The sequence below is a fragment of the Arthrobacter sp. BPSS-3 genome, assembly GCF_044628475.1.
In the GTDB taxonomy this organism is placed as follows: domain Bacteria; phylum Actinomycetota; class Actinomycetes; order Actinomycetales; family Micrococcaceae; genus Arthrobacter.
The window spans coordinates 209,950-255,872 of sequence record NZ_JBIMMV010000006.1; the positions used below are offsets into that span (position 1 = coordinate 209,950).

The following is a 45,923-nucleotide window of genomic DNA, read 5'->3' on the forward strand; positions in this document are numbered from 1 at the left end:
GTCCGGCCGAATGGCCGGACCCGCGGCCCTCTTTCGCGCGTAGCGGCCGGTCCGCCGACGGACGGTATCGCCCCGCGGCGCACCGGTGCGGTTACGCGACGGCGGGAACCTCGTGCAGTTCGCGGACTGCGGGCAGTTCCTCGAAGGCGGGCTTGGCGAACCAGTATCCCTGGAAGAGGCGGATGCCGGCGGCCTTCAGCATCAGGTACTCGGCCTCGGTTTCGATGCCCTCGGCCAATACGGTGATGTCGAGTTTCCCGGCGATGGCGACGATCCCGTCCACCACGGCCTGCCGAGCCGGGCTGGTGTCCACGTCGCGCAGGAGCTTCATGTCGATCTTGAGCAGGTCCGGCTGGAAGTCCACCAGCAGGCCCAGGCCCGCATGCCCGGCGCCGAAGTCGTCGATGGCGGTGGTGAAGCCGTGCTTGCGGTATTCGGTGATGATGTTCTGCAGGTGTGCGGTGTCGGCGACCTCTTCGTTCTCCGTGAACTCGAACATGATGGCCGACGTCGGGAAGTTGTTCCGCCGGGCCGCGGACAGTGTGGCGCGCAGGCAGGCGGCCGGCTCGTACACGGCGTTCGGCATGAAGTTGATTGAGAGCATCAGGGAATCGTCCGCCGGGAACAGGCGGGAGGCGAGCTCGATGGCCTTGACCCGGCAGTCCTGGTCAAAGCGGTACTTCTGTTCGGGGGAGACCCGGGACAGAACCGAGTAGGCGCCCTCGCCGGCGAGCCCGCGCACCAGTGCCTCATAGCCCCATACCCGGCCGGCGACGGCGTCGTAAATGGGCTGAAAAGCCATGCTGAAATCGAAGCCGAGTTTCGAGGCAGTGCTGCAGCCGTCGCAGGTCATAGGGGTCCTTTCGTGGTTTAGGTCCACCGTAGGTCCACCGCCCGGGCCCGCCCCGAAACCGGCCGTCCGCATTTTTCCGTGTCGGAGACGTCCAACACCCCCAAACGCCACCCCGGTACGGGAAAGGCCGGTGCCCGCAGCCTCTCAGCTGCGGCCACCGGCCTCTTGGCGCGCACTGGGCGCATCCCGCGGAAGGTAAGAGATTCGAACTCTTGGTACGGGGTTACCGCACACTGGTTTTCAAGACCAGCTCCTTCGGCCGCTCGGACAACCTTCCCTCCCGCGTAGTCTTTCATAGTCGGCGGACGGCCACAAAAGTCTTGATGGTCCCCGCCGGTGTCCCTGCCGCGTCCTAGGCTGGGGGAGTGCACGTACGGCTGGCCGTGGCCGGCGGGCAGGCAAGACATCGGTGAAGAAGCGGAGAACTCCATGAAGGCTGTCTATATCTCAGAGCCCGGCGGACCGGAGGTCCTGGAGGTGCGGGAGGTACCCGCGCCGGTGCCTGGCCCCGGGGAGGTCCTCATCGACGTCGTGGCCGCCGGGCTGAACCGGGCGGATGTCCAGCAGCGCCGCGGGTTCTACCCGCCGCCCCCGGGTGCCTCGGAGATACCCGGGCTGGAGGTCTCGGGCCGGATCGCGGGCTTCGGCCCCGGCGTCACCAAGCCCTTCTCCCAGGGTGACAAGGTGGTGGCGCTGCTGGCGGGCGGCGGCTACGCCGAGCAGGTCGCTGTGCCGGCCGGCCAGGTGCTGCGCATCCCCGACGGCGTCGACCTGGTCACCGCCGCGTCCCTGCCCGAGGTAGCGGCCACCGTGTACTCCAACCTCGTCATGACCGCCCAGCTGCGCGCCGGCGAGACCGTCCTGATTCACGGCGCCACCGGCGGCATCGGAACCATGGCCATCCAACTGGCCAAGGCGCTCGGGGCGCACGTTGCCACCACCGCGGGCACAGACGAGAAGGTGGGAACCGCCAAGGCCTTCCTGGGCGCCGACATCGCGATCAACTATGCCGAGGAGGACTTCCCGGCGAGCCTCAAGGCGCAGAACGGCGGCCACGGGGCGGACGTGATCCTCGACGTCGTCGGGGCCAAGTACCTCTCGAAGAACATCGAGGCACTGGCGGACTACGGCCGGCTGGTGGTGATCGGGCTACAAGGCGGCACCACTGCGGAACTGGACCTGAGGCAGTTGCTGCGCAAGCGCGCCGCGATCATCGCAACCTCGCTGCGGCCCCGGCCGGTGGAGGAAAAGACCGTCATCATGGACGCGGTTCGCGACGCCGTGTGGCCGCTCCTGGTGGACGGGCAGGTCCGGACGCTGGTGGCCAAGACCTTCCCGCTGGACCAGGTCCGGGAGGCACACCGCTACTTCGACTCCGGCGAGCACATGGGCAAGATCCTGCTGGTCATGTGAGCGGAAACATGCCGTTCCGGGCATAGCACGGCACGCGGCGGCGGGCGAATCACGATACTGTAATTCCATGCACGGTATACACGCGTCTTGGGGCGCGTGTATCCCGTCGTCCTGCTAGCGTCGGATACACCATGTCTATCCGCCACAGCCTGCTCGCGCTGCTGCAGGACCGCCCCCGCTACGGCTACCAGCTGCGGACGGAATTCCACGAACGCACCGGCTCCGCCTGGCCGCTGAACATCGGGCAGGTCTACACTACCCTCGACCGCCTCGAACGCGACGGCATGATCTCCCGGGACGGCGACGACGGCGCCGGCCACATTCTCTACAGCCTCACTCCGGCGGGCGCCGATGAGGTACGGACCTGGCTGCGGACCCCGGTGGGGCGCAGCAACCCGCCGCGGAACGAGCTGGCCATCAAACTCGCCCTCGCCCTGACGCTCCCGGGAGCCGACGTCGGCGGAATCATCCAGACCCAGCGGGCCGTGTCCATCCGGGCGCTCCAGGACTACACGAGAGCCCGCCGCGACGCGGCCGCTCAACCGCGGCTTGCTGACACCGCCCGCCTGCTGGTGCTCGACTCCCTGATCTTCCAGACGGAGGCCGAGGTGCGCTGGCTGGACCTGTGCGAGGCCCGCCTGATGCAGCTCACCGGCCCCGCCTGATCCGCCGTTGGGCGCGGCGTCTTTACCGTCCGGCGATCGGTACGGCGCGGCGTCGCTGCCGGGACCCGTGAGGTGCGCCACGTTGGTAAGGTGCCATGGGGCAGGTCTGACCATTGGCCTGTCCGATGGGTTTCTCAAGGAGGAGACATGGGCACCATGCCAGCTGGCAGGCCACAGACCGCTGATCCCGAGGACGGCATCACGCCGGTGCCGGGGCTACCACCGACGGCCGTCGACGAGACCGTCCGCGAGGCGGAAGAACGAAAGTGGACCCCGGGGAAGATTGCCCTCTGGGCCGCCATCGCCCTGCTGGGCGGCGTCGCCTGGTTCATGCTGGCGATCATCCGCGGCGAGACGGTCAACGCGATCTGGTTCGTGTTCGCCTCCGTCTGCACCTACCTGATCGGGTACCGCTTCTACTCGAAGGTCATCGAGCGGTACATCACCAGGCCCAATGACCGCCGCGCCACCCCGGCCGAATACAAGGCCGACGGCAAGGATTACGTCCGCACGGACCGCAATGTCCTCTTTGGCCACCACTTCGCCGCCATCGCCGGCGCCGGCCCGCTCGTCGGCCCGGTCATCGCCGCGCAGATGGGCTACCTGCCCGGCACCATCTGGATCATCATCGGCGTCGTCCTGGCCGGCGCCGTCCAGGACTATCTGGTCCTCTTCTTCTCCATGCGCCGCGGCGGCCGGTCTCTCGGTCAGATGGCCCGCGAGGAACTCGGCGTCATCGGCGGCACCGCGGCCCTGATCGCCACGCTGCTGATCATGATCATCATCGTCGCGATCCTGGCGCTCGTCGTCGTCAACGCCCTCGGCGAGAGCCCCTGGGGTGTCTTCTCCGTCGGCATGACCATCCCGATCGCCCTGTTCATGGGCGTCTACCTGCGCTACCTCCGGCCCGGCAAGGTCATGGAAGTCTCCATCATCGGCTTCGTGCTCCTGATGGCCGCCATCATCGGCGGCGGCGCCGTCGCCGGCACCGAATGGGGCGCGGCGTTCTTCCACCTGGACAAGGTCACCATCGCCTGGGGCCTGATCATCTACGGCTTCATCGCCGCGATCCTGCCCGTGTGGCTGCTGCTGGCCCCTCGTGACTACCTCTCCACCTTCATGAAGATCGGCGTGATTGTGATGCTGGCCCTGGCCATCATCGTGGTCCGGCCCGAAATCACCGTCCCGGCCTTCAGCGAATTCGCCTCCCGCGATAACGGCCCGGTCTTCTCCGGCGCCGTGTTCCCGTTCCTGTTCGTCACCATCGCCTGCGGTGCCCTCTCCGGCTTCCACGCCCTGATCTCCTCCGGCACCACGCCCAAGCTGATCGAAAAGGAACGCCAGACCCGCCTGATCGGCTACGGCGGCATGCTGATGGAATCCTTCGTCGCGATCATGGCGCTGGTTGCGGCCATCTCGATCGACCGCGGCATCTACTTCGCCATGAACGCCCCGACGGCGCTGACCGGCGGCACCGTGGAAACGGCCGCGCAGTGGGTCAACAGCCTCGGCCTGGCCGGGGTCAACATCACCCCCGACGTACTCGCCCAGACCGCCAAGGACGTGGGGGAGCAGAGCATCATCTCCCGCTCCGGCGGCGCCCCGACGCTGGCCGTCGGCCTGGCCCACATCATGCAGCAGTTCATCGGCGGCACCGCCATGATGGCGTTCTGGTACCACTTCGCCATCATGTTCGAGGCGCTGTTCATCCTCACCGCCGTCGACGCCGGCACCCGCGTGGCCCGCTTCATGCTGCAGGACTCGATCGGCAACTTCGTGCCGAAGTTCAAGGACCACTCCTGGCGGCCCGGTGCGTGGCTGACCACCGCCGTCATGGTGCTGGCCTGGGGCGCCGTGCTGCTGATGGGTGTCACCGACCCGCTGGGCGGCATCAACACGCTGTTCCCGCTGTTCGGCATCGCCAACCAGCTGCTCGCCGCGATCGCCCTCGCCGTCGTGCTGGCCATTGTCGCCAAGCGCGGGACGTTCAAGTACCTCTGGATCGTGGCACTCCCGCTGGCCTTCGCGGCCGTCGTGACCATCACCGCCAGCTTCTACAAGATCTTCTCCCCGGTGCCGGCGGTGGGCTACTTCGCCCAGAACGCGGCGTTCGCCAAGGCCCTGGCCGACGGCAAGACCTCCTTCGGGACGGCGAAGACGACGGCGGCCATGGAAGCGGTGGTCCGCAACACCATGATCCAGGGCTGGCTTTCGGTGATCTTCGTGGTGCTGAGCATCATCGTCATCATCACCGCCGTGATCGCCGCCGTGAAGGCCTACCGCAACGCCGCCAAGGGCATCGCCAACGTCGAGTACGAAGACCCCGCGCAGCCGTCGCGCGTCTTCGCCCCGGCGGGCGTCTTCCCCACCCCGGCAGAGCGGGAACTGCAGGCCGAGTGGGACAAGCTGCCCGCCGACCGGCGGCTCGAACACTCCGCGCGGCACTGACGGAGCCGGCCATGAATGCGCTCCTCACGGGCCTGCGCGGCTTCGCCGGCTACTTCAGCGGGGTCCTCGGGGCCGACGCGTACCGGAAATACCTGGAACACCACCGGGAATCCGGGCACGCCGGGCCCCCGCTCACGGAGCGGGAATTCTGGCGGGACCACACGGACCGCCAGGACACCAACCCGCAGGGCCGGTGCTGTTAGGGCCGGCCTGAACCACGAAGGCGGCGCCGGGGAACGTTGCGTTCCCCGGCGGCGCTTTTGCGTGTCCGGGCGCTGTCGCATACAGCGGCGCCTTCCCGCAGTCGTCCGAGCCGTGCCCGGGGCGTCATGAAGCCCTCCCCAGTCCGGATCCGCGTGAGAGTATGAAGCCATGAGCGAGCCGACCGACGCGCAGCCCGGCGAGGACACCCCCGTGGAGGGCATCGCCACCCCCGCGGGCACACCCGAAACAACTCTGCCGGACGGGGCGTCCGGCAGCCAGACCCCCGAGACGGCCGCACCCGGCCGGCCGCGGGGCAGCCACGTCCAGGACCTGGTGGACGAACCGGCGAAGGTCATGCGGATCGGGACCATGCTGAAGCAGCTGCTGGACGAGGTGAAGTCCGCCCCGCTGGACGACGCCGCGCGGGTCAGGCTCGCCGAAATCCACGAACGCTCCATCCGCGAACTCGAGGATGGACTCGCCCCCGAGCTGGTCCAGGAACTCGAACGCATCCACTTGCCCTTCGGCGAGAACGGCACACCCTCCGACGCGGAGCTGCGTATCGCCCAGGCCCAGCTGGTCGGCTGGCTGGAGGGGCTCTTCCACGGGATCCAGACGGCCATCGCCGCCCAGCACGCCGCCCGCGAACACGCCGCCGCGCAGATGCAGCTGCGCCAGCTGCCGCCCGGCACCATGATCGCCCCCGGCGTCATCATCGGCGAGAACGGCGAACCGCAGCGGGCAGCGGAGCCGCGGCCCGGCGCGGACCCGGCCCAGCCCGCGGACCCGGACCACGGCCCGGGCCAGTACCTCTAGGGCGCCATGGGATTCTTCAGCGCCGCACGGCAGGGCCGCAAGGACGACGCCGAACTCGGCAAGGGCCTCTGGCGGCGCGCCCACGACCGCTTCGTCCGAGGCCTGGACCGCTACCACCAGGTCCTGGAAGGCGTCGAGGACGAGGCGCTGTATGGGGAACTCGTCGAGATCGCCAACGAACTCTCCGACCTGGCCGTCCGGGTCCGCGCGGTCTGCACCGAGGCCCAGCGCCGCTCGCCAAGCGAGGGCCTGGACATTCCGGGGAACCTCGCCGGGGTGCACCGGGCACTGTCCACGGCGGGGAACTCGTTGGCCATGACGGCGGAGGCTGCCGCAATGCTGCGCCTGGCCGTGGGCCCGATCCCGGTCGGCGCGGCATCGGTGCGCCGGCGTGCCGAGAACGTCGTCGAACACGTCCAAGACGCCGAACGGCAGCTCGCCGCCGCCTCCTGAGGTGCCCAAGCTGCCACGCCTTGGCAGGGTGTGCGGATATTCCTGGTTAAGCGGCTAGCTTAGCGGCGCCCGGAACACTGGTTTCCGGGCCGCGGGCTTGGCAGGATACAACAATGACTTCTTCACCTGAACTGACTTTCAATGACGGCAACACCATCCCTCAGCTCGGTTACGGCGTGTGGCAGGTCGAGGACGACGTCGCGGAAAAGGTCGTAGGCCAGGCCTTCGAGGCCGGCTTCCGCCACATCGACACCGCCAAGATCTACGGAAACGAGGCCGGCGTCGGCCGCGCGATCGCCAGCTCCGGCCTGAAGCCGGAAGAAATCTTCATCACCACCAAGCTGTGGAACTCGGACCAGGGCTACGAATCCACCCTGAAGGCGTTCGAGGAATCCATGGAGCGCCTGGGCCTGGAAACCCTGGACCTGTACCTGATCCACTGGATGCAGCCCAAGCAGCAGAAGTACGTGGACACCTGGAAGGCGCTCATCGAGCTCCAGAAGCAGGGCCGCGTGAAGTCGATCGGCGTCTCCAACTTCTCCAAGGAAGGCCTGCAGGAACTCATCGACGCGACCGGCGTCGTCCCGGCCATCCACCAGATCGAGCTGCACCCGTTCTTCAACCAGGCTGACCTGCGCGAATTCGGTGCCGCCAACGGCATCCTCACCCAGGCCTGGTCGCCGCTGGGCCAGGGCGGAGAGCTGCTGGAGAGCGCTGTCATCAAGGAGATCGCCGCCAAGCACGATGCCACCCCGGCCCAGGTGGTCATCGCCTGGCACCTGGCCATCGGCAACGTCGTCATCCCCAAGTCCGTCACCGAGTCCCGGATCCGCGAGAACTACGCGGCCCTGGACGTCACCCTGGACGAGACGGACATCCAGGCCATCAACGGCCTGGACCGCACCGCCGAGGGTGCCGGCCGGATCGGCCCCGACCCGGCCGTGTCCGACTTCGCCTAAGCCGCGGGACCGGCGGACCTCACCGCCTCACAAGGCCCCTGCGGGCGTGACCACGTCACGTCCGCGGGGGCCTTTGCCGTGCCTCCTGCGCTGCTGATTGGCCCGCACCCGAGCGGCGGGGCTCGGCCGGCGCCTAAGCGGCGGGCTTAGGCGGCGGCGCGGGCCGCCGTCGGGCGCACGACGTCGATGACCGCCCAGCCGTCCTGGTCCCGGACCTGGCGGCAGGCGAAACGCTCGGCGGATGCGGCGTCCTCAAAGGACTCGGTGCGGATCCGTCCGCAATCGCCGTCCAGATAGGTGACTTCCCAGTATTCGGCTGCTGATGCCTGTTGCTGTTCCATGGAATTAAGTCTGCAGCCGGCCTCTGACACTCAAGCCGTTAGTCGGCCGGTGTGTCGCCCAACCGCAGGACGCGCTCCCGGGCCAGGTCCTCCCGCCGGCGGTCCCGGTCCGCGGCACGGCCGGCCTGGCGGGCCGCCGTAAGCGCGGACTCCCGTTGCCTTCGGGCCTCCCGCAGGCGTTCTTCCGCCGCCGCGAGTTCCTTGGCCAGCCGCGTCACCTCAGCGGCCAAGGCCTCTGCCTGCTCGGTCGCCTCCTTCTGGGCCGCGGCCGTGCGGTGTTCCTCCCCGCGGCTGCTGCGGGCAGCCCCGGACGCCTCCTCCAGCGCGGCCCGGGCACGCTCCAGCGCGCTGGGGCCGGGTGGCCGCCGTTGTCCCACCGCGCGCAACCGGGGTTCACGCTGTACCTCGGCCCCGGCCTTTGCCCGGGCGCCCTCCGCCTTTTCCCCGGCAGGCTGGGGCCCCTTCGCTGCTCCCTCCGGGCCGGCTTTCAGCCCGGTCACGGGACCGGGCGCTCCGGGGACGGCCACGGCACCGTCGAGGTCCACCACGTCGACGCCGTCCGCGCTCAGGGCGCGCAACAGCCGTCCGCTGCACACCGCGTCGGCCGCGCCCCGGTCCGCCGTCGCCGCCCGCAGCGTCTCCTCGATTTCCGTCGCGATGGCGCCACTGATGGCGCGGCCCTGCTGGGCGGCGGCCTCCCGGGCGGCGTCGACGGCGGCCGCCAGCTGGGTCCGGCGCTCCCGTCCCAGGCTGCGCAGCGCGGCGGCGTCGAGGCTGTCCTGCGCCCGGCGCATCGCGGTCCCCAGCTCCGCCAGGCCGGCGAGCAGCTCGGGCCGCCGGCGTGCCAGCATGTTTACCGCCCAGGCGCTGGCCGAGGGCTTGGGCAGCGTCCGGACCTCCGCCGCCAGGGCGCGGGTCTGCGGGGTGGGCGCCGACGCAGCCAGCAGCTCCTTCGCGGCCTCGGCCCGCGCCGGGACAAACCCGTCGAACGCCGTGCCGTAGAGCTGCGCCGCGATGCCCGCCAGCTCGTCCGTTGACATGCAAGAATCATAGAAGCTCCGGCCCGATCGCCGGGGGCGCGCAGCGCACGTTCACCGTAGGAGAGCCCCCACGTGATTGAGATTGCCGGCCTGCCGGCCCACATCCTCCTTGTCCACGCCGTCGTCGTCCTCGGCCCCATCGCCGGCGTCGCGGCGATCGTGTACGCCGTTGCTCCGCGCTGGCGGCGGCTCCTCGCCTGGCCGCTGGCCGTGCTCTCGCTCTTGCTGGTGCCGGTGTCCCTGGTGACCGCGCAGGCCGGAGAGCAGCTGGAGAAGGCCCGGCCTGCGACCAAGTTGATCCGCGAACACGCCGAACAGGGCGATGTGCTGAAGTACGTCTCGGTGATCTTCTTCGTGTTCGTCGCCGCGATGATCGTGGTCAGCTACGAACCGATCGGCCGCCGCTTCGCCTTCCTGGGCAGACTGCGGGAAAACCGCACCGTCCGGATCATCCTCCTCGTCGCGGGTGCCCTGGCCGGCGTCCTCTTCATCTATCAGACCATCGTCACGGGTCACTCTGGCGCGGTGTCCGTCTGGTCCCGCTGACCGCCGCCAGCAACAGCAATAACGCCACGGCCTGGAGTACGACGACGATCGCCTCCAGCGCCGGGCGGAACGGGTAAAGCGCTCCATACAGCGCCCCGCCCGCCAGCGCCCCCGCCCCCTCGAAGGCGGCGAACACCCCGTACGCCGAACCCTGCCGCGCCGCGGGGACGATGTCCGCGACCAGCGCCTTGACCGTCGAGTCCTGGATTCCGGTCGCGGCGCCCCAAACCACCACGCCCGCCAGCGCCGGCCCGGCGGCCGGCGAAAGGGCCAGGACAGGCACCAGCGCGACGAGAACGGGCAGCACCAGCAGCACGGCCCCGCCGGCACGGTCGTAGAGGTATCCGCTGGCCAGCGCACCGAGCGCCGCGGCGCCCATGGCGGCGGCGTAGAGCAGCGGCACCACGGCCACCGGGACATTGACCGCGGTGGACAGGTGAAAGGAGATCACGCCGAACGCCACCAGCCCGGCGCTCCAGAAGAAGGCGCCTACGGCGAAGCGCAGGAAGACCGGCGAGAACAACGACGGCGCCGCCGCGCCGCCGGGGCCGTCACCCGGGCCGGGTACCCGCCGGCGGAGCCAGGCCAGCAGCGCCAGGGCAGCGACTGCGGGTACGGCCAGGACAGCGAACGCGGCCTGCAGGAGACCCGTCGCGGCCAAGACCGCGGCGACCAGCACCGGACCCAGCAAGGCCCCGACCAAATCCAGGGCCTTATGGGCGGCGAACCCCCGCCCGCGGCCCACGTCCGCCGCTGCGGCGGCCAACAGCACCGTCTTGGCCGGGCTGCGGACGGCCTTGCCCACCCGGTCCGCGATGATGAGCGCCGAGGCCGCGGCCAGTCCTGCCGCTCCCAGGCCCGGGGTCACCGCCAGCAGCGGCACGCTCAGCGCGGTCATGGCATACCCGGCCACGGTGAAGCTCCAGTACCGCCGGGTGCGGTCCGCCCAAGGACCGAATACCACCCGCAGTCCCTGCGCCGCCGCCTCCGCGCCGCCGGTGACCAGGCCCACCACCAGGGCTGTCGCGCCGAGCTGGCCGAGCAGGGGTCCGGCGAGGGAACGGGCGCCGTCGGACACCAGGTCGGTGACCAGGCTGACCAGGCCGAAGCCCGCCACGGTGCCCCATGCGCGGTTCCCCCGGTGTGCGCGGCTACCTCCCGGGGACCGGTTCTCCGGCCGCGGATGTGTCCCGCTCGTGGCGGCCGGTTGAGGGGCCGGCGGCTCCGGTGCTGAGCCTTCCATGGCATCAGAATCGCCCACCGGGAGCCCGGCTACAAGGGCTCCCGGTGGGGCGGCCGGGCTTACAGGTACCGGGCCGCGGACGATGGTGAGAGTATGAGCAACGATGACTGAACCCGAGAACCACTTTCCGCAGCCCGGCGGCCACGATGCCGGGCCGCCGCGCGTCGCAGCCTGGCAGCTCGAGGAGATGACCGGCGGCCCGGACGGGGCAACTCCCTGGTGGGAGGAGCAGAAGGCGCCCGCACCGCGGGAGTCGCTGGGGCGTCGGACTTCTCGGGCCGCGGGCCGGGTGCTGGGGCTGCTGTTTCGGACCGTCGCGGTGGTCAGTGCCGCCGTCCTGATCGCCGCCGGCGCGTTGTACCTGCACGGTGACCTGTCACCGTCAGGATTGTTGGGCCGTTTCCTTCCCGGACCGGCGGGGCAGCCGCTGCCGAAGGCCGGCGCCGCACAGGGGGCGGCCCAGCCGCCCGCCGCCCCGGGAAGCGGTGCCGCTGACGGCGCGGCTCCGGCGCCGCGGGCAGTGACTGACCACCCGCCGGGAGGCCTGGAGGAAAATGCGTCCCCCTTGGGTTCCCCGGCCCCGCTTGCGCGCACGTCGCCGTCGTATGCTTTCCTGCACACCGGGAGCGACGGCAAGCCCTACACCTACGACCCGTGCCGGCCGATCCACTACGTCACCCGCGCCGCAAACTCGCCCGCGGACGGGCCGGCGCTGATCCGGGAGGCCGTGGCCGCAGTCTCCCGCGCCACCGGGCTGGTCTTCATCGACGACGGCGCCACCTCCGAGGCGCCCGCGGCCGAGCACAAGTCCTACCAGCCGGAGCGGTACGGGAACCGCTGGGCGCCGGTGCTGATCGCCTGGGAGACGACGGCGGAGGAACCGCGGTTCACGAACAAGGCCGTCGGGACGAACGTCATGGGCCTGGGCGGCAGCGAGGCCGTCAGTATCGGCAACTCGGGTTTCACGTATGTCAGCGGCCAGCTGGAACTGAACGGCCCTGCGATGCAGGCCATGATTGGCCGCGAGGGTCCGGCACAGGCCCGCGGCGTGATCGAACACGAACTCGGCCACGTGGTCGGGCTGGACCATGTGCAGGACCCCTCGCAGTTGATGAACCCTACCGACTCGATCGGCGTGACCACCTACCAAACCGGTGACCTCACGGGCCTGGCGGTGCTCGGCCAGGGTCCCTGCCGGCCCGAGATCTAGGAGCGCGCTGAAGACGCCCAGCGCCGTCGAGTAGGCTCTGGTGCCTATGTGGGGTTCTACGTTCATGTCGAGGGTGCCGACGGGCAAGGCCTGCGCGGTACTGACGGTCGCGCTGCTGGCCGCGGTGGCCGCCGCTCCGACTGCCGGGGCCGACGACGCGCCCCCATCCGGCTACCCCTCGTGGGCTGACGTCCAGGCCGCCAAGGGCAATGTCGATGCGAAGGACGCCGAGATCCGGAAGATCAACGGCCTCCTGGACGGGTTGCAGCAACAGGCTTCCTCCCTGGGCGCCGCGGCGGTGCGGGCGGGACTGGACTACGCCGTTGCCCACAACAACCTCGAGGCCTCGACGGCGAAGCTGGCGTCCCTGAAAGAGGAAACCGCGGCAGCCCATGCCACCGCCGACAAGCTTCACCGGCAAACAGGTGCCCTTGCCGCCCATGACTACATGGGTGGGGCCACGGACCTCGGGCCGTTCTCGGTGATGGATACCCTCCAGAGCAAGGACGGCCTGCAGAAGCTGGACTTCATGCAGTTCGTCGCCCAACGGACTACGGACCTGTACAACAACTCGCGCGCCGCCGAGGCGGCTGCGGCGTCCCTGGATGCCCAGCAGTCGGTGGAGCAGGCCGAAAACCAGCGGCTCGCCGATGATGCCCAGGCCAAGCTGGCCGCCGCGCAGGACGCCCAGCGGGCCACCCAGGAGAAAGTCGACGAGGAAACCAAATACAGTGGGACCCTCACGGCGCAGCTGGCAACCCTCAAGGACACCAGCGCCGCGGTTGAGCAGAACTTCCGCGCCGGGCAGGAAGCCCAGGCCGCCTACGAGGCGCAGCAGGAAGCGCGCCGGCAAGCAGCTGAAGCTGCGGCGGCGGCGGCAGCGGCGGCTGCCGTTGCCGCGGCCAACGTTGCGGCGGCTGCGCGGACACCTGCCCCCGCACCCGCGCCGGCCCCGACGGTGGTGACCCCGGAGATCCCCGGCGGCGCGGTCAACGACCCGGCCGGTGCCCAGGCGTTCGCCTCCAGCCAGCTCGGCGCCCACGGCTGGGGAGGGGACCAGATGAGCTGCCTGGTCAAGCTCTGGAACCAGGAGTCGAGCTGGATGACCAACGCCACCAATCCCTCGAGCGGCGCGTATGGCGTCGCGCAGGCCCTGCCGCCGGAGAAGTATTCGTCCACCGGATCCGACTGGCTGACCAACTACCGGACCCAGATTTCGTGGGGGCTCGGCTACATCGCCGGACGGTATGGGTCGCCCTGCGGCGCCTGGGACCACGAAGTGTCCAACAACTGGTACTGAGACGGTCCGTCCCCCTGGACTCCACCAGAATGGTGCCATGCCAGGACCTCTCGAGAACCGCGCCCAGAACGTCACCGCACAGATGCTCCCGCACACGTACCGCGAGGGTTGTCCGGTAGCCCTGTCGGACCTCCGCGCCGTCAGCTTCGATCACCTCGGCTTCGACGACGTCGTCCACGAGGGCACACTCATCGTCCACCGCATCATCGCGGCGCCGATCCTGGGCGCGTTCACAGGCGCGCTGGAGATGGGCTTTCCCATCCAGCAGGTCATTCCCATTGACGAGCCGCCCTTTCGGGGCGACGACTTCATTTCGATGGCAGCCAACAACACCTCGTGCTTCAACTACCGCTCGATTGCCGGCACGGACAGGGTGTCCATGCACTCATGGGGACTGGCTGTCGACATCAACCCGGCGCTGAACCCCTACCTGGCTGAGGACGGAATTTGGTACCCGGACGCCTCAAACGTTGACCGCAGCGCCCGGCCGGGAGTCTTCACCGCAGATCATCCCCTGACGGAAATCCTGCAAGACCTGGGCTTTGAATGGGGCGGTTCATGGGCACGGCCGGTCTACCACCACTTCCAATGGCGCCGGGGAACGGCGCTGTGAGACCACACCGTGCCCGAATACTGCACAAACGTGCAGCCAAAGCCGTCATGGTGAACTCTTTTCTCCAAATCAACGGAATCCGCTGCACGAACGTTCAAGAACTCCACAACGTCACGGTCATCCTGCCAGCCTGAAGAAAGAGACGTGATCCGGATCACGTCCAGGCCAGACAAGCCACATCACGAAAGTAAGCCCTCGCGGATGAGGGCCAGCGGAAGAGGACAACATGTCTGACGGCACAAACCACTCCGGTTCGAAACGAGCCAAAGCCATCCCGGGGGCGCTGGGCGCGGCGGCGCTCCTCTGCGCATCGCTCATCGCGTCACCCGCGGCACACGCGGACACCGTCGAGGTATCCCCGCCGGGCGCCAACGACTGGTCCTGCAAGCCAACCGCGGAGCACCCCTTTCCGGTGATTCTCGTCCCGGGAACCTTCGAGAGCATGGCGAAAAACTGGGCCAGCATGGCACCAGCGCTCAAGAGTGAAGGGTACTGCGTGTACTCCCTCAACTACGGTTCCACGAACGGCGTCGATGCGACGGGCCCCATTGCCGACTCCGCCGCCCAACTCGCGCCATTTGTGGACGCCGTGCTCGCCTCCACCGGAGCGGAGAAAGTTGACCTCGTGGGACATAGCCAGGGCGGCATGATGCCACGCTACTACATGGGCTTCCTCGACGGCGCCAAGAAGGTCAACGCCCTCGTGGGCATCGCACCGTCCAATCACGGAACGCAGGGTTTGATCACCCCCACTCCGGGCGGCCTGCCCTCGGCGACGACGGCCGGCGGATCCAACTGCCAGGCCTGCTCGGATCAGCAGGCGGGTTCGGCGTTCCTCACCAAGCTGAATTCACTCGGTGACACCCTCCCCGGTCCGGCGTACACGGTGATCTCCACGACCCACGACGAGGTCGTCACGCCCTACCAGAGCCAGTTCCTGGCAGGTCCTGCGGAGAAGGTCACCAACATCACCATCCAGGACAAGTGCCCGGCAGACCCGATCGAGCACGATCAAACCCCCAATGACCCCGTCGTCCAGCGGTTGGTCTCCAACGCGCTGGGACGTCCTGCGGGACAGCCGGCCGACCCGGCGTTCCAGCCGAACTGCGTCTAAGGACAACGGGACGGCCTCCGCGGAACCCGGATTAAAATACAAAACCCCGCGCATTCCTCGGAATGCGCGGGGTTCTTTTCGAGCTTCCTATCAGAATCGAACTGATGACCTTTTCATTACGAGTGAAACGCTCTACCGACTGAGCTAAGGAAGCACCGCGTGAGCCTCCGGCGGACCGGGCGGATCATGCAAGAGTCAACTGTAATGGAGGGTCCGCGCCCGGGTCAAAATGACCGGAACGGGCGCGGACACGGCCCCGGAACGGCCCTAGCAGACGGTGTTGTCCGCCGGGGTTTTGCCGTCCACGAGGTACCCGTCCACGGCGTTGCCGATGCAGCTATTGGACCGGCCGTAGGCGGTGTGGCCCTCACCCTTCCAGGTCAGCAGCGAGGCCTTTCCCAGCTGCTTCCGCAGCGAACCGGCCCACTCCACCGGCGTCGCAGGGTCCCCGGTGGTGCCGATGACCACGATGTCCGTGGAGCCCTTGTACTGCACCGGCGCGGGGGTGCGCTGGCTCTTGTACGGCCAGTCCTTGCAGCTGGTGGCGCCGTAGGCGAAGTAGTAGCCCAAGGTGGGGGAGAGCTGGCGGAGGCGCTGGTCCTCGGCCCGCATCTCGGCGGTATCCGCGTCCATCGGGTAGTCCAGGCAGTTGACGGCAGTGAAGGCAAAGGTGGAGTTCGCCGAGTAGGTCCCGTTCGGTTCCCGGTCCGCGCCGAAGTCGGAGAGCCGCAGCATGGGGGAGACATCGCCCTTCTTGGCGCTGTCCAGTGCCTGGGTGAGCAGGGGCCAGTTGTCGTCGTTGTAGAACGGCAGGATGAAGCCGCTGACGAACATCGAGGCGTTGACCACCCGGCCGTCCTTGGCGGTCTTCGGGCTTGCTTCCACGGACGCGATGATGTCCTGAATCTCCCGGATGGCGTCGTCGGCGCTGCCGCTGAAGGGGCAGCCGCTGTTCTGCAGGCAGTGCGTGACGTACGCGCGGATCGCCTTCTCGAACGCCTTCGCCTGGCCGGCGGTCAGCTCCTCGTAGTTCAGCGACGGATCGAGCGCCCCGTCCAGGACCATGTGGCCCACGTTGTCCGGGAACAGGGAGGCGTAGGTGGAGCCCAGGAACGTGCCGTAGGAGTAGCCCAGGTAGTTCAGCTTCGCGTCGTTGAGCACCCCGCGCAGCACGTCCATGTCCTTGGCGGCGCTGACGGTGTCCACGTGGCCCAGCACCGGACCGGTCTTCTCCGCGCACTTGGCGGCGATCGCCTTGTTGTCCGCGAGGGCGTCGGCCAGGCCGGCGTCTGTGTCCAGCTTGTAGACCTTTGCCCGGCTGGCGTCCCGCTCCTGGTCGGTGAGGCAGGTGACGGGTGCGGAACGCTTGACCCCCCGCGGGTCGAAGCCGACGACGTCGTAGTTCGCCCTGACCTTATCGGAGATGTTCGTGGCGCCGGCATCCCGCACGAAGTCGACGCCGGACCCGCCGGGGCCGCCCGGGTTGACCAGGAGGCTGCCCTTCTTGGTGCCGCCCTTGGCCGCCAGTTTCAGGATGGCGAGCTCGATGCTGCCGCCGTCGGGCTTGCTGTAGTCCACCGGGACCTTGACCTTGGCGCACTGGAAGTCACCCTCGCACCGGGACCAGGTCAGCTGTTGGGTGTAGAAGCTGCGCAGTTCCGCCGGAGCCGCGGCCGCGATGGACGGATCCGCGGACGCGGGGGCGGCCGAGGACTGGTTGTTGCCCGACCCGAACAGCGTGCAGGACGAGAGCACCAGGGCCAGCACCAGGCCCAGTGCCAGGGCGCCGGCCGAGCGCAGGCCGGACCACGGGGGTCGGCTGCCGGCGGGCCGGGATGGTGCTGACGTCATGCGGTTCTCCTCGGGACAGACAACGTAAAAGAGCGGGACAGAAGCTGGGGGTCAGATGAGGCTGGCGGCCATGGACTCGACCGCCAGCAGGGGAGCGACATTGGAGGTGGTGATCCGTTGCCGGGCGGTGTTGATGGCATCCATCCGCCCCAGCGTCACCTCCGGGGTGGAGCGGCCGGCGAACTCCTGGAGTTCGTCGCGGAGTTCGAGGTTGACCAGGTCCACGGCGTTGCCCATCTGGATGATCAGCACGTCGCGGTAGAAGGACAGGAGGTCCGTCAGGGTGCGGTCCAGCGAGTCCGTGATGGAGCGCTTGGCCCGCCGCTTCTGGTCATCCTCCAGCTGTTTGACCTGGCCGCGCATCGCCGGCGGCAGCGGGCCGCTCTCGGGGGCGCCCAGGGTGGCCAGCAGCGCGGCCTTCTCGGCAGCGTCGCGCTCCTCGTTGGAGCTGGTGGCCTCCTCCGTGGCGATCTTCACCAGCTTGTCCGCCATCATGACGGCGGCGGTGACCCCGCGCAGGTGCAGCGGGAACCGGACCGTGTCCAGCCGGCGCTGCCGGGCGTCCGGGTCCCGGGCCAGCCGGCGGGCGATCCCGACGTGGCTCTGCGCGGCGCGGGCGGCGCGCTCGGCGACGTCGGGTGCGATCCCGTCCCGGCTGACCAGGAGGGCGGCGACGTCGGCCGCGGGCGGCAGCCGCAGGGCCACGGGGCGGCAGCGGGACCGGATGGTCACCAGCACGTCCGCGGGGGAGGGGGCGCAGAGCATCCAGATGGTCCGCGGGGTGGGTTCCTCGATGGCCTTGAGCAGCACGTTGGTGGTCCGCTCCGCCATCCGGTCCGCGTCTTCCACCACGATGATCCGCCACCGCGCCGAGGACGGCCGGTTCCCGGCGGTGGACACCAGCTCGCGGGCCTCGTCGATGGTGATAGTGACCTTCTCGGTGCGCACGAACGTCACGTCCGAGTGCGTCTCGCCGACGATGGTCTGGCAGGCGTGGCACTGCCCGCAGCCGCGGCGGGTAATGTCGTCCTGGTCGCAGTTCAGGGCCGCGGCGAAGGCCTTGGCGGCGTTGGAGCGGCCGGATCCCGGCGGCCCCGTGAAGAGCCAGGCGTGGGTCAGGCCCTCGCCCTCCGCGGCCTGCCGGAGCTGGTCGACGACGGCGGGCTGGCCCTGCAGGTCGTCCCAGACACTCATGCCGAGCTGCCTTGCCGGAGCGACAGCAGCGCGTCCACCCGGCCCAGGATTTTCGCCGACAGCTCCTCGACCGGCAGGTGCGCGTCCAGGACCAGGTACTGGCCCGGGCGCGCCGCCGCGAGCTCGCGGAAGGCGCCGCGGATCCGGGCGTGGAAGTCGTCCGCCTCTGATTCGAGCCGGTCCTCGGCTGCATCCCCGGCGGTGCGGCGGCGGCGCCCGTCCGCGGGGTCGACGTCGAGCAGGACGGTCAGGTCCGGCCAGAGCCCGGCGGTGGCCCACTCGTTGATCTCGCGCACCCGGTCCGTGCCCAGGTGCCGGCCGGCGCCCTGGTAGGCGACGGAGGAGTCGATGTAACGGTCGGTTAGGACCACGTCGCCGCGTTCCAGGGCCGGCCGCAGGACCTGCTCGGCGTGGGCGGCGCGGGAGGCGGCGAAAATCAGCGCCTCGGTCCGGCCGTCGATCTCGCCGTGACCGTGGTCAAGCACAAGGGAGCGCAGCTTCTCGCCGATCGGGGTGCCCCCGGGCTCCCGGGTGCGGAGGACGGTGAGGCCGCGTGACTCCAGCGCCGCGGCCAGCGCGGCCGCCTGCGTGGACTTGCCGGCGCCGTCGCCGCCTTCGAAGGCGATCAACAGGCCGGGGAACGGCCCGCGGGCAGGGCCGGGAGTCTGGGAAGTCACTGCTCTAGCGTACCGACAACCACGGACACTCTGCTGGTGCGCCGTAACGCCCTGCGGGTCCCGCGCCGCCCCACGTACCCTGTCAGCATGAGTCTCTCCGAAGATCAGGCCGCCGCGCTGTCCGCCGAAACCGTCGTGGTCGCGGCGGGCCGTCCGCCGCGCGAACGCGACGCCCCGGTCAACCCGCCGCTGGTGCTGTCCTCCACCTACTTCGGCACCGGGCCGCTGGGCCCCGGCGACCGCGGCTACGGCCGGTACTCCAACCCCACCTGGGACCCGTTCGAGGAGGCCCTGGCGCAGCTGGAGGGAGCCTCACTGCCCGGGCTGCTCTACGCCTCCGGGCTCGCGGCCGTCAGCTCGGCGCTCTCCCTGGTCCCGCCGCAGGGGGTGCTGGTGATGCCCTCGCACAGCTACGCCGGATCCTTGGTGATGGCCACCGAACTGGCCGAGGCCGGGGTGCTGGAACTGCGGACCGTGGACATCGCGGACACTGACGCCGTACTGGCCCAGCTGGCGCCCGCGCAGGGCAAACCGGCCAGTGTGCTCTGGCTGGAGAGCCCCACCAATCCGATGCTCGGCGTCGCGGACATCCGCGCCCTCACCGCCGCCGCCCACGACGCCGGGGCCATCGTCATCACGGACAACACCTTCTCCACCCCGCTGGTGCAGCAGCCGCTGTCCTTGGGCTCCGACGTCGTGCTGCACTCGGTGACCAAGTACCTCGCCGGGCATTCCGACGTCGTCCTCGGCGCGCTGGTGACCTCGGATGAGGCGTTGCACGCCCGCCTGCTGCACCACCGCACCATCCACGGCGGGATCGCCGGGCCGTTCGAGGCCTGGCTGGCGCTGCGCGGACTGCGCACCCTGGCGCTCCGGATCGAACGGTCGCAGGCATCCGCCGCCATCCTCGCGGAGCGTCTGGCCCGTCATCCCCGGGTGGGCAGCATCCGGTATCCGGGACTTCCCACGGACCCCGGCCACCAGCGGGCCAAGGAGCAGATGACGGGCTTCGGCTCGATCCTCTGCATCGAAATGGCCCCGGCGGCCGGGCTGAGCGGCGCGGACGCGGCGGACCGGATGATCACCGGCCTGCGGCTCTGGTTGCCCGCCACCTCCCTTGGCGGAGTGGAATCCTTGATCGAACGACGGCGCCGGCACACGGCCGAGCCGCTCAGCGTGCCGGAGAATCTGGTGCGCCTCAGCGTCGGGATCGAAAATGTCGAGGACCTGTGGGCCGATTTGGAGCAGGCCCTCGCCACTTTGGACGGTTAGGCTGGGGACATGGACGGACGCTTGCTGATTGACTTTGCCGACAGGGGAATCTACTTCCTCCTCGCCCTGGTGGCCCTGGGGCTCGAGGTGTGGGCTTTCTTCGACTGCCTGCGGCACAAGCCCAACGCCTTCGAGGCCATGTCCAAGCGCACCAAGACCTTCTGGCTCGCCCTCACCGGCGGCGCCCTGGCCATCGGCCTGCTGTCCCTGCTGGGCGGCGGCGGTGGCTTCTTTGGCCCGCTGGGTCTGTTCGGCCTCGCGGCCGTCACCGCGGCCTCCGTTTACCTCGCGGACGTCCGTCCGGCCGTCCGCGACGCCGGCCGCGGCGGCAGCCGCAACATGGGCCCTTACGGCCCCTGGTGACCCCGGCGGCCGCCCTCCGCGGCCGGTAATCCGTCGGGGGCTACTGCGGCCCATGCCACGGACAGTTCCCCCAGCCGCCAGCGGGACGGCCCGTCCAGCACGGGCCAGCCAGCCTCCCGCAGCGAGCGGCACGCTGCCATCCAGCGCTGTCGGTGCCCGAAGGAAGCCAGCGGTGCCGCCTCCAGCCAGGCCTTGTCCAGCGCCTGCAGAAAGGTGTGCACCTTCTCGCCGGGGACGTTGCGGTGGATCAGGGCCTTCGGGAGACGTTCGGCAATCTCGGAGGGCAGTTCCACGGAGCCGAAGCGCAGGGACAGTCCCAGACTGATCGGACCCCTTGCGTCGAGCGCCACCCAGGTGACGTTCCGCCCGATCTCGTCGCAGGTGCCGTCGACGAAGAGTCCGCCGGGAGCCAGCCGGTCTTGGACCAAGCGCCAGATCGCCGGGACGTCGGCCTCCTCATACTGGCGGAGCACGTTGAAGGCCCGCACCAGCACGGGCCGGCCGGGCACCGGCAGCTCGAAGCCGCCCAGTTGGAAGCTCAGACCGGGCCGTTCCAGCGCCTTCGCCTGGCGGACCCGCTCCGGTTCGATCTCGATGCCCACCAGGCGGACATCCGGGCGGACGGCGGAGAGCCGCTGGAAAAGTTCGACGGCGGTGGCGGGGGAGGCCCCGTAGCCCAGGTCCACCACCAGGGGGTCGGCCGCGGTGCGCAGCCGCCACGCCTGCGGCCCGGCCAGCCACCTGTCCACCCGGCGCATCCGGTTCGGGTTGGTGGTGCCGCGGGTCACGTTGCCGACCGGCCGCCCGGCGCGTGTTCCGCCCCGGGGTCCGGGGGACGCTACCCGCTCCGCCTTCTGCACCACGGCTTAACCCTAGCCTCCGGCGGGCAGGCCGGGCGCAGTAGCCCGGGCGCGGAACCCCCGGTGTAACGGACGGCGCCTCCGCCGGGGCCTCGGCTAGGATGACAACCATGACTTACAAGCTGATCCTGCTGCGCCACGGGCACAGCGAATGGAACGCCAAGAATCTGTTCACCGGCTGGGTGGACGTGGACCTGAATGACCAGGGACGTGCCGAGGCGGTGCGCGGCGGCGAGTTGCTCGTGGAGAACAACGTCCTTCCGGACATCCTCTACACCTCGCGCCTGAAGCGGGCCATCAACACCGCCAACCTGGCCCTCGACAAGGCGGACCGCGGCTGGATCGACGTCAAGCGTGACTGGCGCCTGAACGAGCGCCACTACGGTGCGCTGCAGGGCAAGGACAAGGCCCAGACCCTGGCCGAGTACGGCGAGGAACAGTTCATGACCTGGCGCCGGTCCTACGACACCCCGCCGCCGCCCCTGGCCGATGACTCCGAGTTCTCCCAGGTGGGAGACCCGCGCTACAAGGACCTCGGCGACGAGATGCCCCGTACCGAATGCCTCAAGGACGTCCTGGTCCGCCTCCTGCCGTACTGGGAATCGGACATCAAGGAAGACCTGAAGGCCGGAAAGACCGTGCTGGTCACCGCCCACGGCAACTCCCTGCGCGCCCTGGTCAAGCACCTGGACGGGATCAGCGACGAGGACATCGCCGGCCTGAACATCCCCACCGGCATCCCGCTGGTCTACGACCTCGACGAGGACTTCAAGCCGCTGAACCCGGGCGGAACCTACCTCGACCCGGAGGCCGCGGCCGAGTCCATCAAGGCCGTGGCGAACCAGGGCAAGAAGTAGCCCCGGAAGTTCCCCGGAAACGTCGACGGCGGCCGTCCACCCCCAAGGTGGCCGGCCGCCGTCGTTTGTTTCTCCAGCGGTACTGGCGGTACTGCCGGTACTAGCTGTGCTCGATGCTGTTCGGGTGCCAGGCACCCGTGACCAGGTAGGTCACCTTCTGTGCCACCGACACGCCGTGGTCGGCGAAGCGCTCGAAGTAGCGGCTGGCCAGGGCCACGTCCACGGTGGTGGCGGCGGACTCGGCCCAGTCGCTGCGGGCGATCGCCTTGAACACGGACAGGTGCAGGTCGTTGACGGTGGTGTTGGCCTTCAGGATGTCCCGGGCCACCTCAAGATCGCGGGTCTCCAGCAGGATGGTCAGCTTCTCCGCGATCTCGAGGTCCGCCTTGGCGAACTCCCGGAACGTGTCCTGCAGCTGTGCGGGGATGACGTTGGCCGGGTAGCGGAGGCGGGCCAGCTGGGCGATGTGCCGGGCCAGGTCTCCCATGCGCTCCAGCGATGCGCTCATCCGCAGCGAGCCGACGATCATGCGCAAGTCGCTGGCCACCGGGCCCTGGAGGGCCAGAATGTCGATGGCGCGCTCGTCGAGGCTGTTCTGCAGGAAGTCGATGCGGGCATCGGCGGCGATGACATCCTCGGCGAGGTCGACGTCGGCGCCCTCGAAAGCGGTGGTGGCCTTCTCGAAGGCCTCGCTGACCAGCTTGGAAATCTCAACGAGCTGTTCACCGACCTGGGCGAGCTCTTCCTGAAAAACCTTACGCACGGGGCGTCCTTTCCTCATCGACGTCGCGGACGGCCGCTGGGCCGGCAACGTCTGGTTTCGCCGTAGCGGCGTTCAACCTGCCACCCTGCCACTCGCCGGTGAACTGTTGCGCCCCACTAGATGAACGTTAGCTGAACCAGCGCCGGAACCGCACACGTTTTCGATTGAGCCGCCCGCGCACCGCATAAGCTGGAGCCGTGGATCCAATGCTCATCGGTGTGATCGCCGGCCTCATCGGCCTGGCGCTCGGCGTCTTCGGCGTGCTCGCGTTCCGCCTCAGCGAACAGCAGCGCCGGATCAGCGACGTCGAAACCGACGAACCCTCCCTGCCAGAGGGCGCCGCCGAGGTCCTGGCCGTCCTGGGCCGGGCGTTCGTGGTGGTGGACGCGATCGACGGCGTCGTCCGGGCCAGTCCCGCCGCCTATGCCTATGGCTTGGTCCGCGGCCACACCGTGGTCCACCAGCAGCTGCTCGAGCTGACCGCCAAGGTCCGCCGCGACGGCGTGATCCTCGAGAAGCAGCTCGAACTGCCCCGCGGCCCGCTCGGCCAGGGGACCCTGATCGTCCAGGTCCGCGCGGCCATGCTCGGCGAGGAATACATCCTGCTCCTGGCCGATGACCGCACCGAGATCACCCGCACCGAGGAGATCCGCAACGACTTCGTCGCCAACGTCTCGCACGAGCTGAAGACCCCCGTCGGGGCCATCTCGCTGCTGGCCGAGGCGCTGGAGGCTTCCCCGGATGACGAGGAAGCGGTCCGCCGCTTCGCCAAGCGGATGCACAAGGAGTCCACCCGTCTTGCCGCCCTGGTGCAGGACATCATCGAACTCTCCCGCCTGCAGGGCGCCAACGTCGCCCAGGCCGCACATCCGGTGGACATCAACACCGTCGTCGCCGAGGCCGTGGACCGCTCCCAGCTGCCGGCCGAGAGCAAGAACATCGACATCGTGGTCGGTGGTCGGACAGATGCGATGGTGTACGGCGACCAGGACCTCCTCGTCACGGCCCTCCGCAACCTGATCGACAACGCCATCCGCTACTCGCCGGAGAACACCCGCGTCGGCGTCGGCGTCCGGTCCCGCGACGGCCTGGTGTCCGTCTCCGTGACGGACCAGGGCGAGGGCCTGAGCCCGGAGGACCAAGAGCGCGTGTTCGAGCGCTTCTACCGGGTGGACTCCGCGCGCTCCCGCCACACCGGCGGCACCGGGCTGGGCCTGAGCATCGTCAAGCACGTCATGGCCAACCACGGCGGCGAAGTCACGCTCTGGTCCCAGCCGGGCCAGGGTTCCACCTTCACCCTCCGGCTGCCGGAGATGGAAGGCCAGGACGCCCCCGCCGGCGGTCCGCGCCGGGCACCCCACAGCGAACGACCCGATCGACGCGACGCCGCCGGCGTCCATGAACAAGGAGCTAGCGCTTGAGCCGGATTCTTATTGTCGAGGACGAGGAGTCCTTCAGCGACCCGCTGTCCTTCCTCCTGGGGAAGGAAGGATTCGAGGTGGAGGTCGTGGACAACGGCCTCGATGCAATCACCGAGTTCGACCGGAACGGCGCAGACCTGGTCCTCCTGGACCTGCAGCTGCCCGGGCAGTCCGGCACTGAGGTCTGCCGGCAGCTGCGGCAGCGCTCCTCCGTCCCGGTCATCATGCTGACCGCCAAGGACGCCGAGATCGACAAGGTGGTGGGCCTGGAACTTGGTGCCGACGACTACGTCACCAAGCCCTATTCCTCCCGCGAGCTCGTCGCCCGCGTCCGGGCCGTGCTGCGCCGGCACGGCGAACCGGAGGAACTGGTTTCCAGCACCGTCCAGGCGGGCCCGGTCCGGATGGACGTCGAACGGCACGTGGTCAGCGTCCAGGGCGAGCAGATCTCGCTGCCGCTGAAGGAGTTCGAACTTCTGGAGATGCTGCTGCGCAATTCCGGCCGCGTCCTGACCCGCGGGCAGTTGATCGACCGGGTCTGGGGATCGGACTACGTCGGCGACACCAAGACCCTCGACGTGCACGTCAAGCGGCTGCGCAGCAAGATCGAGCCGGACCCTTCTGCGCCGCGGCACCTGATCACCGTCCGCGGCCTGGGCTACAAGTTCGAACCCTAAACCTACCGAGTGCGCGCAGTCGGCCCGATAGAGACCGGGGCGGCATAACAAAGGAGCGGCACCCCGCGAGGGGTGCCGCTCCTTTGTTTGTGGTGCCCGGTGCCGGTTAGCGGCTGGCCGTCGGGGTCGCCGTCGCGGATGCCGGTGCCGAGGTCGACGACGACGGCGACGCCGAGCTGGACGCCGAGCTCGAGGAGGTGGCCGTAGGGGTCGGGGTCGGGATGTACTTCTTGTAATCCGCGATCGTGCCGTCCAGTACCGGCATGTTGAACTTTGCCTTCATGTTGGTGGCGCTCTCGGAGAGAGTGACCTCCACCAGCGAACCGGGCTTCCCGCCGGTGGTGCTCAGGGTTGCCGAGTCGGTGCTGTCGTTGAGCAGTACGTAGGAGTTCTTCTTGACCGGCACCTGGGTCTGCGAGCCGCTGGCACCGTTGATCGTCAGCGTGACGTCGTTGGACGAGGTGTTGTAGACGGCGCCGAGGACGCGGCCGGGCTTGTTCTCACCATCGGAGACGATCATCATGTTGCGCAGCTGCACCGGGCCGAGGTCCGTCCGGGTTCCGTCGGAGGCGGAGTACTGGAAGGAGGTCTGCTGGGGGTTGATGTAGCCGCAGCCGGAGACGGACAGCAGGCCAATGCCAAGTGCCGCCGTTGCCATTGCCAGCTTGCCGCGCCGGCCCGGGGTCATCGCAGTGAAACGCACGTCACGCACTCCTTGAGAGTCTTGAAACAGTATTCAGCCATAGCCTATCGGCAACAGGGCCCAAACGAGGATTCCTAAGCCGCCCCGGTGACGCCATGAAGGGAGCCGTGCAGCGGGCCCCGGCGTCCCCGGCGTCGTCGTTGGCGGCCTCCCGAAGCACCTTGGCGCGGCCGGCGTGATGCACTATTATCCGCATCCGTCAAGGGGTTTGAGCCGCCGATTAGGCCCATTTTCCGCGGAATCTCGCGGTTTCTCCGCCGGATCCATGCCAGTCGTATGCCTTAATCGTGATAAACTGGTCTGCGGGAAAGGGGAATGTCCACATGGTTTTTGAGGTCGGCGAGACAGTAGTTTACCCTCACCACGGTGCAGCAAAAATTGAAGAGATCAAGATGCGCACTGTCAAGGGCGAAGAGAAAATGTATCTCAAGCTCAAGGTGGCTCAGGGTGATCTGACCATTGAAGTTCCAGCAGAAAACGTTGACCTTGTTGGGGTCCGCGACGTAGTGGGCAAGGAAGGCCTGGAGCACGTGTTCGACGTGCTTCGTGCCGAGTTCACTGAAGAGCCCACCAACTGGTCGCGTCGTTACAAGGCAAACTTGGAAAAGCTTGCCTCCGGTGATGTGATCAAGGTAGCCGAGGTCGTCCGCGACCTCTGGCGCCGCGACCACGACCGGGGTCTCTCCGCAGGGGAGAAGCGCATGCTGGCCAAGGCCCGCCAGATTCTGATTTCAGAACTGGCTCTGGCTGAGAAGACCGACGAAGAGAAGGCCGCAAGCGTTCTCGACGAGGTCCTGGCTTCCTAACTAAGAATCGAACCCCGGTGGCGTCACGCCGCCGGGGCTTCTTTTTGCCCAAAACCGGCCCGCCCACGCGTCGGGACGTAGGCTTGACCGCATGACTACTCCATCGGCCGCCCCCGTCACGGCGGTCATCCTCGTGGCCGCCGGATCCGGCCAGCGGCTGGGTTACGGGATGCCCAAGGCCAAGGTTCCCCTGGGCGGGGACAGCATCCTCATCCACGCCCTCCGCGGGGTCGCCGCCGCCGGGGTCGCCCGGCAGATCTGCGTCGCGCTCCCGCCCGGAGACCGGGAGCTGGCCGCGCAGTGCGAGGCGTTCGCCGAGGAACTGCGCAACGGCGGCGGGAACGGGGCGGAGACCCCCGAGATCACGGCCGTCGACGGCGGCGCCAGCCGCGCCGATTCGGTGCGCGCCGCCCTGGCCGCCCTGCACCCGGACACCCGGTCTGTCCTGGTGCACGACGCCGCCCGCGCCCTGGCACCGGAGGCCGTCTTCCACCGGGTGGCCGAGGCCCTGGCCGCCGGAGCGCAGGCCGTCATCCCCGTCCTGCCCGTGGTGGACACGGTGAAGACCGTCGCCCGGACCACCGGCCCGGACGCGGACATCGCCCCGGAACTGGTCACCGGCACGGCACCCCGGGAGGCCCTCCGCGCCGTCCAGACCCCGCAGGGCTTCAGCCTGGAAACCCTCCGCCGGGCCCACGAATCCGCGGAAGGACTCGACGAAGCCCAGGCGGCCGCCGTCACCGACGACGCCATGCTGGTGGAACTACTGGGCGTTCCCGTCCACGCGGTCCGCGGCGCCAGCCAGTCGCTGAAGATCACCACCCCGCTGGACCTGATCCTCGCCGAGGGCTTGCTCGAGGGTCCCCTCGGCGCCCGCTGGGTGGAGGGCTGACCATGGACCCGAAGCAACGACCCCTGCTGCCGCGCACCGGCATCGGCATCGACGTCCACGCCTACGCCCCGGACGAGGCACCCCAGCCGCTCTGGCTCGGCGGACTCCTCTGGGAGGGTGAGCGCGGGCTGGCCGGCCACTCCGACGGCGACCCGGTGGCCCACGCGGCGGCCGACGCCCTGTTCTCCGCATGCGGCATCGGCGACCTCGGCACCCATTTCGGCACGGACCGGCCCGAATATGCCGGAGCCTCCGGCATCACCCTGCTGTCCGCGGCCGCCCGGATCGTCCGCGCCGCGGGCTGGGAGATCGGCAACATCGCCGTGCAGTTCGTCGCGAACCGGCCCAAGTTCGGCCCACGCCGGGAGGAGTCCCAGCGGGTGCTCAGCGAGGCCGCCGGAGCCCCCGTCAGCGTCACCGCCACCACCAGCGACGGCCTCGGCTTCACCGGCCGCGGCGAGGGCATCGCGGCCACCGCCACCGCCCTGGTCTACCCGGCCGACTCCGCCGGCGGCGCCGATCTGGCCTAGGCTTAACGGACAACCCCCGCCCGGAACGTCAGGAGTTTCCCGTGAAAAAGCTAGCCCCCGCCGTCGTCCTCGCCACAGGACTGCTGCTGGCCGGGTGCGCCGGATCCACCCCGCCTGCCGCCAGCCCCACGCCGTCGCGCATGAGCGTGGACGAGAGCTGCAAGTTCCTGAACACGGACACCTTCGTGCCCACGGGTACCGACACGGACAAAGCCGGGCAGATCAGCAAGCACTATCAGGAGGTCGCGGACAAGGTGGCCCCCGAGGTGGCTGACCCCATCCAGAAGATGGCCGACGTCATGAAGCAGGTCGCGGGCAGCTCCACCGGAGTCCAGACCACGGACCAGCTCAACCAGCTGCGCCAGAACATGGACCAGATCGGCCAGCACTGCAAGTAACGGACCGGCCGGCGGCAACACCGCATCGGCTAGTCTGGACCGGTGACACTGCGCTTCTATGACACTGCATCCGCCGAAGTCCGCGACTTCGTCCCCCTGGTTCCGGGGAAGGTAAGCCTCTACTACTGCGGCGCCACGGTGCAGGGCATGCCGCACGTCGGTCACATCCGCTCAGCGATCGCCTTCGACCAGCTCACCCGCTGGCTGCAGTACCGCGGCTTCCGGGTCACCACGGTCCGCAACGTCACGGACATCGACGACAAGATCCTCGCCAAGTCCGCCGAGTCGTTCGCGCCCGCGTTCGACGAGGGCGACGGCACCGTCCGCGAAGAGGAATGGTGGGCGCTGGCCTACCGTTACGAGCAGGAATTCCGTAAGGCGTATGACACCCTGGGTGTCTCCAGGCCCACCTACGAGCCGCGCGCCACGGGCCACATCCCCGAGATGCACGCCCTGATTCAGCTGCTGATCGACCGCGGCCACGCCTACCCGGCCCTCGACGACTCCGGCGACGTCTACTTCGATGTCCGCTCCTGGTCCGCCTACGGGTCCCTGACCCGGCAGAAGATCGAGGACATGCAGGGCGCCCCCGACGCCGACCCGCGCGGCAAGAAGGACCCCCGCGACTTCGCGCTTTGGAAGGGCCACAAGGACGGCGAACCGACGACGGCGAGCTGGGCCTCCCCGTGGGGCGCCGGACGCCCGGGCTGGCACCTCGAATGCTCCGCGATGGTCACCAAATACCTCGGCACCGAGTTCGACATCCACGGCGGCGGCCTGGACCTGCGCTTCCCGCACCACGAGAACGAGATGGCCCAGTCCCAGGCGGCCGGCCACGGCTTCGCGAACTTCTGGATGCACAACGGCATGGTCACCTACGCCGGCGAGAAGATGTCCAAGTCCATCGGCAACACCATCAGCCCGGCCGAGATGCTCGAACTCGCCCCGCCGCGGGTGGTTCGGTATTACCTCGGCCAGGCCCAGTACCGCTCGGTGCTGGACTACCAGCCGACTTCGCTGCAGGAAGCCGCCGCCGCCGTCGAGCGCATCGACGGGTTCATCAGCCGCGCCGTGCGCGCCCTGTCCGACGGCGGGAACTACAGCTTCTCCACCTACGGCGACGTCCCCGAGGCGTTCGAACGCGCCATGGACGACGACCTCAACGTCCCGCAGGCCCTCGCCGTCCTGCACGAGACCGTCCGGGCCGGCAACACCGCATTGACCGACGGCCGGACCGAGGACGCCCGCCAGGCCCTGCACCACGTCCACGACATGCTGCGGGTCCTCGGCCTGAACGACACCGCTGCCCCCGCCGTGGACGGCCAGGCCACCACCGCGCTCGGCGTGCTGGTGGAGGCGCAGCTGGCAGCCCGGGCGCAGGCGAGGGCGGCCAAGGACTGGGCCGCCTCCGACGCCATCCGGGACACCTTGGCCGCGGCCGGCGTCGTCGTCGAGGACGGCGCGGACGGTGCCAGCTGGAGCCTCAAGCGCGGCTGAGCCCCGGCGGCCGGGCGGGCCGCCGCACCCGCGCGGTCGAGGATTTAACCCGAGTCAGTAGACTGGAGTCCAGACTTATCAACGATTCGCGTACTTCAAAGGGTGAAACTCATGGCCAATAACGGTCGCCGCTCGGTCAAACAGAAGAAGGGTCCCACTGTCGGGACCGGCGGCCATGGCCGTAAGGCCCTCGAAGGCAAGGGCCCCACTCCCAAGGCGGAGGACCGGGTCTACCACAAGGCCCACAAGAACAAGCAGCTCGCGGAACGCTCCGCCGCCAAGCGCGGCACCGGAGCCCGCAGCGCCGGCGCCCGCTCCGGCCCCAAGGGCCGCGCCACCGAAGAAGTCGTCACGGGCCGCAACTCCGTGGTCGAGGCGCTCCGCGCCGGTATTCCCGCCAAGGCCCTGCACGTGGCCATCCGCATCGAGATGGACGACCGGGTCAAGGAATCCCTGAAGATCGCGGCCGAGCGCGGCATTCCGCTGCTCGAAACCGGCAAGCCCGAGCTGGACCGGATGACCGACGACGCCATCCACCAGGGACTGGTCCTGCAGATCCCGCCGTACGAGTACCAGGATGCTTACGAGCTGGCCGAGGCAACCGTCGAGGCGTGGAAGGTGGGCCACATCGCCAACGCCCCGCTCTTCGTCGCCCTCGACGGCATCACCGACCCCCGCAACCTCGGCGCGATCATCCGTTCCGTCTCCGCGTTCAGCGGCCACGGCGTGATCGTTCCCGAGCGCCGGTCCGTCGGCGTGACCGCCTCGGCCTGGAAGACCAGCGCCGGCGCAGCGGTCCGCGTCCCGGTGGCCCGCGCCGCGAACCTCAACAGCACGCTGAAGGCGTTCAAGAACATGGGCATCTTCGTCCTCGGCCTGGACGGCGACGGCGACGTCTCGCTGCCGGACCTGGCGCTGGCGAAGGAACCGGTCTGCATCGTGGTGGGCTCCGAGGGCAAGGGCCTGAGCCGCCTGGTCCGCGAGAACTGCGACCAGATCGTCTCCATCCCGATCGACTCCGCGATGGAATCTCTCAACGCCTCGATGGCCGTCGGCATCTCGCTCTACGAGATCTCCCGCCAGCGCGCCACCAAGTAAATCGCACCGCGGACGCTCCCTCACCTCAGGTGAGGGAGCGTTGTGGTTTAAGTCGCCGGATGTGAGGTAGCGTCGGCTAGAAGCGGTGGCGGTTGGCGAGGACCGGGAGGCTCTTACGGGCGGCGTCGACCTCGGCGGGGTCCAGGTTCACGAACAGCAGGTCCGGTTCCGCGCCGAGTTCGGCGATCGCCTCGCCGAAGGGGGAGGCGACCAGGGAATGCCCGACGCCGGTGGGGGCGGTGCCCCGGACCTCGAGTCCGGCGCTGGCCGGGTCGGCCTGACCGCAGGCCACCACGAAGCTGGTCGAGTCGGCGGCGCGGGCCCGTGCCAACAAGGTCCACTGCTCAGCCTTGCCCGGCCCGCTGCCCCAGGAAGCGCTGACCAGGGTCACGACGGCGCCGCGGTCGGCGAGCTCCGTGAACAGGTCCGGGAAACGCACGTCGTAGCAGGTGGCGAGGCCCACGGTGACGCCGCCGACGTCGAACGTCACCGGCTCCGTACCCGCCTCCACCGTGTCGGACTCGGCGAAGCCGAAGGCGTCGAAGAGGTGGATCTTGTCGTAGCTGGCGGCAACGCCCGGCCCGGTGGCGAGCAGGGTGTTCCGGACCCGGGGGGATCCGTTCTTGGCCGCGCCCGGCGTGAACATGCCGGCCACCACCACCAGGTCCTGCTCCGCGGCGATGGCCCGGACGGCCGAGGCCCACGGGCCATCCAGCGGTTCGGCGATGTCCACCAGCGAGTTGCCGAAGGCCCGCATGGTGGCCTCCGGGAAGACCACCAGGTCCGCGCCGCCTGCCTTGGCCCGCGCGGCATACTCCCGGACAAGGTCAAGGTTCCGGTCCAGATCGCGGCCGGTGATGATTTGCGCCAGTGCTATCCGCACGGTTACCTCCAGTTCGGTGCCTGCCTCCAGTATGCCGCGCCCGGACGTTCCAGAGTTCCGTCGTAACCCGACCGCGCGGAGAGGGTGCGGGAGGCGGCCCCGGCTAAGCTATGACCAATGGTCAAGTCCTTTGTAGATTCCGCAACGACCGTGGATGCCTCACGGCCGCTTCCGCTGGGACTAAGCGTGCCGCGCACCGGCTCCCCGGAGACCGATGATCCGCGCGGTTCATCGGTGAACGTGGCCGTCTATGCCCCCGCCGTCGCCACCCTCGAGGTGGTTTACCAGGCCCCAGGCCGCGGCTGGCAGGTCAAGGCACTGCCGAACGTCACCGCCGGCGTGCACCACGGCATCGTCGAGGGGCTGCCGGTCGGCTCCCGCTACGGGCTGCGGGCGGCGCCGGAGGCTGAGGCCCTGCCCGTCCCGGTTCCCACCCAGGATTTCGACGACGACGGCGTGCAGCCGCTGTTGCTCGATCCGTATGGCCGCGCCGTCGATCAGCGGGAGAAGCTGATCACCAATGTCCGGATGTCCGGCGACTTCGACTGGGGCGTGGACCGTGCCCCGGCCACGCCGTGGCGGGACACCATCATCTACGAGGCGCACGTGCGCGGGCAGACCATGCTCCACCCGGACATTCCGGAGCACCTGCAGGGCACCTATGCCGGCATGGCGCACCCGGCCATGGTCGAGCACCTGGTCTCCCTGGGCGTCACGGCCGTCCAGCTCCTGCCGGTCCACTTCCACCTGGACGAGGCCCACCTGCAGAACCTGGGCCTGACCAACTACTGGGGCTACAACACGGCTGCCTTCTTTGCCCCGCACCCGGACTACGCCACCCAGGCCGCCCGCGACGCCGGGCCGCAGGCGGTGCAGGACGAGTTCAAGGGAATGGTCAAGCTGCTTCACGCGGCCGGCCTCGAGGTGATCCTCGACGTCGTCTACAATCACACCGCCGAGGCCGGTCCGGACGGGCCCACGCTCAGCTTCCGGGGCCTGGGCGAGCTGCAGTACTACCGCCACGACGGCCAGGGACGCTATGTGGACACCACCGGCTGCGGCAACTCCCTGAACTTCGGTGAGCCCCGCGTCGTGCAGCTGGTCCTCGACTCCCTGCGCTACTGGGTCAACGAATTCCACGTCGACGGCTTCCGCTTCGACCTTGCCGTCACGCTCTGCCGGAACGCGGCCAACGAGTTCGACCCGCGGCACCCGTTCTTGGTGGCCGTCGCCGCCGATCCGGTCCTCTCCGAGACCAAGCTGATCGCCGAACCTTGGGATGTGGGCTACGGCGGCTGGCAGACCGGTAAGTTCCCGCCCGGCTGGGTCGACTGGAACGACCACTTCCGCGACGCCGTCCGCACCTTTTGGCTGGCGGACCGGGCCGCGATCGAGTCCGGCGGCCACGGGGGATCCGTGGCGAAGCTGGCCGACGCCCTCTCCGGCTCCGCGGCGCTCTTTGCCGGGTCCGGTCGAAACCGGCTGGCCTCGGTCAATCTCATCACCGCCCACGACGGGTTCACTCTTGCGGACCTGGTCTCCTACGATCGCAAGCACAACGAGGCCAACGGCGAGCAGAACCGGGACGGCCACGGCGACAACCGCAGCTATAACCACGGCTTCGAGGGCCCCACCGAGGACGAGGGCATCCTGGCCAAGCGTGCGCAGAGCAGCCGCAACCTGATGGCCTCGCTGATGATCTCGCAGGGCGTGCCGATGATCACCGCCGGCGACGAGGTGGGCCGCACCCAGCAGGGCAACAACAACGCCTACTGCCAGGACAACCCGCTGACCTGGATCGACTGGACCAGCACCCCCGAATCGCACTCGATGCTGCGCAGCACCAAGCGCGTCATCCGGCTGCGCAAGGAGTTCCTCGCCGGCCAGCCGCACGATTACCCGGCCCGGGAGCGGCAGTCCTATTTCCACTGGTTCGACGTCGATGGACGGCAGATGTCCGCCGAACGCTGGCAGGACCCCGCCCACCGGGTGGTGCAGCTGCTGGTGGGTTCCGACGTCGGCCGCGTGGTGGGCCTGGTGGTGGTCAACGGCGGTGCCGACGACGTCAAGGTCACCCTGCCGCCCGTCCCGCACGACGACGGCACCGGTCACCGGATCTACGAGCTGCGGCTCACCACCTCGGAGTGGCACGACCGCCGGCAGGGCGTCCGGATCGCCTCCGGTGAACGCGACGTGGTCCAGGCGAACAGCATCAGCATCTACCGCATCTAGGGGGAACCGGAGATGACCACCAAACGCCTCAGCACCCTGATCGGGGCGCTCCTGACCCTGGCGGTGCTCGTGCTGGTGGTCGCCGGGATCCCGCGGACGGGCGACTCCCCGGGCAGTGCAACGTCGCCGGCCCACACCAGTGCCGCCGCCAGCGCCGGCGTCGCGAACCCGTCCCGGCTGCCCGAGGTCAAGGTCTCGGAGTTGCCGGCCGAGGCGCGGCAGGTCCTGGTGTTGATCGCGCGCGGCGGTCCTTACCCGTACAGCAGGGACAACATCACCTTCGGCAACTTCGAGCGGGTGCTGCCGCAGAAGCCCTCGGGCTACTACCGGGAGTTCACGGTTCCCACGCCCGGCGAGTCGGACCGCGGCGCACGGCGGATCATCGCCGGAGACGCGGGGGAGAAGTACTACACCGCGGACCACTATTCATCGTTTTCATTCATCGCCGAAGGCGAGTAGGGACCCATGAAAATCTATTCCGCAGACACCTGGACACCCGAGGAGCTGCAGGCGCAGGTCCGCGACGCCGGCCGCCGGACGCTGATTGTCCCCGCCGCCAACACGAAGAAAGAGGTCCTCGCCGCCTTCGGCGAGGTGCTGGATTTCCCCGAGCACTACGGCGTGAACCTCGACGCCCTCAACGATTCCCTGCATGACTTCGCCGACGCCGTGGGCGACGACGGCCACGGCCCGGTCACGGTCATCTGGCAGGTCCCCGCCGCCTTCCGCGCCGACCGGGCCTTCGGCGTCATCTGCGAAATCCTGCAGGACGCCGAAAGCTACGCCGGCAAGGACCTCAAGGTCATCACCGTCTGCCTGTAGTCGACCAGGTCAGGCGTTGACGATGAGTCCGAGTTCGGCCTTCGACGCCAGGCCGGCGTGCTTGGGCAGCACCCGGATGGTGTAGCCGAAGGAACCGGAGCGGTCGATCACCAGGGTGCCGCTGAACAGGTAGCGGCCCTTGCCCAGGTCCTCCACGGAGGTCAGCTCCACCATCGTGACGTCCGTGAGCTCGTCGCTGTCCTCGGCGCGGCCGTAGGCCACCTCCACGGCGACGTCCTCCGGCGGCAGGTCGTGCAGCGCGATGTAGGCGTTGACCTGCAGGTCGTCGCCGATCTGCGGGTCCTCGGAGACGCCGACGGAGTCCACGTGCTCCACCTGGATCTGCGGCCACGCGGCGCGGACCGTGGAGCACCACGCGGCCAGCGACTTCGCCTCGGCGTAACCGTGCGCGGACGCCTGGCGGCCGGCCAGCGCGGCGGGCCGGTACAGAACGTTGACGTAGTCCTTGAGCATCCGTTCCGCGGACACCGCCGGTCCCAGGTGGGTCATGGTGTGCTTGATCATGGACACCCAGTGGGTGGGAACCGCCTGCGGCCCGGACTGGGACGGGCCGGCCGCGCCGGCGCCATCGGAGACCGTGAGGCCGTAGAACTTCGGCGCCACCTGGGTCTCGAGCAGCTCGTACAGGGCGGCCGCCTCGATGTCGTCGCGTTCCTCGGGGGACGCGTCGTTGTTGGCGGTGGGGATCGCCCAGCCGTTCTCGCCGTCGTACATCTCATCCCACCAGCCGTCAAGCACCGAGAGGTTCAGGGAGCCGTTGATGGCCGCCTTCATCCCGGAGGTGCCGCAGGCCTCGAGCGGGCGCAGCGGGTTGTTGAGCCAGACGTCGCAGCCCGGGAAGAGCGTGCGGGCCATCGCGATGTCGTAATTGGGCAGGAACACGATCCGGTGCCGGACCGCGGGGTCGTCGGTGAAGCGGACCAGGTCTTGGATCATTTTCTTGCCCGCGTCGTCCGCCGGGTGCGACTTGCCGGCGATGACCAGCTGGATGGGGTGGGTCTCGTGCAGCAGGAGCGCCTTGAGCCGCGCGGGATCGCGGAGCATCAGGGTGAGCCGCTTGTAGGTCGGAACGCGGCGGGCGAAGCCGACCGTGAGGACATCCGGGTCGAGGACGGAATCGGTCCAGGACAGCTCGGCGTCGGCCGCGCCGCGCTTCTTCCACGCCGCGCGGAGTCGGCGACGGACGTCCTCCACCAGGGAGACCCGCATCTCCCGGCGCAGCGCCCAGAGCTCTTCGTCGCTGACGTTGTAGGCGAGGTCCCAGCGGCCCTCGGACTCGGCGTCGGCCCCGAACCGGTCGCGGGCGAGCTGGGAGACACGCGGATCCACCCAGGTGGGGACGTGGACGCCGTTGGTCACCGAGGTGATGGGCACCTCCGCGTGGTCAAAGCCCGGCCAGAGCGCGGCGAACATCCCGCGCGAGACCACGCCGTGCAGCTTGGCCACACCGTTGGCGCGCTGCGCCAGGCGCAGGCCCATGACGGCCATGTTGAAGACGAACGGGTTGCCGTCGGCGAAGTCCTCGCGGCCCAGGTCCAGGATCTTGCCCAGCGGAACGTCCGGGGCGAGGCCCGCGGAGAAGAAGTGCTCGATCTGGGAGATCTCGAACCGGTCGATGCCAGCGGGGACCGGGGTGTGCGTGGTGAAGACGGTGGAGGCCCGGCCGGCGGTGAGCGCCTCGTCCCAACCCAGGGCGGTGTCCCCGGACATGAGTTCCTGGATCCGTTCGACGCCGAGGAAACCGGCATGGCCCTCATTGGTGTGGAAGACCTCCGGCGCGGGTGCCCCGGTGAGCCGCTGGTAGGCGCGCAGCGCCTTCACCCCGCCCATGCCCAGCAGGAGCTCCTGCTGCAGGCGGTGGTCGCCGCCGCCACCGTAGAGCCGGTCCGTGATGCCGCGGGCGGCATCGTCGTTGCCGGCCACGTTCGAATCCAGCAGCAGCAGCGGCACGCGGCCGACGTCGGCGCGCCAGACGTGCGCCAGGAGCCGGCGGCCGTGGGGGAGGGGCAGGGAGATTTCCACCGGCCGGCCGTTGCCGTCCGGGGAGGCCTCGCGCAGCAGCGTCAGGGGCAGCCCGTCCGGGTCAAGCACCGGGTAGGTTTCCTGCTGCCAGGCGTCGCGGGAGAGGGACTGTTTGAAGTACCCGGCCTGGTAGAGCAGGCCGACGCCGATCAGCGGCACGCCCAGGTCGGAGGCGGCCTTCAGGTGGTCGCCGGCGAGGATGCCGAGGCCGCCGGAGTACTGCGGCAGGACCTCGGTGATGCCGAACTCGGGGGAGAAGTAGGCGATGCAGCGGGGCGCGTCCTCGCCCAGGCTCTGGTACCAGCGGGGCTGCTCAAGGTACTGGTCCAGGTCCGCCGCGGCCTCGTGTACGCGGCGCACCACATCCTGGTCCGCGGCGAGGCGCTGCAGCTCCTCCCGGCTGACCAGACCCAGGAACGTCACCGGGTCCTGGGCGCTCTCGGCCCAGATGGCCGGGTTCAGCTGTTCGAACAATTCGCGGGTGGGCAGGTGCCACGACCAGCGAAGGTTGGTGGCCAGCCGCGCCAGGGGCCGGATCGGTTCGGGAAGAACGGTTCTGACGGTAAATCTCCGGATAGCCTTCACCTGCGAAACACTAACCGAGAACTTCGGACCCCGGAACAGTTCCGGGTTTCTTTCCGGTAAATGTCGGATGGCGCTTCGGATGACCCCAAAAAACGGAGCAGCCTTAGCATTCTGTGCGATTTGTAGATAACGTCGAGCCTGTGACGACTAACTCCCGAACCAGCGCCGTATCCAAGCAAAAGCCGAAGGCCCTGATCACCGATGGGTTGAAATTCGGCAGGTTTCCGATCACCAACGTCCAGCCCTCGGTCGAGGGCGGTAAATTCCCCGCGAAGGCCACCGTCGGCGAGAGCATCGTCGTCGCCGCGACCGCGTTCCGCGAGGGACACGACATGCTCGGCGTCAGCGCGGTCCTGCTGGACCCGCGCGGCAAGGAACGCCAGCGGATCCGCCTCGAGCCCCCGCGGGGCGACCGCGGCAAGGGCACGGATCTCTGGGAGGGCCTGCTGACCCCCAGCGCCACCGGCAAGTGGTCCTACGTGATCGAGGCCTGGCACGACCGCTACGGCACGTGGCACCACAACGCCGAGGTCAAGGTCGACGCCGGGATCGACGTCGAGCTCATGCTTGCCGAGGGCGCGGCGCTCCTGACCGAGGCGTCCGAGGATCCCAGCCGTCCGTCAGCGGACCGCCGCACCCTCCGGATCGCCGCCGCCGGCCTCGCCGACGCCTCCCGGACCCCGGAGGAGCGCCTCGGCGCCGGCTTCGGCGCGGACGTGGCCGCCGTCGTCGGGCGCCAGCCCATCCGTGAACTCGTCACCGTCTCCGAGCCCTACCCGCTGCTGGTGGAGCGCGAACTCGCCGGCCGCGGCGCCTGGTACGAATTCTTCCCCCGCTCCGAGGGCGCCGTCCGCAACCACGAGACCGGCGAATGGACCTCCGGCACCTTCCGCACCGCGGCGGAGCGCCTCGACGCCGTCGCCGCCATGGGCTTCGACGTGATTTACATGCCCCCGATCCACCCGATCGGCACCCAGCACCGCAAGGGACCGAACAACACCCTGATCGCCGGACCACACGACCCCGGCTCCCCCTGGGCGATCGGCGCGGCGGAGGGCGGCCACGACGCCATCCACCCGGACCTGGGCAGCTTCGAGGACTTCGACGCCTTCGTGACCCGCGCCGGCGAACTGGGCCTGGAGGTCGCGCTCGACCTGGCCCTGCAGGCCGCCCCGGACCACCCTTGGGTCAAGAGCCATCCCGAATGGTTCACCACCCGGGTGGACGGCAGCATCGCCTACGCCGAAAACCCGCCAAAGAAATACCAGGATATTTTCCCGCTGAATTTCGACAACGATCCCGCCGGGCTGTCCAACGAAATCCTCCGCGTGGTTCAACTGTGGATCAGCCACGGTGTGAAGATTTTCCGTGTGGATAACCCGCACACCAAGCCGGTGTGGTTCTGGGAATGGCTGATTGCCAAGGTCAACAAAAAGAACCCCGACGTCGTCTTCCTGGCCGAGGCGTTCACCCGCCCGGCCATGATGCACGCCCTCGGCCGGGCCGGATTCCAGCAGTCCTACTCCTACTTCACCTGGCGGAATACCAAGGAAGAACTGGAGAAGTACTTCCAGGAAATCAGCCACGAATCCCCGGCGTATTTCCGGCCAAACTTCTTCGTCAACACCCCGGATATCCTGACCGAATATCTGCAGTTCGGCGGACCGGCGGCCTTCAAAATCCGGGCCGCGCTGGCCTCGACCGCTAGCCCGCTCTGGGGCGTCTACGCCGGCTACGAGCTCTACGAGCACGTGGCCCGGCCCGGCGCCGAGGAGTACATCGACAATGAGAAGTTCGAGTACAAGGCCCGTGACTGGGACGCGGCCACGGAATCCGGCCGTACCCTGGCCCCGTATCTGACCCGCCTGAACGCCATCCGGCACGCCCACCCGGCGCTGGGGGACCTGCAAAACCTCACCCTGCACGCCAGCACGGACAGCTCCACGGTGGTCTACTCCAAGCACAAGACGCTGCCGGACGGCACCAAGGACACCCTGATCGTTGTGGTCAACGTGGACCCGCACAGCCCCCGCGAAAGCACGGTCACCATTGACCGCGCAGCCCTGGAACTGGACCCGGAGGACCTGACCCACAACGGCGGCTACGTCGTCGAGGACCTGATCTCCGGTGAGAGCTGGGAGTGGGGCGAGTACAACTACGTCCGCCTCGACCCCCACGTCGAACCCGCCCACATCCTCAACGTCCGGAGGTCCCGCCCGTGAGCTTTAGTCCGAGCAACCCCAGCCAGCACTTCACGCCCAAGGGGACCTTTGAACTGAACGCCCCCGGCCTGCAACACGACCCGCATTGGTACCGCAAGGCGGTCTTTTACGAGGTGCTGGTCCGCGGTTTCGCCGACGGGAACGGGGACGGCTCCGGCGACTTCCACGGCCTGATCGAGAAGCTCGACTACCTGCAGTGGCTGGGTGTGGACTGCCTCTGGCTGCCCCCGTTCTTCCAGTCCCCGCTGCGCGACGGCGGCTACGACATCTCGGACTACAACTCCGTGCTGGACGAATTTGGCACCATCAGCGACTTCAAGCGCCTGGTGGCCGAGGCCCACGCCCGAGGCGTCCGCGTCATCATCGACCTGCCCCTGAACCACACCTCGGACCAGCACCCCTGGTTCCAGGAGTCCCGCAAGGACCCGGACGGGCCCTTCGGCGACTTCTACGTCTGGAGCGACACGGACGAGAAGTACCAGGACGCGCGCATCATTTTCGTGGACACCGAGGAATCCAACTGGACCTTCGACCCGATCCGCCGCCAGTTCTTCTGGCACCGGTTCTTCAGCCACCAGCCGGACCTGAACTTCGAGAACCCAAAGGTTATCGACGCCGTGTTCGACGTCGTCCGTTTCTGGCTGGACCAGGGCATCGACGGCTTCCGGGCCGACGCGATCCCCTACCTCTTCGAGGAGGAGGGCACCAACTGCGAGAACCTTCCGGCCACCCACGAGTTCCTCCGCCAGCTGCGGAAAATGGTGGACGAGAGCTACCCCGGCCGCGTCATCATCGCCGAGGCCAACCAGCCGCCGGCGGAGGTCGTGGAGTATTTCGGTACCGAGGAGGAGCCGGAGTGCCACATGGCGTTCCACTTCCCGATCATGCCGCGGCTCTACTACGCGCTGCGCGACCAGAAGGCCGCGCCGATCATCGAGACCATGCGGGATACCCCGGCCATTCCGGAAGGTGCCCAGTGGGGTACGTTCCTGCGCAACCACGACGAGCTGACCCTGGAAATGGTCACCTCCGACGAGCGCGCCGCGATGCTTGGCTGGTATGCCCCCGATCCGCGCATGCGGGCCAACATCGGCATCCGGCGCCGGCTCGCCCCGCTGTTGGACAACTCCCGGTCCGAGATCGAGCTGATCAACGCCTTGCTGCTGTCCCTGCCGGGCAGCCCGTTCCTGTACTACGGGGACGAGATCGGCATGGGCGACAACATCTGGCTCGAGGACCGCGACGCCGTCCGCACCCCGATGCAGTGGAACCCGGACCGCAACGCGGGGTTCTCGAACGCTGACCCGGGCAAGCTCTACCTTCCGGTGATCCAGTCGCTGGTCTACAACTACAGCATGGCCAACGTCGAGGCCGAGGCCGCGCACTCCGGGTCGCTGCTGCGCTGGACCCGGCAGATCCTCAGCGTCCGCAAGAACCACCCGGCGTTCGGGCTTGGGTCCTTCAAGCACGTCGAGGCGGACCACGACGTCGTCCTGGCCTACCTGAGGGAGCTCCCGGCCGGGAACGCGGCCGGCGAGGACCCGGAAACCATCCTCTGCGTCTTCAACCTTTCCCAGCACCCGGTGGCCACGTCGCTGCGGGTCCCGCAACTGGCCGGCCGCGGCCTCCGGGACGTCTTCGGCGGCCAGGCCTTCCCCGGCATCGCCGAGGACGGGACCCTGACCCTGACCCTGGGCAGCCACGATTTCTTCTGGCTGCGGGTCCGCTCGGCCGCCTCCAACCCGGCATCGCCCCACACCCAGGCGATGCCTATCCTGTCCATCGAAGGCTGACATGACCCGACCCACCCTTTCCCCCGCCCTGGACGCGCTGCTGCGCAGCTGGCTGCGGCGCCAGCGCTGGTTCCCGGTCAAGAGCGCGCACTTCAGCTTCGACCCGGTGGGCAGCGTGACCCTCGAAGCGCCCGTCCCGGCCGCACCCTCCCCGGGTACGCCGGCGGAAGACGGCGGTGCCCGGTTCAAGGTCCTGCTGCTGGCCGTCACCTACCCGACGGCGGACGGCGACCGGACCGACGTCGTCCAGGTCCCGCTGAGCTTCCGCGCCCTGCCGCTGGCCGGTGCAGGGGCGGCGCTGCTCGGCGAGATCCAGGAAGACGGCGGCACGCCGGGCGGCTGGGTGTACGACGGAGTCCACGACGCGGCGTTCATCGCCGCGTGGCTGGAGCTGATGCGCTCCCGCGGCGCCACCGCGGACGGGTCGGCCACCGGCGAGCTGGTCGCCTCCGACCACGGGCTGCCGCACGCCACCGGCAAGGTCCGGGTGCTCTCCGGTGAACAGTCCAACAGCTCGGTAATCGTCGACGACGGCACCTCCGCCGCGATCCTGAAGTTCTTCCGCGTCCTCTCCGAGGGGCAGAACCCCGAGGTCGAAATCGGCGCCGCCCTGACCGCGGGACAGACCGCCGAGGTCCCCGCCACCCTCGGCTGGGTGACCGGTGAGTGGGCCGTTACGGACGGGGCGGTTACGGACGGGACGGTTCCGGATGCGGCCGGCGGCCGGGCTGCCCGCGCCGAGCTGGCCGTCGCGCACGAATTCCTCGCCGGCGGCCTGGACGCGTGGCGGCTGGCCGTCGACGCGGCCCGCACCGGAACCGATTTCACCGCCGAGGCGCACGCCCTCGGCGTCGCCACGGCCACCGTCCACCGCCGCTTGGCCGAGGCACTCGGCACGGCGGCAGAAGCCGTCCCGGGCGGCGACATTGCGCCAGGCGTCGCCCAGCGGGTCCGCCAGTCCTGGGCCGAGGCGGGCACCGCCGTCGGGCCCTTCGATGACGCCCTGCAGTCCCTGCTGGCCCGGCTCGCCGGAACCAGCGCGGGGCAGTTGCAGCGGATACACGGGGACCTCCACCTCGGCCAGATCCTCCAGGTCCCCGGCGCCGCCGGCCAGCCCGCACGCTGGGCGATCCTCGACTTCGAGGGCGAGCCCCTGCGGCCCGTCTCCGAACGGAATTTCCCGGACGTGCCGCTGCGCGACGTCGTCGGCATGCTGCGCTCCTTCGACTACGCCGCCGGCGCGGCCGCCCGCGAGGACGACGGCGCCGCCGTCCCCGAAGAGTGGGTGGACGACTGCGCCTCGGCGTTCCTCGCCGGCTACGCCGAGGTCACCCCCGGCACCATCGACCGTGACTCGCCCTTGTTCACCGCCCTTTGGCTGGACAAGGCGCTCTACGAAGTTGTTTACGAACTACGAAACAGGCCCGACTGGCTCGCCATCCCGGTGAATGCATCCCGTCGTCTCCTTGGCAGTACTGGCTCCGGCGCCCCCGTCGAAGCCGCAGCGGAAGGTAAGAACATGACTGGCTCAGCACGTACCGAACGGCCCGGAGCGCCGCTCCCCGTCGACGCGGACACCCTCGCCCGGGTGGCCGCGGGGGAGCATCACGCCCCCCACTCCGTCCTCGGCGCCCACCTCGACGACTACGGCCACGTCACCATCCGAACCGTGAAGCACATGGCCGAATCCGTTTCGGTGGTCACGTCCGCCGGCACCACGCCCATGACGCACGAGTCCGGCGGTGTGTGGGTGGCCGTTCTCGAACCGCTCGACGCCGGCCACGTCCCGGACTACCGGTTGGAGGTCCGTTACGAGGACCAGGACGCGGTCCGCACCGACGAGCCGTACCGCTACCTGCCCACCGTGGGTGAAATCGACCTGCACCTGATCGGGGAAGGCCGGCACGAACGGCTCTGGGACGCCCTCGGCGCCCACGTCCAGCACTACAAGTCGTCCCTCGGCGACGTTGACGGTGTGTCCTTCGCCGTCTGGGCCCCCAACGCCCAGGCCGTGCGCGTCAAGGGCGACTTCAACGGCTGGGACGGCCGCGAGAACTCGATGCGCTCGCTCGGCTCCTCCGGGGTATGGGAGATCTTCATCCCCGGCGTTATGGCAGGGGCGTGCTACAAGTTTGAGATCAAGACCCGGCACGGGCACTGGGTTGAAAAGGCCGACCCGCTGGCGTTCGGCACCGAGGTACCGCCGCTGACCGCATCCCGTGTGGTCGAACCGTCCTACGTCTTCAAGGACGAGGAGTGGATGAAGGCCCGCGCCGCCCGCGATCCGCACAACGCGCCGATGAGCGTCTACGAGGTGCACCTCGGGTCCTGGCGCGTCGGCCTGGACTACCGCCAACTGGCCAAGGAACTCGTGGAGTACGTGAAGTGGCTCGGCTTCACGCACGTGGAGTTCATGCCCGTCGCCGAGCACCCGTTCGGCGGCTCCTGGGGCTACCAGGTCACGTCCTACTTCGCGCCGACCTCCCGCTTTGGGCACCCGGACGAGTTCCGGCACTTGGTGGACGAACTGCACCAGGCGGGCATCGGCGTTCTGCTGGACTGGGTCCCGGCCCACTTCCCCAAGGACGCCTGGGCGCTGGCGAAGTTCGACGGTGAGCCGCTGTACGAGCACTCGGACCCGAACCTCGGCGAGCACCCGGACTGGGGCACCCTGATCTTTGATTTCGGCCGCAGCGAGGTCCGCAACTTCCTGGTCGCGAACGCGCTGTACTGGCTGGATGAGTTCCACATTGACGGACTCCGGGTGGACGCCGTCGCCTCCATGCTCTACCTGGACTACTCCCGCAAGGAGGGCCAGTGGCAGCCCAACCGCTTCGGCGGCCGCGAAAACCTTGAGGCGATCTCCTTCCTGCAGGAAGCCAACGCTACGGTCTACAAGACCCACCCCGGCGCGGTCATGATCGCCGAGGAGTCCACCGCATTCCCGGGCGTCACTGCCCCCACGGACCAGGGCGGCCTGGGCTTCGGGCTCAAGTGGAACATGGGCTGGATGCACGACTCCCTGAAGTACATGGCGGAGGACCCATACAACCGCAAGTGGCACCACGGCACCATCACCTTCTCCATGGTTTACGCCTACACGGAGAACTTCCTGTTGCCGATCAGCCATGACGAGGTTGTCCACGGCAAGGGTTCGATGCTGCGCAAGATGCCCGGCGACCGCTGGCAGCAGCTGGCCAACCTACGCGCGTTCCTGGGCTACCAGTGGGCGCACCCGGGCAAGCAGCTGATCTTCATGGGCACCGAGTTCGGCCAGGAGGCCGAGTGGTCGGAGCAGTACGGGCTGGACTGGTGGCTGGCGGACATCCCCGCCCACCGTGGCGTGCAGCTGCTCACCAAGGACTTGAACGAGCTCTACAGTTCGACGCCGGCCCTCTACGAGCGGGACAACGATCCGGAGGGGTTCCAGTGGATCAATGGAGGGGACGCTGACCGCAACGTCCTGAGCTTCATCCGGCGCGACGCTGACGGCAACCCGCTGGTGGTGGCGCTGAACTTCTCCGGCGCCCCGCACCACGACTTCCGCCTGGGTGTCCCCGCTGCGGGACAGTGGCGTGAAGTGCTGAACACAGACGCCGACGCGTATGGAGGATCGGGCGTCACCAACGGCGGGCCGCTGACCGCGACCGGGGATGGCATCGACGGGCAGCCTGCCTCGCTGACCGTCACGCTGCCGCCGCTGGGTGCGGCCTACTTCAAGGCCGCCGAGTAACACTCCGTCGAAAGGCCCGGAACCGTCGCGGTTCCGGGCCTTTCGGGTGTCCGGGGGAGTGCTCCGGGGCCCCGCTTTGTCACCGCGGCCGAGTGGTGGTACAGTTTATTTCCGCGCTGCTCCCCGGAGTTGATCCGCTGAGAAGACCACGAAGGCCACGGCCAACTGGATCGGGACGCTGATTTGACTAGGGCGAAGTGCGCGGGTAAGTTTGAAAAGTTGCTCCGGAGCGAGTCACGATCCCTTGAGGGGTTGTGGTGGTGCCGGGTGTGTCTGTTGTTTGAGAACTCAATAGTGTGCCAAGTTTGTTGATACCGATTGTTTTATTGATTGGTTGATTATGCTGTGTTGTCCACCCCGTGGATGGCATGGTTTTCAGCTGGTTTCAAATTTTGTGCAGCCTTCGTTCCTCGTTTTCCCGGGGTTGTTGGTTGTGTCTGTTTGTTTTCAACGGAGAGTTTGATCCTGGCTCAGGATGAACGCTGGCGGCGTGCTTAACACATGCAAGTCGAACGATGATCCGGTGCTTGCAC

41 protein-coding genes, 2 tRNA genes and 1 rRNA gene are annotated in these 45,923 nt (G+C 68.8%); 30 read left to right on the forward strand and 14 right to left on the reverse strand.

Annotation, left to right across the window (positions count from 1 at the left end; translation table 11 throughout):
• Positions 1 to 91: 91 nt before the first annotated feature.
• Positions 92 to 802 carry an EAL domain-containing protein gene (locus ACFVY3_RS11465; protein ID WP_400159797.1) on the reverse strand — a complete coding sequence of 237 codons (711 nt, stop codon included), beginning with the start codon at positions 800 to 802 and terminating at the stop codon, positions 92 to 94.
• A gap of 240 nt (positions 803 to 1,042) precedes the next feature.
• Positions 1,043 to 1,130: transfer RNA gene (locus ACFVY3_RS11470), tRNA-Ser, on the reverse strand.
• 152 nt (positions 1,131 to 1,282) lie between these two features.
• Between ACFVY3_RS11470 and ACFVY3_RS11475 the strand changes: the two genes are divergently transcribed.
• The 7 genes from ACFVY3_RS11475 to ACFVY3_RS11505 all read left to right on the forward strand — a co-directional run bounded on the left by ACFVY3_RS11475 (position 1,283) and on the right by ACFVY3_RS11505 (position 7,811).
• A complete protein-coding gene (locus ACFVY3_RS11475; RefSeq protein ID WP_400159798.1) occupies positions 1,283 to 2,266 on the forward strand; it encodes an NAD(P)H-quinone oxidoreductase in 984 nt (327 codons plus the stop codon).
• Between the two features lie 131 nt (positions 2,267 to 2,397).
• A complete protein-coding gene (locus ACFVY3_RS11480; protein ID WP_377972828.1) occupies positions 2,398 to 2,931 on the forward strand; it encodes a PadR family transcriptional regulator in 534 nt (177 codons plus the stop codon).
• Positions 2,932 to 3,087: 156 nt separating this feature from the next.
• On the forward strand, positions 3,088 to 5,379 hold the full coding sequence (locus tag ACFVY3_RS11485) for a carbon starvation CstA family protein (protein WP_400159833.1): 2,292 nt from the start codon (positions 3,088 to 3,090) through the stop codon (positions 5,377 to 5,379).
• Between the two features lie 11 nt (positions 5,380 to 5,390).
• Positions 5,391 to 5,582 carry a YbdD/YjiX family protein gene (locus ACFVY3_RS11490; RefSeq protein WP_377972829.1) on the forward strand — a complete coding sequence of 64 codons (192 nt, stop codon included), beginning with the start codon at positions 5,391 to 5,393 and terminating at the stop codon, positions 5,580 to 5,582.
• Between the two features lie 169 nt (positions 5,583 to 5,751).
• Positions 5,752 to 6,399, forward strand: a complete 648-nt coding sequence (locus tag ACFVY3_RS11495; RefSeq protein WP_377972830.1) for a bacterial proteasome activator family protein — start codon at positions 5,752 to 5,754, stop codon at positions 6,397 to 6,399.
• Positions 6,400 to 6,405: 6 nt separating this feature from the next.
• Positions 6,406 to 6,852 (forward strand): hypothetical protein, encoded by a 447-nt coding sequence (locus ACFVY3_RS11500; RefSeq protein ID WP_400159799.1) that lies wholly within the window; start codon positions 6,406 to 6,408, stop codon positions 6,850 to 6,852.
• A gap of 113 nt (positions 6,853 to 6,965) precedes the next feature.
• Positions 6,966 to 7,811, forward strand: a complete 846-nt coding sequence (locus tag ACFVY3_RS11505; RefSeq protein WP_400159800.1) for an aldo/keto reductase — start codon at positions 6,966 to 6,968, stop codon at positions 7,809 to 7,811.
• Positions 7,812 to 7,957: 146 nt separating this feature from the next.
• Here the strand turns inward: ACFVY3_RS11505 and ACFVY3_RS11510 are convergent, their stop codons facing one another.
• Positions 7,958 to 8,152 carry a hypothetical protein gene (locus tag ACFVY3_RS11510; protein ID WP_400159801.1) on the reverse strand — a complete coding sequence of 65 codons (195 nt, stop codon included), beginning with the start codon at positions 8,150 to 8,152 and terminating at the stop codon, positions 7,958 to 7,960.
• A 38-nt stretch (positions 8,153 to 8,190) separates the two neighbouring features.
• Complete coding sequence (locus ACFVY3_RS11515) at positions 8,191 to 9,192, reverse strand: hypothetical protein (protein WP_400159802.1); 1,002 nt, start codon at positions 9,190 to 9,192, stop codon at positions 8,191 to 8,193.
• A 72-nt stretch (positions 9,193 to 9,264) separates the two neighbouring features.
• Between ACFVY3_RS11515 and ACFVY3_RS11520 the strand changes: the two genes are divergently transcribed.
• Entirely contained in the window at positions 9,265 to 9,738 is a 474-nt protein-coding gene (locus ACFVY3_RS11520) for a hypothetical protein (protein WP_400159803.1), read from the forward strand.
• On the opposite strand, the gene ACFVY3_RS11525 is transcribed toward ACFVY3_RS11520, so the two are convergent.
• Complete coding sequence (locus tag ACFVY3_RS11525; RefSeq protein WP_400159804.1) at positions 9,698 to 10,855, reverse strand: MFS transporter; 1,158 nt, start codon at positions 10,853 to 10,855, stop codon at positions 9,698 to 9,700. The genes ACFVY3_RS11520 and ACFVY3_RS11525 overlap by 41 nt on opposite strands.
• Before the next feature lie 229 nt (positions 10,856 to 11,084).
• Between ACFVY3_RS11525 and ACFVY3_RS11530 the strand changes: the two genes are divergently transcribed.
• From ACFVY3_RS11530 to ACFVY3_RS11545, 4 genes are all read left to right on the forward strand, one after another.
• Entirely contained in the window at positions 11,085 to 12,191 is a 1,107-nt protein-coding gene (locus tag ACFVY3_RS11530; RefSeq protein ID WP_400159805.1) for a hypothetical protein, read from the forward strand.
• Positions 12,192 to 12,255: 64 nt separating this feature from the next.
• Complete coding sequence (locus ACFVY3_RS11535) at positions 12,256 to 13,491, forward strand: lytic transglycosylase domain-containing protein (protein ID WP_400159806.1); 1,236 nt, start codon at positions 12,256 to 12,258, stop codon at positions 13,489 to 13,491.
• A 37-nt stretch (positions 13,492 to 13,528) separates the two neighbouring features.
• Positions 13,529 to 14,104: a M15 family metallopeptidase gene (locus ACFVY3_RS11540; protein ID WP_400159807.1), complete on the forward strand. Its 576-nt coding sequence runs from the start codon at positions 13,529 to 13,531 to the stop codon at positions 14,102 to 14,104.
• Between the two features lie 226 nt (positions 14,105 to 14,330).
• Positions 14,331 to 15,218: an esterase/lipase family protein gene (locus tag ACFVY3_RS11545; RefSeq protein ID WP_400159808.1), complete on the forward strand. Its 888-nt coding sequence runs from the start codon at positions 14,331 to 14,333 to the stop codon at positions 15,216 to 15,218.
• An 81-nt stretch (positions 15,219 to 15,299) separates the two neighbouring features.
• Here ACFVY3_RS11545 and ACFVY3_RS11550 read toward each other — a convergent pair.
• From ACFVY3_RS11550 to tmk, 4 genes are all read right to left on the reverse strand, one after another.
• Positions 15,300 to 15,372: transfer RNA gene (locus ACFVY3_RS11550), tRNA-Thr, on the reverse strand.
• Positions 15,373 to 15,485: 113 nt separating this feature from the next.
• The gene (locus ACFVY3_RS11555; protein WP_400159809.1) at positions 15,486 to 17,069 is read right to left on the reverse strand and encodes an alpha/beta hydrolase; all 1,584 of its coding nucleotides are present in this window, start codon (positions 17,067 to 17,069) and stop codon (positions 15,486 to 15,488) included.
• Positions 17,070 to 17,120: 51 nt separating this feature from the next.
• Positions 17,121 to 18,263 (reverse strand): DNA polymerase III subunit delta', encoded by a 1,143-nt coding sequence (locus ACFVY3_RS11560; protein WP_400159810.1) that lies wholly within the window; start codon positions 18,261 to 18,263, stop codon positions 17,121 to 17,123.
• Positions 18,260 to 18,940, reverse strand: coding sequence for a dTMP kinase (gene tmk, locus ACFVY3_RS11565; RefSeq protein ID WP_400159811.1), 681 nt, complete (start codon positions 18,938 to 18,940; stop codon positions 18,260 to 18,262). Before tmk ends, ACFVY3_RS11560 begins: the two co-directional genes overlap by 4 nt.
• 87 nt (positions 18,941 to 19,027) lie before the next feature.
• Between tmk and ACFVY3_RS11570 the strand changes: the two genes are divergently transcribed.
• Together ACFVY3_RS11570 and ACFVY3_RS11575 are read left to right on the forward strand one after the other, a co-directional pair.
• Positions 19,028 to 20,212, forward strand: coding sequence for a trans-sulfuration enzyme family protein (locus ACFVY3_RS11570; RefSeq protein WP_400159812.1), 1,185 nt, complete (start codon positions 19,028 to 19,030; stop codon positions 20,210 to 20,212).
• A gap of 9 nt (positions 20,213 to 20,221) precedes the next feature.
• Entirely contained in the window at positions 20,222 to 20,575 is a 354-nt protein-coding gene (locus tag ACFVY3_RS11575; protein WP_290256501.1) for a DUF2516 family protein, read from the forward strand.
• Here ACFVY3_RS11575 and ACFVY3_RS11580 read toward each other — a convergent pair.
• The gene (locus tag ACFVY3_RS11580) at positions 20,560 to 21,438 is read right to left on the reverse strand and encodes a class I SAM-dependent methyltransferase (protein ID WP_400159813.1); all 879 of its coding nucleotides are present in this window, start codon (positions 21,436 to 21,438) and stop codon (positions 20,560 to 20,562) included. The two genes, ACFVY3_RS11575 and ACFVY3_RS11580, sit on opposite strands and share 16 nt — an antisense overlap.
• Before the next feature lie 107 nt (positions 21,439 to 21,545).
• On the opposite strand from ACFVY3_RS11580, the gene ACFVY3_RS11585 reads away from it, so the two are divergent.
• Positions 21,546 to 22,292, forward strand: coding sequence for a phosphoglyceromutase (locus ACFVY3_RS11585; protein ID WP_364136640.1), 747 nt, complete (start codon positions 21,546 to 21,548; stop codon positions 22,290 to 22,292).
• 100 nt (positions 22,293 to 22,392) lie between these two features.
• Here the strand turns inward: ACFVY3_RS11585 and phoU are convergent, their stop codons facing one another.
• On the reverse strand, positions 22,393 to 23,055 hold the full coding sequence (gene phoU / locus ACFVY3_RS11590) for a phosphate signaling complex protein PhoU (RefSeq protein ID WP_364136642.1): 663 nt from the start codon (positions 23,053 to 23,055) through the stop codon (positions 22,393 to 22,395).
• 206 nt (positions 23,056 to 23,261) lie between these two features.
• On the opposite strand from phoU, the gene ACFVY3_RS11595 reads away from it, so the two are divergent.
• Together ACFVY3_RS11595 and ACFVY3_RS11600 are read left to right on the forward strand one after the other, a co-directional pair.
• Entirely contained in the window at positions 23,262 to 24,476 is a 1,215-nt protein-coding gene (locus ACFVY3_RS11595) for a sensor histidine kinase (RefSeq protein WP_400159834.1), read from the forward strand.
• On the forward strand, positions 24,473 to 25,153 hold the full coding sequence (locus ACFVY3_RS11600) for a response regulator (RefSeq protein ID WP_400159814.1): 681 nt from the start codon (positions 24,473 to 24,475) through the stop codon (positions 25,151 to 25,153). Before ACFVY3_RS11595 ends, ACFVY3_RS11600 begins: the two co-directional genes overlap by 4 nt.
• 106 nt (positions 25,154 to 25,259) lie before the next feature.
• Here the strand turns inward: ACFVY3_RS11600 and ACFVY3_RS11605 are convergent, their stop codons facing one another.
• Complete coding sequence (locus ACFVY3_RS11605) at positions 25,260 to 25,841, reverse strand: hypothetical protein (protein ID WP_400159835.1); 582 nt, start codon at positions 25,839 to 25,841, stop codon at positions 25,260 to 25,262.
• Between the two features lie 338 nt (positions 25,842 to 26,179).
• Here ACFVY3_RS11605 and ACFVY3_RS11610 point away from each other — a divergent pair, with 338 nt between their 5' ends.
• The 6 genes from ACFVY3_RS11610 to rlmB all read left to right on the forward strand — a co-directional run bounded on the left by ACFVY3_RS11610 (position 26,180) and on the right by rlmB (position 31,077).
• Positions 26,180 to 26,662: a CarD family transcriptional regulator gene (locus tag ACFVY3_RS11610; RefSeq protein WP_026266570.1), complete on the forward strand. Its 483-nt coding sequence runs from the start codon at positions 26,180 to 26,182 to the stop codon at positions 26,660 to 26,662.
• A gap of 91 nt (positions 26,663 to 26,753) precedes the next feature.
• A complete protein-coding gene (gene ispD / locus ACFVY3_RS11615) occupies positions 26,754 to 27,554 on the forward strand; it encodes a 2-C-methyl-D-erythritol 4-phosphate cytidylyltransferase (RefSeq protein WP_400159815.1) in 801 nt (266 codons plus the stop codon).
• 2 nt (positions 27,555 to 27,556) lie between these two features.
• Complete coding sequence (gene ispF / locus ACFVY3_RS11620; protein WP_400159816.1) at positions 27,557 to 28,084, forward strand: 2-C-methyl-D-erythritol 2,4-cyclodiphosphate synthase; 528 nt, start codon at positions 27,557 to 27,559, stop codon at positions 28,082 to 28,084.
• Positions 28,085 to 28,125: 41 nt separating this feature from the next.
• Positions 28,126 to 28,482 (forward strand): hypothetical protein, encoded by a 357-nt coding sequence (locus ACFVY3_RS11625; protein ID WP_400159817.1) that lies wholly within the window; start codon positions 28,126 to 28,128, stop codon positions 28,480 to 28,482.
• 42 nt (positions 28,483 to 28,524) lie between these two features.
• A complete protein-coding gene (cysS, locus tag ACFVY3_RS11630) occupies positions 28,525 to 29,979 on the forward strand; it encodes a cysteine--tRNA ligase (RefSeq protein WP_400159818.1) in 1,455 nt (484 codons plus the stop codon).
• A 111-nt stretch (positions 29,980 to 30,090) separates the two neighbouring features.
• Entirely contained in the window at positions 30,091 to 31,077 is a 987-nt protein-coding gene (gene rlmB / locus ACFVY3_RS11635; RefSeq protein ID WP_364136653.1) for a 23S rRNA (guanosine(2251)-2'-O)-methyltransferase RlmB, read from the forward strand.
• Between the two features lie 76 nt (positions 31,078 to 31,153).
• Here the strand turns inward: rlmB and ACFVY3_RS11640 are convergent, their stop codons facing one another.
• Positions 31,154 to 31,960 carry a carbon-nitrogen hydrolase family protein gene (locus tag ACFVY3_RS11640; RefSeq protein ID WP_400159819.1) on the reverse strand — a complete coding sequence of 269 codons (807 nt, stop codon included), beginning with the start codon at positions 31,958 to 31,960 and terminating at the stop codon, positions 31,154 to 31,156.
• Positions 31,961 to 32,077: 117 nt separating this feature from the next.
• Here ACFVY3_RS11640 and glgX point away from each other — a divergent pair, with 117 nt between their 5' ends.
• The 3 genes from glgX to ACFVY3_RS11655 are packed head-to-tail and all read left to right on the forward strand — an operon-like array spanning position 32,078 to position 35,014.
• The gene (gene glgX, locus ACFVY3_RS11645) at positions 32,078 to 34,192 is read left to right on the forward strand and encodes a glycogen debranching protein GlgX (RefSeq protein WP_400159820.1); all 2,115 of its coding nucleotides are present in this window, start codon (positions 32,078 to 32,080) and stop codon (positions 34,190 to 34,192) included.
• Between the two features lie 12 nt (positions 34,193 to 34,204).
• Positions 34,205 to 34,651: a ribonuclease domain-containing protein gene (locus tag ACFVY3_RS11650; RefSeq protein ID WP_400159821.1), complete on the forward strand. Its 447-nt coding sequence runs from the start codon at positions 34,205 to 34,207 to the stop codon at positions 34,649 to 34,651.
• A gap of 6 nt (positions 34,652 to 34,657) precedes the next feature.
• On the forward strand, positions 34,658 to 35,014 hold the full coding sequence (locus ACFVY3_RS11655; RefSeq protein ID WP_400159822.1) for a barstar family protein: 357 nt from the start codon (positions 34,658 to 34,660) through the stop codon (positions 35,012 to 35,014).
• Between the two features lie 9 nt (positions 35,015 to 35,023).
• Here the strand turns inward: ACFVY3_RS11655 and glgP are convergent, their stop codons facing one another.
• On the reverse strand, positions 35,024 to 37,642 hold the full coding sequence (gene glgP, locus ACFVY3_RS11660) for an alpha-glucan family phosphorylase (protein WP_400159823.1): 2,619 nt from the start codon (positions 37,640 to 37,642) through the stop codon (positions 35,024 to 35,026).
• A 140-nt stretch (positions 37,643 to 37,782) separates the two neighbouring features.
• On the opposite strand from glgP, the gene ACFVY3_RS11665 reads away from it, so the two are divergent.
• From ACFVY3_RS11665 to ACFVY3_RS11680, 4 genes are all read left to right on the forward strand, one after another.
• On the forward strand, positions 37,783 to 39,864 hold the full coding sequence (locus ACFVY3_RS11665; protein WP_400159824.1) for an alpha-1,4-glucan--maltose-1-phosphate maltosyltransferase: 2,082 nt from the start codon (positions 37,783 to 37,785) through the stop codon (positions 39,862 to 39,864).
• On the forward strand, positions 39,861 to 41,657 hold the full coding sequence (treS, locus tag ACFVY3_RS11670; RefSeq protein ID WP_290258912.1) for a maltose alpha-D-glucosyltransferase: 1,797 nt from the start codon (positions 39,861 to 39,863) through the stop codon (positions 41,655 to 41,657). Before ACFVY3_RS11665 ends, treS begins: the two co-directional genes overlap by 4 nt.
• Position 41,658: 1 nt before the next feature.
• Positions 41,659 to 45,390, forward strand: coding sequence for a 1,4-alpha-glucan branching enzyme (locus ACFVY3_RS11675; RefSeq protein WP_400159825.1), 3,732 nt, complete (start codon positions 41,659 to 41,661; stop codon positions 45,388 to 45,390).
• Between the two features lie 447 nt (positions 45,391 to 45,837).
• Positions 45,838 to 45,923: ribosomal RNA gene (locus ACFVY3_RS11680) — 16S ribosomal RNA — on the forward strand; the annotation flags it as partial.

Excerpts from the sequence above, each read along its gene's own strand:
- ACFVY3_RS11465 (WP_400159797.1), bottom strand. The coding sequence starts at position 802 with ATGGCTTTTCAGCCCATTTACGACGCCGTCGCCGGCCGGGTATGGGGC.
- ACFVY3_RS11475 (WP_400159798.1), top strand. The coding sequence starts at position 1,283 with ATGAAGGCTGTCTATATCTCAGAGCCCGGCGGACCGGAGGTCCTGGAG.
- ACFVY3_RS11480 (WP_377972828.1), top strand. The coding sequence starts at position 2,398 with ATGTCTATCCGCCACAGCCTGCTCGCGCTGCTGCAGGACCGCCCCCGC.
- ACFVY3_RS11485 (WP_400159833.1), top strand. The coding sequence starts at position 3,088 with ATGCCAGCTGGCAGGCCACAGACCGCTGATCCCGAGGACGGCATCACG.
- ACFVY3_RS11490 (WP_377972829.1), top strand. The coding sequence starts at position 5,391 with ATGAATGCGCTCCTCACGGGCCTGCGCGGCTTCGCCGGCTACTTCAGC.
- ACFVY3_RS11495 (WP_377972830.1), top strand. The coding sequence starts at position 5,752 with ATGAGCGAGCCGACCGACGCGCAGCCCGGCGAGGACACCCCCGTGGAG.
- ACFVY3_RS11500 (WP_400159799.1), top strand. The coding sequence starts at position 6,406 with ATGGGATTCTTCAGCGCCGCACGGCAGGGCCGCAAGGACGACGCCGAA.
- ACFVY3_RS11505 (WP_400159800.1), top strand. The coding sequence starts at position 6,966 with ATGACTTCTTCACCTGAACTGACTTTCAATGACGGCAACACCATCCCT.
- ACFVY3_RS11510 (WP_400159801.1), bottom strand. The coding sequence starts at position 8,152 with ATGGAACAGCAACAGGCATCAGCAGCCGAATACTGGGAAGTCACCTAT.
- ACFVY3_RS11515 (WP_400159802.1), bottom strand. The coding sequence starts at position 9,192 with ATGTCAACGGACGAGCTGGCGGGCATCGCGGCGCAGCTCTACGGCACG.
- ACFVY3_RS11530 (WP_400159805.1), top strand. The coding sequence starts at position 11,085 with ATGACTGAACCCGAGAACCACTTTCCGCAGCCCGGCGGCCACGATGCC.
- ACFVY3_RS11535 (WP_400159806.1), top strand. The coding sequence starts at position 12,256 with ATGTCGAGGGTGCCGACGGGCAAGGCCTGCGCGGTACTGACGGTCGCG.
- ACFVY3_RS11540 (WP_400159807.1), top strand. The coding sequence starts at position 13,529 with ATGCCAGGACCTCTCGAGAACCGCGCCCAGAACGTCACCGCACAGATG.
- ACFVY3_RS11545 (WP_400159808.1), top strand. The coding sequence starts at position 14,331 with ATGTCTGACGGCACAAACCACTCCGGTTCGAAACGAGCCAAAGCCATC.
- ACFVY3_RS11555 (WP_400159809.1), bottom strand. The coding sequence starts at position 17,069 with ATGACGTCAGCACCATCCCGGCCCGCCGGCAGCCGACCCCCGTGGTCC.
- ACFVY3_RS11560 (WP_400159810.1), bottom strand. The coding sequence starts at position 18,263 with ATGAGTGTCTGGGACGACCTGCAGGGCCAGCCCGCCGTCGTCGACCAG.
- ACFVY3_RS11570 (WP_400159812.1), top strand. The coding sequence starts at position 19,028 with ATGAGTCTCTCCGAAGATCAGGCCGCCGCGCTGTCCGCCGAAACCGTC.
- ACFVY3_RS11575 (WP_290256501.1), top strand. The coding sequence starts at position 20,222 with ATGGACGGACGCTTGCTGATTGACTTTGCCGACAGGGGAATCTACTTC.
- ACFVY3_RS11585 (WP_364136640.1), top strand. The coding sequence starts at position 21,546 with ATGACTTACAAGCTGATCCTGCTGCGCCACGGGCACAGCGAATGGAAC.
- ACFVY3_RS11595 (WP_400159834.1), top strand. The coding sequence starts at position 23,262 with ATGCTCATCGGTGTGATCGCCGGCCTCATCGGCCTGGCGCTCGGCGTC.
- ACFVY3_RS11605 (WP_400159835.1), bottom strand. The coding sequence starts at position 25,841 with ATGACCCCGGGCCGGCGCGGCAAGCTGGCAATGGCAACGGCGGCACTT.
- ACFVY3_RS11610 (WP_026266570.1), top strand. The coding sequence starts at position 26,180 with ATGGTTTTTGAGGTCGGCGAGACAGTAGTTTACCCTCACCACGGTGCA.
- ispD (WP_400159815.1), top strand. The coding sequence starts at position 26,754 with ATGACTACTCCATCGGCCGCCCCCGTCACGGCGGTCATCCTCGTGGCC.
- ispF (WP_400159816.1), top strand. The coding sequence starts at position 27,557 with ATGGACCCGAAGCAACGACCCCTGCTGCCGCGCACCGGCATCGGCATC.
- rlmB (WP_364136653.1), top strand. The coding sequence starts at position 30,091 with ATGGCCAATAACGGTCGCCGCTCGGTCAAACAGAAGAAGGGTCCCACT.
- glgX (WP_400159820.1), top strand. The coding sequence starts at position 32,078 with ATGGTCAAGTCCTTTGTAGATTCCGCAACGACCGTGGATGCCTCACGG.
- ACFVY3_RS11650 (WP_400159821.1), top strand. The coding sequence starts at position 34,205 with ATGACCACCAAACGCCTCAGCACCCTGATCGGGGCGCTCCTGACCCTG.
- ACFVY3_RS11655 (WP_400159822.1), top strand. The coding sequence starts at position 34,658 with ATGAAAATCTATTCCGCAGACACCTGGACACCCGAGGAGCTGCAGGCG.
- ACFVY3_RS11675 (WP_400159825.1), top strand. The coding sequence starts at position 41,659 with ATGACCCGACCCACCCTTTCCCCCGCCCTGGACGCGCTGCTGCGCAGC.